Here is a 57671-nt window from a genome sequence, read left to right as displayed (position 1 = left end):
TCCTTTGCGAACGCCACCATCAAGGTGATGCTTCAACAAAGCGCCTTTATAAGAAAGGATTGCACGAGCCGTGTCGGTCGGTTGCGCACCATTGTGAAGCCACTCGACAGCTTTGTCAAGGTTCAAATCAATGGTTGCAGGATTAGTATTCGGATTGTAAGTGCCTATTTTCTCTAGGTATTTACCATCTCTTTTTGAGCGGGAATCAGCCGCTACGACCCAATAAAAAGGCTTTCCTTTTTTACCGTGTCTTTGTAATCTGATTTTTACTGGCATAATATGCTACGATTAATTCGGGTACACGACCCTGTTATGAGGGCGCAAATATACATCTTTTTTGTAAGTCAGGCGATTAGCGAAATGTTTTTTTTCGTCTGTTAAAACAACCGTAGGTTTATTTTTTTTGTTTAATTTGCCCACCTTTAGTGCAAAAAGCTATTTTTGTCACTTCTAAAAACTACCTACTGATATGAAACGAATCGTATTGCTCTTGGTTGCCGCCTTGTCCCTGGCTTCATGCACCGAGGAAATACAGCGCAACGACCAGGCGCTGATAGGAATTAAGAACGGCCAGAATTGGCGTGCAGGCGGAGCTTATGCTACTATAGGATCCAACGGCAAACTCACAATAACTGGTGCATTGCAGTATGAGACCCTGGTTTTGGAACTCAATACCACCAATCCCGGAACATATACGCTTGGTTTAAATACTGTGAATCGCGCTATCTTTACCGATATCGCCAACGGTGGTGAAGAAATATTCTCTACCGGAACAGGTTTAGGCGACGGCCAGGTAATTATCCAGGAATACAATGAAGCGGCAAGGACTGTCACCGGGCAGTTTCGTTTCAACGCAATCGACGAAGATGCACTTGATCCTACCCATCCGGATTCAACAGAAGTCGTGAATTTTACCTATGGCAACTTTTACAAATTACCCGTGACTCCGGCCCAATAAAAATTCGGGAATAAAATACAATCAAAGGCTTCTGTTTTCGGAAGCCTTTTTTGTTTTTGAACAGATACGGTTGATAAGTTAGATGATTTTGATTAATCGAAATCGCGTATTTTTGAGCCGATGACAAATTAGCGCGATTCCTTTGTCCCGCACGCCATTCCTGCTCTATGTTTTTGATTTTCGATACCGAGACCACGGGTTTACCCAAACGATATGACGCCCCTGTAACAGACGTTTCCAACTGGCCGCGCTGTATCCAGATTGCCTGGCAGCTGCACGATTCGATGGGACGATTGGTCGAACATCGCGATTACCTGGTCCAGCCGGAAGGGTTCAATATTCCGTATGATGCCGAACGTATCCACGGGATTTCGACGGAGCTTGCCCAAGCCGACGGTATTCCATTGGCGCAGGCACTTGCCGAATTCAATAGCGCACTTTCAAAAGCCACATTTGTCGTGGGCCAGAATGTAGGCTTCGATGTCAATATCATGGGTTGCGAGTTCTTCCGTGCCGGAGTTGACAGCACGCTGGCTCAATTGCCGGTTCTTGACACCTGTACCGAAGTAACTGCAGACTTGCTCAAAATTCCGGGCGGCCGGGGCGGAAAGTTCAAATTGCCTACACTCACCGAGCTCCACGAATACCTGTTCAACCAAAAGTTCAGCGAAGCCCACAATGCAACCGCCGATGTCGAGGCCACGACCCGTTGTTTCCTTGAGCTTTTACGTCGTCAGGTTTTCACCAAAGAAGAACTCGATGTACCGGCGTCTTATTTTGAAAATTTCAAAGAAGAAAATCCGACGGAGATACAGCTCATCGGTCTTAAGCATATCAACCTCAAATCGGCATCCGCTGCGCTGAGGGAAAAAGTAAAACCTTCTGAAACCACCACGCCGACACAAACCGGGGGCGTTTCAGAAAACCTTATCGACGCACCTTTCGCCCATTTGCACAACCATTCGCAGTTTTCGGTGCTTCAATCCACCATGAGCATTCCGGCTTTGGTCAATGCCGCCGTCAAAGCCAAATCTACTGCGGTGGCCATGACTGACATCGGGAATATGATGGGCGCGTTCCAATTCGTTTCGGCCGTGCAGAATCACAACAAAGCCGTATCTGCCAAAAACAAAGAAGCCGAAGAAAAAGGAGAAATCCCCGAAGGTGTTTTGCTTACGCCGATCGTTGGTGCCGAATTCTACATCTGCGAAGACCATAAAGATAAAACCCGAAAGGATAACGGCTATCAGGTTGTTTTCCTCGCCAAAAACAAAGCGGGTTATCACAACCTCGCCAAACTTTCATCGATCGCTTACACCGACGGATTTTATTATGTGCCGAGGATCGATAAAGCTGTCGTAGAAAAATATAAATCTGACCTTATCGTATTATCGGGAAATCTCTACGGGGAAATCCCGTCAAAAATCCTTAACATAGGCGAGAACCAGGCAGAAGAAGCGTTGCTGTGGTGGAAGTCGCATTTCGGCGAAGATTTCTATCTCGAGATCATGCGCCACAAACAGGAAGATGAAGATCGCGTGAACCAGACGCTTATCGCCTTTTCCAAAAAACATGGTGTCAAGCTCGTCGCTACCAATAATACCTATTACGAGGCCAAGCCAGATGCGAATGCCCACGATATTTTATTGTGTGTCAAGGAAAACGAAAAACAGTCTACGCCAATCGGACGTGGGCGGGGTTATCGTTATGGCATGCCGAACCAGGAATATTATTTCAAGTCGGCCGATGAAATGAAAGCGCTTTTTGCCGATGTCCCTGAAGCGATTTTAAACATTGCCGAAATTGTTTCCAAGGTAGAGTCGTATTCGTTGTACCGCGACGTATTGCTCCCGAAGTTCGACATCCCGGCTGAGTTTCAGGTTGCGGAAGACGATGCCGACGGCGGAAAACGGGGCGAGAATAAATTCCTGCGCCACCTGACCTATGTGGGTGCCGAAAAAAGATACGGCCTCGAAGGATTGACGCCTGAAGTCCGCGAACGACTCGATTTTGAGCTCGCGACGATTGAAAAGACAGGTTATCCGGGCTACTTCCTGATTGTCCAGGATTTTATTGCAGAAGCGCGCAATCTTGGCGTTTCGGTCGGGCCGGGCCGTGGTTCCGCGGCGGGGTCGGCTGTGGCGTATTGCCTTTGGATCACGAACATCGACCCAATCAAATACGATTTGCTTTTTGAGCGCTTCCTGAATCCGGACCGGGTTTCGATGCCCGATATCGATATTGACTTTGACGACGAAGGCCGCGGTTCCGTCATGGATTACGTCATCAAAAAATACGGCTCGAACCAGGTGGCCCAAATTATCACGTATGGTAAAATGGCGACCAAATCTGCGATTCGCGATACGGCGCGCGTACTCGATCTGCCTTTATATGAAGCCGACCGCATCGCCAAGCTGATTCCGGGAATGATGCCGGGAAAATGGAACCTCGCGCGTTTCCTGTCCGAACAGGAAGGTGAAGTCAAGAAAGTGCTTCGGTCGGAAGAATTCGACAGGGTCAAAGAACTGATCGCGATGGCAGCTGAAAAAAGCCTCGCCGCCGAAACCATCCAACAGGCCAAAGTACTTGAAGGGTCACTCCGAAACACCGGAATCCATGCTTGCGGCGTCATCATCACGCCCGATGATATCACGAATTTCGTTCCCGTAACCACAGCCAAAGATTCCGATTTGTATGTGACCCAATTCGACAACGCGGTGGCGGAATCGGCGGGATTGCTAAAGATGGACTTCCTGGGGCTCAAGACGCTCACGCTTATAAAAGATACCGTCAAACTCGTCAAGTACCGGACAGGAAAAACCCTCGATCCGGACAATTTTCCGCTTGACGACGTAAAGACTTACGAACTGTTCCAGAGAGGAGAAACCGTCGGGATTTTCCAATACGAATCGCCCGGCATGCAAAAGTACATGAAGGAACTCAAGCCGACCGTATTTGCCGATCTGATTGCGATGAACGCGTTGTATCGTCCGGGGCCGATCGCTTACATTCCGGGTTTCATCAAACGAAAGAACGGCGAAGAAGAAATCACCTATGACCTGGAAGCCTGCGAAGGATTGCTCAAGGAAACGTATGGGATTACGGTGTATCAGGAACAGGTGATGCTGCTGTCCCAGAAACTCGCCAACTTCTCCAAAGGTGATGCCGACGTGTTGCGGAAAGCGATGGGTAAAAAGCAGAAAGACGTTCTTGATAAGATGAAGCCGAAATTCATCAATCAGGCATCGGAACAAAACGGGCACGACCCGAAAATACTCGAGAAAATCTGGAAAGACTGGGAAGCGTTCGCCGAATATGCGTTCAACAAATCCCACTCGACCTGTTACGCCTGGGTCGCGTATCAAACGGCCTATCTCAAAGCGAATTACCCTGCCGAATACATGGCTGCCGTACTTTCCAACAACATGAGCGACATCAAGCAAGTTTCGTTCTTTATGGAAGAATGCAGAAGGATGGGGCTTCAGGTTCTGGGGCCTTGCGTCAATGAATCCTATTATAAATTCACGGTCAACGAAGACTATGCCGTGCGTTTTGGAATGGGTGCGATCAAAGGAGTCGGTGGCGGTGCGGTCCAGGCCATAATCGAGACACGCAAAGACGGAAATTATAAATCCATTTTCGATTTGGCCAAACGTGTCGACTTGCGCGCGGCCAATAAAAAAGCATTCGAGAACCTCGCGCTTGCCGGCGGATTCGATACGTTCGATTCAACCCATAGAGCCCAATATTTCCACGACGAAGGTGACAATATTACGTTTCTTGAAAAAGCGATGCGTTACGGGTCGAAGTATCAGGAAAACGAAAATTCCTCCCAGGTTTCACTTTTCGGTGAAGCCAGCGAAGTCCAGATTCCGGAGCCGGTTGTTCCGCCAAGCGAAGAATGGAGCACGATGGAGAAACTCGCGCGTGAAAAGGAAGTCGTCGGGATTTACATTTCCGGGCATCCGCTCGATGATTTCAGGCATGAGATGAGGTACTTCTGTAATACAAGACTCGAAGCCCTGAAAAACCTTGAGCCTTTGGTGAACAAACAGGTGAATTTTGCCGGAATCGTTACCAATGTCCAGTATCGGACGGCAAAAAACGGAAAGGACTGGGGCATATTTACCCTCGAAGGGTATGATGAAAGCTACGAATTCAAGATGTTCGACGAAGAATTTCTCAAGTTCCGACATTATCTTTCGAACAACCAATTCTTATGGTTCAAGATCAATGTCAAAGAGGGCTGGGTCAATCGGGAAACCGGAAAAAAATCGGAACCGAGGATCCAATTCCTTGAGGTCAAAATGCTTCAGGATATTCTGGGTGCAATGGCAAAAAAGATAACGCTGAACCTCAATATCAACGATCTCAAATCGGAACTCATTACGCAACTGAGCCATTTGTTCCAACTCAATACCGGGGTGCATCCGCTCGGCTTTGAGATTGTAGAGACCGAAATCGTCAAACGACAACTTGCGGCCATCGCCATGGTTCCGGCAGAAGTTGAGGAAATGGATGAGGTTTCGCCTGAATCAGATGCAGATACAGAAGCCGCAATAGAAGCCATACCGGAAGTTGCCCAACCCACGGAAGAAGTTCGCCTGATTACCAAACTGGCCATGAACAGCCGTAAGGTACGCGTGAATATCTGTACGGATTTGCTTAATGAACTGGACAGGCTTGAGGTTAGGTTTAAGGTGAATTGATTGCTACAGACTGGAAGTCTGCGCCATCGATAGAAGTTCGCTAACCAATTATTGTTTCCTCATTTACTGTTTACAAAATTTTGTAAACAGTAAATGAGGAAACAGGATTTTATACCAATACTTTTGGAGGTTAAGATTGCACCTTCTTGATCCAAGGTTGAACTCCGCACCACAGTAAGTCTGGGCATAGAGTAAACCAAATGTGGAAACCATAACATAATCTCCGGCAATTCATAAATAACCAAAACCAATCTGTTTCCGAACTTGCATTCCTATAATTTACTTACTTTTGTGGCGTAAAATTTAACAACCAAAGATAGTATATCATGGCTATAGCAATAACAGACGCTACATTCGAGGATGTAGTCTTGAAATCAGATAAACCGGTAATGGTAGACTTTTGGGCGGCATGGTGCGGCCCTTGTAGAATGGTCGCTCCAATCATCGACCAGATCAGTGAAGAATTCAATGGGGTAGCTGTCATCGGTAAAGTCGATGTAGATGCGAACCAGGAATTCGCCGCTAAATACGGAGTGCGTAACATTCCAACCGTGCTGACTTTCAAAAACGGTGAAGTGGTCAACCGCCAGGTTGGTGTCGCTCCAAAACAAACGTATGCCGATTCTTTGAACGCCGCGTTGTAATACCATACTGAAAAATCAAGTGAAGCCCGGTTATGCCGGGCTTTTTTATGGTCGTTCGTCACTTATTCCTGTCGTTGGTATAGTTTGCGGCGAAATGGTTTTCCAGCCCTTTTATTTTCGTGGTGAATTTTAAAACAACTGCCATGAAAAAAAGAATTTTGCTCTTAGCCGTTGCCGTGTTGCTGATAGGCTGTTCCGATGACGACAAATCTCCGGTTTCAGCTCCATTCGAGACAACGGCACAAACAGATTTCGCTATTCCGGACGATTCCGAAATCGGGATCGAAAGCCCCATAGAAGTTACATCGGACGGAACTATTTCAAATCCCGAGGGCATAAGCGTTACCGTTGAGCTAAACCATCCATTCGCAGGCGACGTGGTGGTTGAACTCGTCACCCCGGACGGGCAATCGATGCCGCTCATCAAACGCATCGGATATGGTGCAGCCGCGCCTTTCGGTTTGGAGTCGCCTTTTGCCGGGGGTAATTTCCTCGTGTTCACCTCAGCTGCAACTACTACAATATCAACCAGTCTCACTGAAAGCCAGGCTGTTCCGGGCGGAACGTACCTGCCTACAGGTACCAACGATTCATATCCGACGACAATTACCATGATCAACATGCACGAATTCCTCGATGGGAAAAGCGTGGCAGGAATATGGAAGTTGCGTGCCACGGATCATGCCGTTGGGGAAGCCGGATCATTGTTGAGCTGGAAACTACGTTTTGAAGAAGGAGCGTTACATAACTAATAACAGATATCATGAAAAAAATAATCCTGCTTTCACTGTTGACCGTATTCATTGCAGGTTGCAGTTCCGATAACGACTCGGACCAAAGAACTAACGTCGAACCCGTAACACGCCAGATCGTAGTAGACCAGACCGGCTCGCTTACAGATCCCGTCACCCGATACTATTCACTTGAAACCGGCCTCGAAGTCACCGATGGTTCCGGAAATTGGGATATCGCTTTTCGCCGTACCGATATTTATCTCAACGGAGGCACAAGCGGAAGCGGTTCCGTAAAAGGACAGCCGCTGGCATCCGGAATCACCTATGCGAATCTTGATGAAGCGCCTGAAAACGGTTATTTCTACGATGGGGAAGGAGATGAAATGGATGAGTTGGGTTCTGCTGAGATGGACAACAAAGTGTTCACCAATTGGTACAATTACAATTTGGAGACGCATTTGGTCGAACCGAAACCTCAGGTCTACGCCATTTATACCAACTCCGGAAAATATGCGAAGCTCGAGTTACAATCCTATGTTTCGGGAGCTTACCAGTTGCGGTATACCATCCAGCCCGGAGGTTTGCGTTCGTTTGTTACAGACTGATATCGGATAGCATGCATGTTAGCATATGTTGGCACGGACTTGCAGTCCGTGCTATTGTTTTATGTGTGACATGGCTCTTGTTTACAGATGTGTCGTTTACAAAATTTTGTAAACAGGGAATTGGTAAACGGGATTTTTATGTTGAGGCTTTTTGGGACGTTATGGCACGGACTGCAAGTCCGCGCCATCGGATGATTACTTTTAACCAGAAAAGGTTCGAAAGCGTACAAGATTCTTTGAGGCTGTTTTTATGGGCACGGACTACAAGTCTGCGCTAACAAGTCCGTGCTATCTGATTTGTGGTAGGTACAGTCGAACCATTGTAATATCATTCTCGGCCACAACCTGAACCCCAATCTCCAAGCGCCTGCAAAAATCATGGACGAGCGACAGGCCAAGGCCGCTCTTTCCACTGTTTATTTCAGATCCTTCGATCAGGGCCGATTGCGCCTCTTTTGGCATGGTTCCCGAATTCCGGATCTCGATTTTCACGACTTCCGCAATCTTTTTGGCTGTCAGTAAAACCTGTTGTTGCTCTTTAGAAGCTTTGAGCGCATTCTGCAGTAAATTCCGCAGGATTACGGTAAATAAATTGCGGTCTGTCGAAACCATTAAATCAGGTGCAACAGTTACATTGATTTGAGATTTCTGGTCGATGAGCGCAGTGATTTCTTTCGTAACATCTGCCAGGGCAAACCTTGTGGATCTTATGGAAAACGCATCCATCTGGGACTTGGACCACGACAGCAAATCTTCCATCGTATCGAGCAGATTACCTGCAGATGCCGCAATACGTTGGTTGTGTCGTTTCAAATCGTCACCAGAAAACAATTCCGGATCGTTTTTCTGCAATTCCAGAAACTGATAGATCTGGCTGACCGGAGTCCGCAAATCGTGCCCGATGATGGAAAACAAACGCGCCTTGGTCTGGTTCGCCGTATCGAGTTCCGAATTCAAAAGCGTGAGTTTCCGGTTGGTCCGTTTCCTGTTCCACCCCTGGAAAAACAGCAAACCTCCAATGATGGCCATAAGGCCGATGCCGCCGAATAAATACCAACGCTGTTTGTCGTAAGCGGAAATCTCGAGGTTCTTGACGCGGATCAATTGTTCTTTTTTCTCCGATTCGTATTTGCGCAGCAACTCTTCGGTTTTTTCGGCGGTTTCCAGTTTAAAGACGGAATCCTTGAACGTATCGGCAGCCACGCGATACGCCAACGCAGCCTTATAATCGCCTGTGGTTTCCTTGAGGTCGCTCAGCGTCTGGTTGATGGTGTATTTGCCTTCCGGATCTGTCGTGGTCCTTGAAATTTCAAGGGATTTGAGGTAATATTTTTCGGCCTGTACGTAGTCTTTTTCCTTTTCATGCACATCGCCAAGGTTCTGGTAAATGATCTTCAGAGGTGTCGTCAATTCAAGCTCATCGCAAATCGTAAGGCATTCGAGCAGATACGATTTTGCCTTTTCGATGCGTCCGGTTTTTTTGTAAATGCGCGCCAGGTTCGTCAGTAAATCGGTCTGCAATAATTTGTAATTGGCTTTTCGCGCGCATTCCAAACCGTGGTTGTAGTGTTTTTCGGCTTTGGCAAAATCGCGCATATCGTCGTATACATTCCCGATTTTGTTTTCTGCAATCGCGATGCCGCTGTCGTTATCGATTCCGGTTTCTATGTCGAGCATTTTGTTGTAGTAGACCAATGCCTCGTCATACTTTTTATACAGTTTGAGGTTTTCACCCAATTGGTCGTACGGAAAGGTACGATACGGTTTGAGGTTATATTTTTCCTGATAATGGAGTAATTCCATCGCAATTTTCGTCGCATGCTCGCGGTCGCCCATTTGGGTATAGATGATTCCCACATTGTTGAGGGCCGTCTGGTACAGCTTTTTCTGGAGCTTGAATTTTTTGATCAGTTCCATCGACCTCAAAAAATACCCCATGGCCTTTTGTGAATTCTGGTGCGAATATTCCAGAACGCCCTTCATGTTCACGACTTTGTAATAGCCCGTTTTGTAATTGAGTTTTTGGGAAAGTTTGTGCATGGCATCTATCTGCTCCCTGACAGCTGCCGTTTCTGCTCCTGATTGGATCAGCTGGAATGCATATTCATTGAGCGCCTGGACGTACAACGTGTCTTTTGGCTTCGTCTTTAAATACACTTTGACCGAATCCAGTGTTTTCGGAACCTGTGAAAAACACAAGGCAGTCGTAAAAAACAAGAACAAAGCGGACCATTTGTTCATAGCACTTCGTTTAAATTATCGCGGTAGCTTCGGCCGACAGGAATGCTGTGGTTGTTGCGAAGTACGATTTCATTCGGAAGCACTTTATCGATGAACTGTTTCTGCACCGCAAAACTTCGGTGGACGCGTACGAAAGACGAAAACGGATTTTCCTTAAGCAGGTTTCCAAGGTTCGACAGTACGCAATGTTTTTTGGCCGATGTCACGACCTTCGTGTAATCTTTTAGCGCCTCAAGATACAGGATGTCGTGGAGTTTTACTTTTGTCTGTTCGTAACCTTCCTTGATGTAGATCACGTCGGCACCCAGGCTCGATTCGAATAAATTCGCTTTTTCGCGAAGCTCCATATAATCGTGGATGCGTTGAACGGTCTGGGCAAAACGGTCGGCTTTCAACGGTTTGAGGATAAAATCGAGGGTTTCAAGCGAAAAGGTTTCCACGGCGTGTTCCGCATGTGCCGATATAAAGATACAAATCGGGATTTGCGCTGCCATCTTGCGGAATTCGAGTCCGTTTGTTCCGGGCATGTCGATATCAAGAAATAAAACATCGACCTTGTTCTTCTGAAGGAATGCTAGTGCGTTGTCCGCCGATTCAAAAACGCCCGTAAGTTCGAATTCCGGATAACGCTTCACGGCGGCGCGTACGGCCAACCGGTCGAGTTCGTCATCGTCGAGAATCAGGCAGGAAAGGTTTTTCATCCGGAACTTATGCTAACTAAATGTAGGTAAACTTTTTACGCCGACCGAAGAATTTTCTCCATCTTTTTGCCTTTGGCCAGTTCGTCTATCAATTTGTCTAAATAACGTGCTTTTTGCGTCAGCGGATTTTCGATTTCTTCTACGCGGTATCCGCAGATAATACCGGTTATCAAATGTGCATTCGGGTTCAGTACTGCCTGGTCGAAGAAGGCTGCGAACGTGACTTTGTCGGCAATGAGCTGGTTCAGCTTTTTTTCGTCAAAACCCGTCAGCCATTCGATTACCTGATGCAGTTCTTCGACCGTCCGGCCTTTGGTTTCGACCTTTTTAACGTAATGCGGATAGACGGATCCGAAAATGATTTTGGCAATTTTTTGATCGTGTTCTGGTGTCGTTGTCATAGCGGTCGTATCATTTGGTAATTACAAAAATGAAGTTATGGAAAAGTTCCGCAGCATTCCATCATTTTTTTAAAACGATCACCGTCAGGCTGATGATATCGATGAGGCAATGACACAGGATCAAAGGCATGATGTTCCTGTATTTCCAATAGTAGGAAGAAAACAAAAGCCCTATCAAAAATGGCCCGACAACATTCTGGAAAGTTCCGTATCCGATATGCACCACAGCGAATACGACCGAAGTCAGGATAATGGTGATAACCGGATTTTTTATCAAGGCTTGCAACCGGGGCTGTAAATATCCCCGGAACAGGAATTCTTCGATCACGCCTGCCGTAACGGATATGAAAGGTATGAGCAGCCAATTCTTGAGCAAGATCGGTTTCAATCCGGTGAGCAACGGACTCATTTTTTCAGGTTTCAGAAAATCCAGCAGTATCCGAATGGGAAGCGATAAAAAAATGACTGCCAGATACAACAAACCGGCATGGGCCAAAATTTTTACGAAACTCAATTTTTCTTTTTTCCAGGGCAGGAAATCCTGTCGTTCGACAAAGATTGTATACAGCCATAAGCACAACAGAAAGATCCATTGGATAAGGCGTGAAATCACAAGCCGTTCCATGTTGGGTTTGGCAGAACCCGATCCCATTGAAAGCAATGGAAAGGCAATCAGTAGTGTCAATGTGACGATAAGCCCGATTTGGTATTTGGCGGGATTTATTTTAGAAGGCATATATCATTTTTCAAATTCATCTTCCACACTTTCACGTAAATCATATAAAAGCCATTCTTTATTCGTGACCGCCGATTTCTCGTCCTGCAACAATTTGAGGAAATCTTTGACGCCTAACGGTTCGTTTCCGTTTCCGTGTATCAGGACGATGTTTCCGTCGTGTGCCGTCTGTCCTTTGGCAAGCCAGGCGTCGCTTCCTATCGGGATCAATCCGTAACCGGTTACTTTTTCTATCAGTGACTGATCGGAAACCAATCCGGGAAACCTGAAAAACACCGAAAAAAGCAATCCTCTTTCCAGCAGGGCTTTTTCCGTTTCGAGGATTTCAAAATTGATATCAGTTCCGGGCTTCAATAAAAAGTTTTCTGCCAGCGGCAGTTTCGGGTTGTAAAAATGATTGTACGTATGATTGATCCAGGTAATGCGGATGTCGTTCGACGCTTCGCGATTTTTGAGCCATTGCATATCGTCCGGATGCGACAGCATGAACTTTCCGGTGATGGACAACGCCAACGGAACCGGTTTTTCGATTTTGCCGAACTCATTGATCAGCGATGTAAAAATAATCCTGTCCAGAGGTTTGCCCGACGGGCACAGATCAATGGTAAGCGTGATGCCTTTTTCTTCCGGATAACCATTGCTGATACCAGAATCCTGTAGGTTCAAAGATTGTTGCCTGGTGAAGTTGATGGCCTGTATATAAGGAGTGTCTTTATAATCGGTTTGTATCTTTTCCCAATTAGCCGGAACTGTTTTAATGTCATCCGAAGCAAATATGCGGGTGCTCAAATCACTAAAATCGACACCGATGTAAAATTGCTTTCCAGCTTTTTGATACTGCCTGATGATGAGGAATTTTTGAGTGCCTGTCTGGGTGAAGGCGAAATACTTTTTGTAGTTGCTTATGCCTTCGTTTTGGGAAATGCTTCTTGCTGAAAAAAGAATTACAGCTAGTGTCAGGATGGTGCTGATTGTGGTTTTAAAGGTCATTTTTCGTTTGTCGCAAATGTTTACCGGCCTCGTTGTTTGTTAAAAATAAAAATAGTAATTGCAATATTTAATAGTAAAAATGGGAACAAAGCGGATATCCATAAATTAAAATGTTCTTTTAGATAAATTACGGCTACATATGCAAAAAATATTGTGCAAATACTACTTAAAAGAGGATACAGAAAGTTTGATTTTTTACTGAACATTACCTGGTTTATAATCCAGAATTGCAATAGTGATAGTATGACAATAACCGGCTCCAGTATTATTATTGCCAAGCCAGCATTACAAGGCCCGCCAGATTTCCCTGTTATCCAGACCCGCCAGATGGTGTAAATCACAATTCCGATGAATATAATCGGAAATGCTCTTTTAATGTTTTGATACATCAGATTTTACTTGGTTTGTCATTGGATTGCGGCTGGCATTAATCATTGATTGCCGACATCGTATCATTTAGGATTTCTGTCATGGTCTTTTCTCTGAATCCGCTTGAATGTATTTGGGCTGTATCGATTATTTGTCCAGATAAATCTATTCTTGACAATTCGGGATTTACTGTCGAGAGTGAAACATAAAAGTATTTGTGCTGCTGGCTTTTTCCAACCATAGGACTTTTAACTGTTCCGATATATTTTTTTCCATCATAATAATAAACGTAATCGGTATGGTGTCGCCCCTTTTTCTTTAATTTTCCAACAGTGATAAAGCGATGCTTGTTGATGTTTTCTTCCTTTTCACGTTCCTGATCGTTTTTCTGATTGATTAGGAAAAACAAAGCAATCAGAAAAAGGATCAGACCAATAAATAGTTTAATCTCCTTCATGCTTCAGCAACGTTTCGCCGTTTGGCATTCCTGTATATTCTACTTCGATAAATTTTGAGCAATCATCCTGAAATTCGTTGAAATGATCGAAAAGGATTACACTGCCTTTGTTCCGCATATTTTCTTTTAAAATACCATAAATTTCTATTCCTCCTTTTGGATCAACGCCTACCAAATCAATCATTATATTTTTTGTATAAGACAATGTTTTAAATAAGCTTATTTTTCTTCTCGATGTTCCTCCCAGATTCTGAAACTTCATGTCTGGATTTAGAAAATGGGCTTCACCTATTTTTTGGATGGATTCAGAGTTTAAATCAGAGTTTTTCAGATATCGCCTTACTGTTAAAGGAAATATCCTCTCAAGGAATGTTCTGGAATTGTGATGCTCGACATATGTAAATGTTGGGTTTTTATCTTTAATATGTTCGCAAATTTTTTTGACCAGACCCTGAAATTTAGTTCCTCCCGGAATTTTTAGTATTAGTATTTCTCCTTCGTTAATCTCAAATGACGGAATTTTGAAATCATCAATTATTGACTCGGTGAATTTTACAAGCATAGTTTATAATTAGAGTCAATATCGATTTTTATAACCGTCGCACAACCCAAATATACCCGAAAATGTTCCAGACCCTACATTCGTCTATTTAAATCGACCCTCGTCTATTGGCTGTTTTTTAGTTGACCGCATCGATGGAAGTTTGTACTCCACCATCAGGCAACCAAAACCACAACGCCATGAAAAAATTTCTCCTCTTGCTTTTCCTGACCGGGATTTCCGTTTCGGCCCAGGTCGGCGTAAATACCACCACGCCAAACGCCCAACTCGATGTGAAGTCGTCGAATCAGGCGGCTCCGTTGAACACAGACGGAATTCTGATTCCAAAGATCGATACGTTTCCATCAATTCTTCCGACCGTCGCACAAAACGGCATGCTGGTTTTCCTCACGACAACATCGGGTACCAATGCTCCGGGTTTTTATTACTGGGACAATGCCACTACAAGCTGGAAAGGGATTGGCGGAGGCAAAGGCTGGGATATAATCGGGAATTCAGGGACGAATCCGGCGACGAATTTCATCGGGACAGCAGACGACCAGGATTTTATTTTCAAACGAAACGGCGTGCGTGCCGGAATCATGGGAGTAAACAACGTCGGTTTTGGCGTAAACGCATTGAATCCGGCGAATACCGGAACCTACAATCTCGCCTTCGGGTCGAATACACTGAGTTCAAATACTACGGGACAGGAAAACATAGCTTTCGGAGATGGTGCTTTGTACCAGAATTTATCAGGCGGCGGAAACTTTGCGAGCGGTTCCGATGCCATGCGGATGAATACTACCGGCTCCGATAACGTGGCGCTCGGAAAAATGGCCCTGAGGACCAACGACAGCGGTGACGATAATTTTGCGTTGGGTTCAAACGCCCTGACGGCCAACGATATCGGGAATAGAAATCTGGGTATTGGTTCCGATGCACTTTTTGCCAATACAAGCGGTTCGGAAAATATTGGCATAGGCGCAAATGCCTTGGCTATCAATCAGACCGGTTCCTATAATATTGCCATAGGGACCTCGATGGCCAACAGTGCTAGCGGCGATAACAATGTAGCTATTGGAAGCCAGGCCGGGAACAATATCCATACAAATAACAATCTTGTACTTGGATACGGTGCCGATGTGCCTTCTGCCGTTCTGGACAATCAACTGTCGATCGGGAACCTGATTTATGGGACAGACGTAGGACTGGCTGCCGGAAAAATCGGGATAGGAGAAACGGAACCCGAGGAACGGCTCCACATAAATGACAACCTGAAATTAGGCAAATTCGCATGGATAGCTGCTTCAGATGATAAGCTCATCAAATTCGGGGATGGTGATTTTACTATGATTGGCGAAGCACATGGAGACGACGTACTTTCTTTCTCTGCAAAGAATTTTATATTCAATCCCAGTTATAGTACCGGCAATGTGGGTATCGGAACCATTGGGACACCGTCTGAAAAACTCGAAGTTTTCGGGAAGACCAAAACCACGAATTTCCAAATGACCAATGGTGCGGCGGCAAATCGGGTACTGACTTCAGATGCTTTGGGAAATGCAACATGGGCCGCGACAACTGCAAACGCCTCTTTTTTTGAAGTCGGGTCTTCCATTCCGCCGGACCTGAACACAGATGCCATGTATCACTTGGGTAACGTCGCCATCGGAAAAAACACAACGGCTTATAAACTTGATGTGCTTGAAACCAACGGGGCAAATTTATCGGCAGCGTTGTTCAGGCATAGTAACCCGACAAGTACAGTGCTTGCAACCAATGCTTTAAAAACCGAAATCATCACGCCTGCAGCCCTTGCAAGCGGGGCATTGGTCGGAACAAACAATGGCGTCACGGTAGCCAATGCGGTGTCAGGAACGGGAACAACGAATTTTGTAAGCGGCACAACGACAAATGCTGCTTATGGGACAGAGAATTACGTTTCGGCGGCAGGTTCGGGCTTCAGGTACGGAACAACCAATATAATGTCCGGTCTTGGCGATGGTACCATAACCGGAACCCGCAACAGTATGACCAACACCGTTTCCGGCTACATGGTTGGCACACAGAATGAATTTTCCGGAAACAATCCGGGAGTACATGTTGGAATGCTCAATGATATGGGTGGTTCAAACAATTCCACCAATATTGGGATCCATACCGTTATCAAAACGCCTACAGATGATGGTATTTATGGGGAATTGATCAGTTACCAGTCAGGCTCGACAGGCGGCGGGCTCAAATACGGGGTATATATCGATATGCCGACATCTATAGGCGGAACCCATACAGGCGTATATTCAGATGTAAGAAAGGAAGGGAGTTTTTCCGGATATTTTCTTGGAAAATCCTTGTTTTCCCATACGCAGGTTACGGCATCGGGTGACGCACAATATACCGTTCAGGCGGAGCGGAGCCGAAACACGCAGAATAATGGCGTGAATTATAGCGCAACGGGTTACAACAGTGCCTTAAACGGAATAAATTACTGGGGCGATTCGTATTCGTTCGCCCTGACAGGATTCAACCAGACCTATACGGGTTCTATCCGCACCGGAGGCATACTCGGGGCAGATGCTTTAGGTAGCTATTGGGCTTCTTTGGGGTATAAGAACAGCGCCGGGACAAACTACGGCATCTATGCTTCCACTGCTCTGGCTAGCGGTACAGGCCGATATTCCAGTGCGCCGACAGACCAGGGAATCGGCGGTGGCTTTTACGGCGGCCTGATCGGATCATGGAGCCGGGGCACCACGATAGGCAGTATGTCATCAGGATCGTTGATGGCACACTTCAACAACGGAAACGAATACACCAACGGGCATCAGGTAGAACTTGTAAAAACGGCACAAGGGATTACGCCTGCTTTCAGCGTCACATCTTCTGAAATAGTCGTATACAAAAAAGGAAAAATACAACTCAACAACGGAACGGCCCATGTAAATTTTGATCCGGCTTACGCGCGCTTGCTCAAAGATGCGCCTGTGGTTACGGCAACGCCAATGGGGCCTTGCAACGGTGTTTACATCGAATCCATAGACGCTGCCGGGTTCACGATCCGGGAACAGAATTCAGGAACGGGTTCGGCGTTAATATCCTGGATCGCGGTGGGAGACCGGGTTGACAGCGATCAGGGTAATGTGCCTGAGTCGCTTCTTTCAGGTCGATTCGCAGAAAATTTAGACAAGGTCATGTTCAATGAAAACGATAAGGTCAATTCCGCTTTGGATATTTCGGCAAATGGCGACAACCTGAATTTTGGACGCACAGCCAATACAAATCAGGATCCGACCCCTCAGACAACCCTTGATGCGGTCGGGAATCACTAAAGAAAATTGCTTGGTACCGAACGGCCGGCGGTGGTAACCGGTCGTTCATCTATCGGAAAAGCCGTTCATGGATTCCCATTTCCAAAGCCGGGAAAAGCGTTGCACCTTCGCAAGGCTACAGAAAGGCATTTTCCTTTAGTTTTTTTCCTCAAAAGCCCGGTCGTGGTATTCCGGGCTTTTACTTTTTTTGTTTTTTGGCAGCACATTTCCCGCTGCCCGCTTTTACGCCTCGCTGTGCCGGCTTTTTTCACACGCGGCGGCAGGAGCTTCCGTTGGTCGCTCTGCCGCCACGGTTCAAAATAGCCGCCAAAGCTGTGGGGTAATCACTTGCATCGGGGGCTGGCTCATGAAGAGTTGAACGTTTCCGGTTCCATGCCCGCGTTAAGGATGCGAGCGGAAATCCTTTTGCGTTCTTAAAGGTTTCCGAAAATAGTCGGGTATGCAAAAGATTGCAGCGGGTCAGCCTGACCGCAGCCAGCATACAGGTTCATTTACCTCAAACGTTCCGGCTGCGGAAACGCCCAACAATTATTAATTATTCATCATTAATTATTAATTGAAAACTATCTTTACAACTATGAAGATCGATTCCCAGTTACAGAAAGTTTCCTCGTTCAAGCATCTGGAATTGCTTGCGGGCCAGATTGTCGAAGGTTTTATTTCGGGCATGCACAAAAGTCCGTTCCATGGTTTTTCTGCCGAATTCGCCGAGCACAAGAATTACAATTCGGGTGAAAGCACCAAGCATATCGACTGGAAACTGTTCGCCAAGACCGACAGATTGTACACGAAGCGGTTCGAGGAAGAAACGAATTTGCGGTGTCATCTGATCATCGATAATTCGTCTTCGATGCATTACCCCAAATTGAAGGACGACCAGCCTTTTTACGAAAGCAAGATTGGGTTTTCGGTACTGGCATCGGCGGTTCTGATGAATTTATTGAAGAAGCAGCGCGATGCGGTAGGGCTTAGTGTCTATTCCGATTCTTATGAATATTATGCGCCCGAGAAAGGCAGCGACCGACACCATAGAATGTTGCTCGACAAGCTTGAAGGGTTGCTTGAAAATCCGATTGTTCCAAAAGAAACAGATACGGTCGCCTACTTGCACCAGATTGCCGAAAAGATGCACCGGCGCAGCATGATTTTGCTGTTTACGGATATGTTCCAGGATCGCGACCAGAGCCGTTTGTTTGCGGCGTTGCAGCATTTGAAGCACAATAAGCATCGTGTGGTTTTGTTCCATGTGGTTGATGCTGCGACCGAACTCAACTTTGATTTTGACAACGCACCTCGCAAATTCGTTGACCTTGAGAGCGGTCAGGAGATTAATATTTTCGCCGATAACGTCAAACAGGCCTACGAGCAAAAGGTCGCGGAGCAGTTCAAACAGATTGCCCAAACGTGCGCCCAGAACCGGATCAAGTACGTTCCGGTCAATGTAGGCGCGGATTTTGAAAAAATCATGACCACATATTTGGTTGAAAAACAAAGCTTTGGATAAGGCTGTTTTTTATTCTGAATATTTTTTAAAGTTTTATTTGCAGATATGATTTTCCGTTCTATATTTGCAACCGCATTCAGCGAAAGGTTTGGTAGTTCAGTTGGTTAGAATGCCGCCCTGTCACGGCGGAGGTCGCGGGTTCGAGTCCCGTCCAGACCGCGAAAGCAAGCAAAAGCACTTCTTCACCGGAGTGCTTTTTTGGCCAAAGTAGGTTCGCGAACCTTAATCGCAGTTGTGTTGTTTCGGGGCGAAAGCCCCAGGTTTAGTAGTTAGACCAATGAAAAGCTTTCCACTTTTGTGGATGGCTTTTTTGCATTTGTAGCGATTCTTAAAATTCCTTATCCCTCATATTTTCTACATAATTGCCTCAAAAGGGCAAACAATCCGGTGTGCATCCTGTTTTGAAAAGGTGTGCATCTTTTTTCTAATCCGATAGCGCGGACTTGCAGTCCGTGCCAAACAAAATATATTTTATAGTTATCGGGTGTTTTGGGTACGTACTGCAAGTCCGCACTATCGTTTTTTTTTTTTGATAAAGACTGTCGGGCAGCAAGGCACTTTCATTTTTTCCATGACCTAATCTGAACATTACCGGGCATCTGAAATTTACATATGTAAGCACTTCCTTTTATATATAAGACTTGCTACTATAGTTATAAATACAAGTACTTCGCTTATATGGTTAAAAGCCATTCTCTGTTTACAGATGTGCCGTTTACAAAATTATGTAAACACGAAATTTGGAAACGGCTTTTGTATGTGGCTTTTTAACTGGTCTTCACGATATCTCAAGTTAAAATTCAATGCGTACCTTGAAAGAGATTGCTGATATTCTGGGCATCGACAAAAAACTGTCGCATCATGTAGCCAGAAAAACTTTTGCATCGACTGTGCTGTTGTTTAATGATGTGCCTATGGAAATTGTTTCGGAATTATTGGGTCATTCTAAGATTACGACTACGCAGATGCATTATGGGAAGGTGGTGCAGAAGAAGGTTAGTGAGCAGGTTGGGCAATTGAGAGAAAAGGTTTAGTTCGTGACTAATTACTATTTAAAACACGATAAATTTTTCAATATCATCAAATCTTTATTAAGTACGCTTTCAACAACTACTGAGCGTAATACAAATTCATTTTGATAAAAACGGATATTGTCTATTGTCATATATGCATTAAGCGGTGGTGTTTTGTAATTCGATGGATCACATAGGTTTAACATGTAGTCTGTAATAAAATCTATTGTATTTTCTGATACCATAACAGACTTTTTATCTGAACTGTAAATTTCGATTTGGTTGTTTACATCTTTTGATAGAACGATATTGTATTTTGTCAATTCATCTCCGCTAATGGTTACGGTGATGAAAAAAAGATTTGTGATTTTGAGTTTGTTATGTCTGCTTTCAGTCCATGATTGAAAAAAAAGATTATTTACAGATAATAAATTGTCGGCGTTTTTTATAAATATTTCTTTCGATTTTAAATTTTCCTCAGATACTCCATTTTTAATAAGTTTCTGTTGGGCTGCCTGTAAGTAGTCAACCTTTGATAGTGTTAATTTGGAATCTAACTGATCCAAAAAAAAATTATCCACAGGAAAAGGCATAAAATCCCTCTCATGTTGTGATATTCCGATTTCAAATGAAAAGAGAAAGATTATTGTAATTGTTGTGGTGAAGATTTTCATAGTTTAAATAATGGTATTAAAACAAATCGTGGCTTTTCTCCCTGTTCTGCACGAATTTCATTCTCAGATGTCCATACCTATGATTTTTCGATGGCAGTTGTTTGTGATTTCCTAGTTTCCAAATTATAAAAGCTCTTTTTACACAGAGACGTTGTTATTCCAAGTCATTGAGTACTTCTTCCGACAATAAATTAATCTCCTCTTCTTGATCTGCAATACTCGGGTTTTGGGCTAACTCACGTAAAACTGCTATTAAATTCTCATTGAGTTTAGCAGGAGAATTTTTTAGTAGTCCATTTATAATATGATATTTCCAAGAAGGATCGTTGCCTTTTAATATTTCTACTAGCTCGCTATCTATCTCATTTACATGTGGCTGAAAATATTTCATAATTGGTGTAGCCTGAGGCCAGTTTCCATCCTGTAGCCAAACTAACAATCTAGGTATAATCTCCTTAATTTCTATAATTGATTTATTTTTTAGCCTTTCGATAAAATCTAAATCTTCTTTATCCCTAGGGATTAAATCTTCGTTATTCATTATATTTTAATTTTCATTTCACTTATTCTTGCAAGTTGAACCATTATCGATAACACCGCCGCAGGATTAGAACCAGGATTATTTTTATTTTTTGCCCAAGCCTGGAGTAAAAGCTGACTCGATGGTCGAACCCCAACATGGCCCCTAACATCCGTTAGTTGAAACCCCATAGTTTTAAGAAGGCTACTACTCAAAGGCTGAACTTTACCACCTTTGTCGTTTGTGGCCTTAAGAGGATTCACATTTGTCGATAATCCAATTTTTGGTCCTATCCCATCATCTATTCCGGGCCTTGGTGTAAAATTGTTAAGTGTGTTGGCCCCTCCCCGATAAATTATTTGATCATCTTCAACTTTTCTATTTGTTATTTTTTGGCCAACGCTGATAGATGTCTCGACTTCATCGCCTTTTATTTTGTATTTGAAATTCGTTACGGTTTCACTTGTAGTGCCAAAATTTGGAGCAGAATTATCCCCGAATAATAAAGCACCAGCAGTAGCAGCTGTAACAGTACCTTTACTAACAATATTGCTAAATCCTTGCTTTAAAGTTTCTTCAATTATCGGAGATGCCTCTTCTACACTTTATTGTGCAACCTTCGCTGCAAATATAAAAGCATTTTGAGGTTCGCTTTGGACTTTAATAGGTTCCTTCAAGTCCTTCGATTTCAATTTTCCAAACTAGGATTTTTATTCTTTGGACTTTGAATATTCCATAAAATACGAATACCTATCAAACAAATTGGATAGAAAAATAAAATATAATTTTCATCTGAAATTGCATAAAAAAGAATGTGATAAAGTAATGATCCTCCAGCAGCAATCATAAAGGATAACTCAAGAAATAGCAAATCTCCTATGATTTTAAGTAAAAAATTAGTAGTAGAAAATATTAATGATCTTAAAACTGAGGTTAGAAAAAAAATAAAGTATACTAAAATGCTTCCAAATAAGTTATAAGAAAATAGTTCCCAGTCATTTACAGATTGAAAAATTATAAAAAGGGTAAAGTTTATAAGATTAAATACTAGCAACACTACACAAAACTCAAGTGCTGAACGTCTGATTATTTGTGATTTTTTCATTTATTGGAAGATTACATATGTACGTGTTTCCGTTGTTTTTGTCCACCCACCTTTCCCGTTAGGTTTATATCGGTCGCCGGTTGAACTAAAAACTTTCATATTAGTGGTGGTTTTAGTATGACCATTTCGGGCATTCATATAATTTTTTATAGCATCTACTTGATTTCCTCCAACACTAAAAGTTTTTTGACCTTCTAATAATCTTACCTCAGTTTCAAAAACCGCTGAATTTTGTTCAGTTGTTCCTCCCGACTTTGCAACATACTCGAAAGTAAACATGTCTTTTTGAAAACCACCTAACATATTTACTAGACCATTTGCGTATTCTAAGTAAAGTTCAGGTCTATTAGCAATTTTATCGGGAGAATGGCCTCGAAATAAATGTCCGGGACCAGTCCAATACATATCGCCATCGTCGTCGCTATGAGCATGACTATCACCATATCTATGTAAGGAATACCCTTGTTGACGTGCATTATTGGTTCTGAAATAACCTATTTCTGACTTTCTTACTTCGTCTTCTCGAGTACCGCCTGTTAGCGCATGAACATCTACTTGCCAATCGAGATAAGCCCATGTATTAGTGGAATTTAAAATATCACCACGATCTGACATTCGGTTATCTGGTATTTCTGCGTAATAAGCCAATTCTCTGGCATTTGTATGCCCTGTCATCAGCGCAGCAAGATAAACTGTCCAATAATGGCCATCAGTTTCATAATTGCCATCTGGGTCAACAAATGTCATCGGATTATTAAAAGCGTATCGATACGGCGTCCAAGAAACGGCTTTTTCCGCATAAATATCCGGGCTTAACCATCTACCAATCACTGGGTCATAATTTCTGCTGCCGTATTCATAAATATTCAAACCTAGCTCATCCTGCCACTCTTTCCCGTTATACTTATATTTATACTTACATTCAGTACAAGTAGTTAAGTCAATTTCCCCACCGCTATCCTCGTATTGCATCTGAGTTACATTGTAATTCTTATGTTTCATCCCAAAAGGATAATAATTGTTCTCGGAAAGTATTTTTACTTTTCCAGAAGAAAGACCAAAACTTATTCTGATATTTCCTAAATGATCCAGATAGTTATAAACGTAGCTCCATCTTATGCTAGGTAGCGTTGGTGGAAAGGTATTTGGATTCCCCAGACCTTGACTTACAGATATATATCCTTCTGATGTTGGAAGCAATTCAAGTGCTCCATTGTTTGTCTGAAAGCCATCCAAATAGTCGATAGTTGTGACTACGGAATTTTCGGTAACTGTTTTCTTTACTTTTTGCCCAAGAGCATTATATAAATATTCAATTTTATTACCGTTGTTGAAAATAATAGCATTGGGCTGGTTTACGTGATTGTAAGTGATTGGATTACTGTAAATTCCTTTGTGAATATCTTTTGTCATATTTCCATTCAGATCGTAATCATATTCAAAAGGCTGAACACCACTGACGTCTTTGAATCCTGCTGTTGTAGCCCCATCCAAAATTCTGGTTAATCGGTTTGGATTATCAGTGTCAGTGTAAGAATAGGTTAACTGATCGATTTGTAGTGGATTGACCGCTGAAGCATCGTCATAATCACCATTTCGCGTTAAGTTAGAGATATTTCCGACCTTATCATACCAGATCGCTTCATTGTACATTTGGGTATTGTCTGTGCTGCCAGTAGCACCTTTAATATAGTTAGCCAATTTGAGGCGGTTCAGATAATCGTAAGTATAAGCATATTTTCGTCTTTGATTGTCGTTTCCTGTTCGCCAATAAGATTCCGATATATTCCCGTTGTAAAGTTCTTTGCCAACGTATGTCGCTTGGTCTTCCAAGGTGTCGTAGTTCAATTTGAAATTAAATAAATCCCAGGGATTTTCTGCCTGCACAATTGATGTTGGAGGCGGAGTAATTGAATTCACGTCATTAATACCCTTTAACCACCCACGGATGTTGTAGGTATAATCCATTTTTTGTAGGCATGTAGCACCGCTGACATCTGTACCACCAACTTTTTTGATTTCCAAGTCGCCAAATGCGTCGTATGTATTTTTTGACAATAACTGTGGGCTTCCGGTGTTGAATTTATGTGTATGAATTAAAGGTCTGCCTTGATTGGTATATGTGAATTCTTCTGCGATGGAAAAAATATCCGACGAACTTATTCGCCGGTACGTAGTTTCCGACTTAATTGTTTTACCTACAAAATCGACTTTGCTATCTACCTGAAAATAGCCGGTCAGGTAATTGGTCTTATATGTCCTGACCGGAAATGCTTTTTCATCATACAGCATATAGGTTGTTTCGCCTCTCCCAGTGGAAGTCGAAAGTTCCGGAACCCTGACATATTTTCCTGTAGGCATTCCTTTTGGCTTATCCGTATTGCGATATTTTACAGGTTGAGTTTGATCTGACATAACGAAAGACGGGATACTCGCATCTGCAGGAGCTCCAGGGAAATCATAACTGTCATAGTAATTGACCGTTAAAATGGGAATGCTTGCCGAAAGTACCGGCCAGGCACTGTTGCTATATTTAAAGGAAACTCCATTGAAGGTGGTTACTGCCGTAGTCGAGGTGCGTGACTCATTCAATGGCATCATCTGTAAATTCTGCGTATCCCGGTCATTTTGGAGTGCCACCCGTCCGCTGGATGTTAACGTTCCAGTTGTCCAACCAGTTATGCACGGACGATTAAAAGTATCATATTTTGTAAATAGCCATCCTTGACCAGTTCCATTGGTAAAAGGTGAAAATGAGGGTCCGGTAGCAACAACTCTGTCTAACTTATCATACACTATAAATTCCCATTGTTTTCCCGGAACTTTTTTCTCTACGATCCTGTTACGGCTGTCGTACCTATACTGATAACAATATCTATCCAAAACTGTTTGAGTGATGGGCGCACTCAAATCTACGTTTGGAGGCAAGACGTAGTTGAGATTACCATATTGATCATATACATAATACGTGGAAAGTTGATCCACTCCGTTATACGTCCTTTTTAAAACAATCTTGCCATCTTTTTCTTTGAATTCTTCGGTAGTATTGTTGGTTCCTGAAACCCAATTTTCGTCTTTTACAATCGTTTTGAATAATCTGCCCGGATTGTAATATATAGTTGATGAAGGGGGTAGTGCAGAATAATATTTTGATGTAGCGTTCCAGTTTACAGCAATTGTAAACTGGCGTACTTCATTCAAGATATTTGTCTGGTACTCATATTTTACTTCATGTCCGCTTCCCATTGCCCAGGAATTGCCCGGTGCAGCTTCTTTTAAGATTCTGCCTAAAGGTGATGGTTCAAGGAGTTTTTCAGTATATGGGTTGGCTGTTACGCCTCTGAAAGTGCTGAAAAATTGATCTAAAGATGTTTGGATATTAGCGGTGGGCACGCAATTTAGCGTTTGATCGTTTATTTCAGCAGGCAGGTAGTTTTGAATTTGTCTTCCAAATCCATCATACGGGATATGGGTGAATAGATTCTTGTCGTGTCCGGACGCCTGTTGATCGATTTTTTGTTTCGGTCGCCCCAAACCGTCATAATATACTATGGAAACCTGTTTTTGGCTTGCAGTTAGAAGACTCACGTCGGTAGTTGGCGCGGTGCAGGTTGTGGTTATGATATAATTCTCATTAATACATTGCCCCAACATTCCCCAGCTTACAAAAGAGAATATTATCAGGTAAATTTTTTTCATGATGTAAACGTATAGTTTCAATAGACTTTTTTTATTTTAATTCAATCTTAACTGCCTGAACGCATAACTTTTACGCTTCCATCACCCTTATTTGTTTTGACATTAATTACATAGATGCCCTCAGGATATTGGGACAGGTTAACAGGAATTGTTCTGTCAGAAGATATTTTAAAGCTATTGAGTTGTCTGCCAGATAAGTCAAAAATGGTTACGGTTCCATATTGGAAGTCATAACCTACAATAACATTTGTGTAATCCCTTGACGGGTTAGGTATTGCCTCAAGATTGGTTTTTACCTTTTCTTCTTTGTCTCTGTCCTTAAGTTTTATAACCCAGAAATCATTATTGCCCAGGTTATTGCTTTTACTTCTGGAAGCCGGAATTTTACTTTTATGTGATCCACCTATTAAATTGCCCATATCCAAAGCTTTAGAATTATTTCCGTCTTGGACTAAATCTGACGGAGCATTTGTGGAAAATTTCATCGGGCTATTTTTATCCAAAGGGATATTGTCATGAATTGTTTCGGTTACTTCTGTGACCTGTTCGTTATAGAAATCATTTACAGTATCCAAACCTTCTTCTTTTTGCTTTCCTATTTGGTCTTGAAGTTTTTGAACGCCAGCTACATTTTCATCACTCCCTACAATCAGATTTGACTTATTACCCTTGTTCTCCTTACTATCTGAATGACGATGTGCAACCGGATTGGATGTCCCGGCCAGCAAGTATCCTCCGTCGCGTGTTTCTATAAGTTTGCGTAAAACATCATCTCCTTCGCTTCCAATACTTTTATCCCAAAGGACACCACCATTCGAATCCGTCTTTATAGCTATATAATCATTGATTGACTCTTTTTCTTTTCCGGATTTGCCCTCCATCTCACTACGGGCGTATCCTCCGATAAGCAATGTTCCATCCTTGTTTTCGATTATTGAGGTAAGAATATCCGCTTTTCCAAAGTCATAGCTTTGTTGCCAAAGGCTATTACCGTCAGGATCCATTTTGACAATCCAAAAATCACTTCCGTTTCGGCATGAGCTGGTCTTATTTCCAGATGCTGATGAAAATGAATTTCCACCGGCTATGTAGTCCCCATCTTCAGTCTGTATGATTGAAAATAACTGGTCGTCTGCTTCCCCTCCAAAACACTTTTGCCATTCAATAAGCCCATCTTTATTTATTTTTATTATCCAATAATCACCTAAACCGAATCCTTGGGCGGTTTTGTCTCCAGAAATAGGTGAGTTGGAATAGCCTCCTATTATAGCACCTCCATCCGAGGTAATGGAAAGACACCTTAAATTGTCCGCAAATTGCCCCCCGTAAGTTTTTTGCCAGATTATTGTGCCTTTGGCATCGAGTTTAATAATCCAATAATCTAAACTGCCACGGCTATTTTCATGCTTTTCGCCAATTATGTCATTATCTTTTGAATATTTTACGTCGGATTCCGAACTTCCTCCTAACAGATATCCACCATCTTTAGTCGGTTCGATGGCGACCAGATCATCACCGCTTACTCCCCCTATCGTTTTCTGCCATTGTTCACCACCTCCGGCATCGAGTTTTATAATCCAGTAATCTTTTTCGCCACGACTGTCTTCTTTTTTGTCTTGTCCTTTTGGAGAGTCGGAGCTTCCAGCCAATATGAATCCTCCATCTAAAGTAGTTCGAATACTTCTGAGCATATCCATGCCACTACCGCCAAATGATTTTTGCCAATCCAACTCACCGTGTTCATCCATCTTCCATACCCAATAATCAAGATCTCCCTGGTTTATTTGAGTTTTATTACCTGTTTTTCCGGATGCAGAGCTGCCAGCCAAGATGAATCCATAATCAGCAGAGGGAATGGCATCGAATAAATATTCGGCATTATCACCACCATATGATTTTTCCCATCTTACATCCTGAGAAAAGGTAGCAGGGGATAGCAATATTGCAAGCAAAAAGGATATATTATGTATGAGAGATATTTTCATTTTAATCTATAATTACTGTTTGAGATGGTAAGTGAATTCCTTTAGGATTTTTCCGCCATTATCCAGAATATGTTTAAGCCTGCCTTGGGAATCATATTTATAAAAGGTGATGTTACCCTTTTCATCTGTTACACTCGACATACCGACTAACGGTTTATAAGTATATACTGTTATCATTGAGTTTTGCAGGTTTGAGGCGCTCCTCATAGCGTTCAAAGCATCTCGCAATAATTGTTCATTAGATTCGCTATATGATGCATTTGAAGTTGTCTGTTTGCTTGATGCCACAGACTCGATTAAACTGAAAGTGGCATTTTCGAACTTTGCCATAGGAAGTGATTTGTTATATCCCCATAATATGGCTGTTGGTATACCAAACTCAGAAGTATATTGAATTAGATTGCCTTGATTGTCATATTGGTCGAAAGTCATTTTTCTTTCAAGCTGTCCAAGGTTACCCAGAGGAACTGTATTGATTACTGGAAAATTATTTGGGAATTTTGCCTTATAAATATATTTGGGCAACAGATAATTCGAAGTGGTCGCATCCTGGGCGAAAACCGTGCGCTCTTCGGATATTTTAAAGGAGTTTTTATAACTCTCTATTTTTACTGGTTCACCAACGCGATTTGCATTCACCAAGTCTGTCATCAAAGGTTCTCCCATCATGTTTTGAGGATAATAATATTTCGTCATCACCGCATCATTACTACTTGAGGTATATTCTTCCCTGCTTATTCCTGTATATGCAGGTACTGCGTCATAGAAATAATAATTTAATTGTGTTACTGCTCCCGTAGGGAAGTAATTGGTAGTAAGTTTACTTTTTATTTTATCAAAGCCTGAATATCTTTTAAAGTATGGGACCCTGACTGACGGAGGCCAAGTTGATTGAGCGGTCATAATTCCATTCACATCGGGTTGAAAAAGATTTATAGGATTAAATAATCCTCCGTTCGGAAGTTCACTTGGTATATGTTTTTGGATTGGTATGACCTGGTTTTCAAATTCAGTTAGATTAAGGTAATCTGTTGCAAAGTCATCCACGTAACCTTTGTCCTGCTCCAAATCTAATCCATAGTAATCATAGGTTTCTCTCTTTACCTCGACGCCGTTTGCATAGTCTGATTTTTGCATTAATTTCCCACTCTGCCAAACATTAGGCTCAAATTCCATTAAGTTCATATTGTAATAATAAGACGAGAACATTTGATTGGCGAACGAGTATAGATATTCAGTGCTGATAGTCTTGGTGGGATCTGTGATATCTATATCGGTTTTGACTACCCGTTTATATCCCACATTTGTGCCTTTGGTTTTACTCATTGGCAAAGTGGATTCAGAACTTATCCGTTGGAAATATTTAATTACCAGATTTGGATTAGAATCCATAGGGGATTCCTCATATTTTTGATTTACATACTCCCAAAAAGATGGAACAAAAGTTACTTTTCCGCTTGGCTTGCCATTAGTGAAATTATAAGAATATGATGTTTTGGAGGCGTGTTCCGGGCTATAAGAATTGATTTCTTTAACTCTTAAACCGCCAATACGGATGATTTTATTGGTCATCCGTTTGAGTTTTAGACTAATCCCTGTACTATGAGGAACATTTATGTTCCATGAAGGATTTACAGTTCCGGTTGATGTTAAATAGCTCTGGTTTAATTCAATTTTGAAACGATAGCTGCCCGGACTTGGAACATATGATGTAGAAAAGTTACCTGATGGATTAAAATCTTTAGAAATAGTTTGAGATACCGTTGTGGCCCAAGACGTTCCGTTCCACTTTTCAAGAGTGCATTTAGCATAATTATTCCCAACATAAGTTTGGTATCCGGGAATCATTGTGTATAATGTACTGTTTATAGTTAAGTTGTCCTGATTTGAAGGCAGGACAGTTGAATCAATTTCAAATTGTTCGCCTGTTAAATAATGTATCCGATATGGATAATATTGATCGGCAACAGGAGTAGGATTATAGTTATTTAGCGCGTATCCTGAAATACTTAAGCTTTTCCACTCATATTCATACATTTCATCTGTAATATCCTTTAATAATGTAAAAGCATACGAATTTTCATCTCCATCAATTTTGTGGAGTTCATAATCATATGTCGCATATCCGCCCTCAGGATAGGTTATTTTTTTTAACGAAAAAGTTTTCGTATACGTTTCGTCAATCTTTGGATAGCAGTTTTGTGTACATGAAGAATTGTACATTTTAGGCTCAAGTGATTGATAAAAATCCCCATTGAAATATCCCCAAGCATCTCTGGCGCCCGAGTCTTTTGAAGGTATTTTGTCAAAGACAAAATATTCAAATGAATGTTTATCACCAACGACATTATCAGAATCAACGACGTCGATTCCATCTAATCTCAGTCTTTTTTTTCTGGTTTCATCCAATCCAGGATAGTTGGAATTACTGGCAGTTTGGGTAGATACGAAATAGGTCTGATTGAGTCGGAAAGTCTTCACCAATTGATCGACACCGGCAATACGCTGATAAACTTTAATTTCTTTCAGACGTTTCGCTCCCGTCATAAGATCTTCCCGTGTATCATATACGAACTTTATATTTCCGTTAGGAAAATTAATTTGAGAAATCAGTGCTTCCCGATTCATATAACCGATTGCACTTCCTGGGTTCACGGGTGCAGGAGCACCATAAGGGACATCTCCAATATAACCAGCATATGTTGTACGGTAACCAGAAGCATACTCACAATAAGTGTAATCGTATGTGATCAAATTATTCTTAATGGACTTTATTTTCTTTATTTTCCAATTGTTGTCAAAATAATTCCCTCCATTTCTCCTAACCGAACTTCGGGCATCTTCGCCAAAAGTAACTTCAGTTCCAGTAGACAGCTTCGCTTTCAATTGATAAAATACATTCCCATAACCGGCCATATATTGAAGTGTATGTGAGAGTTTGGTATCTGTAATTGGGAAGCCCAAATAGTTTCCGAATTGTTGGTTATACATAAATGAGCATGATTCCCCTAAAGCACTGAAAAAAAATTCGTCAGGTCGTGTATCTACCGTTCCCTGATATGTCAAATACGGATCGCTATGATAAATCGCATCCCTGCACAGATGCTGTCTATCAAAATATTTCGTTATATAATCGTCATAGTTGATATACACAATCGGATTTTTTAGTGTTCCAAGGCCAGCATTGCTATTATAATCTGTAGTCACGAATGATCTTTCGTCAGGCGCACCATTATTTTTCCGGCTAATTTCTCCTCCAATGTTCAAATGCCACCCCAGGCCTACAATAGTTGCCTCTTCCTCAACCCGAATCCCTCCTGAATTGTAGGAAATCGAGATAGGAATTTGTATGTCGTCCATTTCGATAGTATAGATGGGGATGTCAACGTTAGTCTGACCTGAGAAGCTACTGATTTCGTTATTAAATCGTTTTTTAAACGAATAGCTTTCAGGTGTCATGGGGATAATATCCGTATAGTCATTGGATTTTTGAGCAGTTGCGGAAGTGTATCCTCCAAAAAGGATAAAGAGAATAATCAAATAAAAATTATTCATTGTAGACATTTATTAATTAAACAGGGCGTAAGGATTTGAGCCAAATGCTTGAGTGGTTATACAGAAATTTTGGCCAAATATATACAAAAGAAGTAGTCCTAAAGAAAACTTAAAATTATTTTTAGAACTAGAAGGAAGAGATGATATTTTGTTTAAATCAAGGTCCAAAGCAGAATTCAAAAGTACAAGGCGCAATTAGAAAAATTGAGGGTACCTGCGGAATTAGACCAAGATGCCGTCATAAGTTTTATAAAAGACAATAGGCTAGATAGAATCACCTACTTAGACGAAAGAAAAGAATTCTCGACAGGACAATTCATCAATCCCGATTTCTGGTTTAGTAAGCTGCAACTTGCAAAACCACCATCTGAAGAAAATACATATTTGAATACGTAACTCAGCCTGATTAAGAATAAGATTAATCAGGCTTTTTTGTTTTTACAGCTGAATGATTCGGAATTTGATGTGAATGATGTTTACAAAACTTACAAAGGAGAAACCATAGCCAGAGAGAAAAAAGTTCTTGAAACGGATTGAGAATATCTGGTTAGGATAAAAGCTTTGGTAGGTAAGGGATTGGAATTGGTCACGTATAATAAGCACGTTGAGTCGTTTAATCATCTCCAAGATTTTATAAAATTCCAGTTTCAGGCAAAAGATATTAAACTGTCTGAATTGAAAGGAAACTTTCTCGACAACTACCAGCGTACTTTCTTTTATTTCCTGCCCAATTTCTTCAATATCCTGAAAACCGGCCACGACAAAACCGTCACCACAACCATAACAACCAAACTCTTGCGGTCGCTATATCCAAACCCAAAAAGTATGGCGAGTGAAACCAACACTAAAATGAGTGGCGTTACCGGATAACCCCACGTTTTGAAAGGACGCGGCAGGTCAGGTTCCGAAATGCGGAGCTTGATGAGCGAGATGTACGACAGGCTCCAGACCGTGACACCAAAGAAGGTGCCGAGCAGATTCAATTCGTTGAACGATCCGATACAGATGAGTGTCAGTGAAAATGCCGATGAAATCAACAAGGAAACAATTGGAGTTCCGCCTGAATTGACACGTTGGCCGGCCGGAATAAAATACCCGTCGCGACTCAGTCCATACAAAATGCGAGGCGGGATCATCATAAATGCATTAAGGATCCCAATAATGGAAAAGATGGCGATTACGGTGACGATTGTCGATCCGCGTTCCCCGAAAACAACTTTTGCCACATCTGATGCGACCAAGGGCGAATGTGCGACCGATGCAACGGGCAAAACATAAAAATACGCCATATTCAGAAGTACATAAATAGCCATGACAATCAGCGCGCCCGTAAACAACGAACGCGGGATATTCCGCGACGGATTCTCATCTTCCTCGGCAAAAAAACTGACCGAATACCAACCATCGTAAGCCCCAAGAACCATTTGCAGCGATTTGAAAAAAGCTATGACAAAACCGGCATGCATGACTGGCGTATGGGTTTCGACATTCGGAATACGCACACCCGTATACATAAAGCACGCAACGATAAGCCCCACAAAAAATAAGACTTTGATGGTGCTGATGATTTGCTGTACGATGCTTCCGGTTTTGACTCCGGTGGTATGCAGCAATAAAAACCCAATAAGGAACGCGATGGCTATCAATGTCATGTGTTCGTGCAAAGCGGGAAACAGTATGATGATGTATTCACTGATCACAATACAGAAAACCGCCGGTGCAATGGCATTCGTGATATAATCGAACCAACCCGAGATGAAGCCGGCATAATCACCGAACGCGCGCTTCACATAGTTGTAAGACCCGCCTGCCTTTGGTATTGACGTTGCAAGTTCCGCATAAGCGCCGCAACCCATGAGTACGAAGATTCCACCTGCAATCCAGCAACCGATGATGAGCCAGTAGTTGTCGAGCAAGGCTGCAATTTCGCCTGGCGTCCGCAGGATTCCAACGCCAATGGTTCCGCCTATTAAGATAGCGATGCCGAAGCCGAGGCCGAGGACTTTGTGGAGCGGGTTGTTTTTTGGTGTCGATGTCATTTAGGTTGAAGTTATATTGGTTTGTAGCCTTATTCAGCTATGGTTTTTTAGGTGATGATAACCGCTAGGTTTGGCAGCAAAGCTGCTACGCTATGTCGGCTACCGTGACGTTGGTGATATAGGTCTGGGCGTATAGGTAATGTAACGAAGCGATGCAAAGATAACGCCTCTGTCCATCCCATGCTTTTTGCAAAAGGGAAAATAGTTTCACGTGTCTGGTTTTACTGGAAGGGGCTTTTGTAAAGAAAAGTATTTTTCTGATTTATAGAAGGTTGGTGGAGGTTTTTTTTGGGTTGGCTGTTGGATTTTGTTCGTGGCAAAATAAGAAGGATGTGAAAATTTTCCGGATTTCCAACCTTTACAAAGATTTTATCATCTGTAAAATAAACGTTGACAATTTTTCATTGACATTTTTTTTTGTCAGTAAAAAATTGTCAAAAAACATTGACAAAAAAATATCCAAAATAAAAATTGTCAACTAAATCTAGATCAGTATGAAAACAAACACAGAAATCAGGGATGCGTTTGGGCTTACGCAACGCGATATGGCAGCGATAACCGGGGTCAGCCGCAGCCAGTGGGCCATGTTTGAAACCGGAAAGATGCTTTTGCCGTCAAATGTCACGCGTTTATATCTGGCGCAACTCAAACAACTGGAACAAGAAAACAGCGATGATATAGATACAATGAAGAAATCCATGGAACCGAAAATCAGCGATTATATCAAAAAGGAACTGGATGAAAGTAATCACCAACTTTACATGGTCAAAAGGAAGATTGACAAGATGGAGAGCAAGCTGAAGCGGTTGAAAAACCTGGCGATAACCGGGCAAACGTTACGCGGGCAAGTAGGCAAGGGCATTTGTGTAGACCCTGCGGCTGAGGTTGTAATTTCCATAGCCGACAGGAGAAGTGACCGGAACTGTTTTATGGAATTGGTGAAGCTGGAAATTTTGAAGGAGAAATTGGAGTATTGGGTTGGGGTTTTGGAGGAGAAATTAAGAATTTTGAAGGAGAGGATGGAAGGGGTTCATGGGTAACATGGACTCTTAAACGTAACTTGATTAATTCTGAAAAAAAATTAAATTGCCTTATTTTTTGATTTATGAAACCAGAATTTGATTATCTATTCAGATATTTAAAATCCAGTAATATTCTACTTGATAAAGATGAGTTTATTTTTCAGGTTAAATGCCATCCGGATTACCCTTCATTATTGTCAATTTCAGAGACTTTGGCCCATTTTGACGTGACAAATTATGCGTTAAGGACATCTGATTTGGATTCGTTACCCCAATCTTTTATTGGAATGATGAATTTTGAAAATTCAGAGATTAGTTTATGCTATATAGAAAAGAAGGGAACATCTTTTATATGCCACTCGCAGAAAGGAGCTTTAAGACTAAGCAAAGAAGATTTCATAAAGAAGTGGGATAATCTGGCATTTATTGTGAATTTGAAAAATAATTCTGTCCGAACGAAATCCATCAGAAATTCTTTTTTACAAGGATTGTGTGTTTCTTTTTTCATAACTCTTTTGTTTTACTTACAGCCTAACTTTTTTGAATTGATATTGGTAGTTTGTTCTTTGATAGGGGGAATACTGGCAATAGGGGCACAGGAAAAAGTTTTTGACTCTGCGGGTGCATTCGTTCAATCATTGTGCTCTATAGGAAAAGCGACAAGTTGTACAAATGTTATAAATTCCAAAAAATGGAAATTATTTCAAATTTTAAACTTTAGTGATTTGTCCATAACTTATTTTGCCACGCAATTATTAGGTTATTCTTATTTCAAAGCTGCTGGGAATATCCCGGATTTTCTTATCGTTATTTCTTTTTTTCTAATGCTATCTCTCCCCCTGATACTTATTTCAATATACTATCAAAAGTACGTGGAAAAGAAATGGTGCCCAATTTGTATTTTAATATCTGGCGTACTGGTTATCGAGATGTTTTTTTGGGGAAGACTCATTTTTATTAATGAAGGCAAATAGATACCTCTTTACAGTTCTTTTCACTCTTGACCCTCACTCCCACATTTATTCAACACAAACACAGGGAAAATGTCGGTATTTGGGGGTAAAAGACCCGTAAACGGAGTTGTTTAGGAGCCTTTTGGATGGGGTAAATATAGGGAATTATGAGAAAAGATAAAACCATTTCGGTTATTTGGTTTTTAGTATTGTGTCTGACTTTTTATAATATGGTAACTTCTTTAGAGATAAAGTTTTTGGCGACCGATATTTTAAAGAGTCTTTCGCGTCCTTGAGTTCAACTTTCAGCGAATCGATTCTTGAATTCATGATTTTCATATCAGACGAGGTAATGCTATTTGTCAGGGCTGTATAAATTCCCAAAATAAGAGTAAATCCGCCTATGTAATAATCGGGGTTTCTGTACCAGCTATTCCTTTTAACTCAAGTTCTTTTCTTAAGAATTCTTCTCCTGCAGGATGTATCTTTGCTTCTACACACCTTATTAGTCCTTTTTCACCTTGCTGTCTATTAGACCAGGCCACGCGAAAATCGGCGAACTTATTTTGATGAAAATCTATGTTAACTGTAGAAACTTGAGAATTAAAATCATCTTTGAAATGTTTTTTCAGGAAATCTGTAATGTCTATGACAAATATTCTTGCATTCTGTTCTTTTAGGTGTTTTAAAACTAAAAATCGAATATCTTTTTTCTTCACAACACTTACATTTAATGATTTAGCAACGTAAATGTATGAAAAACCCCGGCGTAGTTCCGGGGTTTGGTTTTGTCTATGGTTATTAAGTCAAGTCAATTTAGTTCTCCGAAATATGTCATGGTTTTGTCGGCATAAGAAAACTGAATCAAGGTATGCGCAGGTTGTTTTGTAACGCATATAGTGGCCAAGTCTCCAAAATTATCCATGGCCTTTATGCCGCACATAGGATTATATTTGTCGGAAGAAATTACCTCATAATCTATTTCGGAACCGTCACCTAGATCCAAAGTCCATTTGGTTCCTTCTAACGTAAAATAGGCAGGCTGTTTCATTTTTTCGCCCATCATATGGGTTAACCTGAATACGATATGTTCAGGATCGATTTTGTTTTCCGAATACGCGATAGTTTCGGTAGGCGGTTCGCTGTTTAATGAGTTTTCTTCATCAATTCGCCTGTTATGGCAGGTCGCCCATACCAAAAGTAGCAGCAATGTTGCCGCGAGTAGTAATTTTTTCATGCTTGGTAGCTTTTCGGTGATTTTTTAATAAAAAATAGGCGCGGCTTTCTCCACGCATCACCTAGGTGCTACCAACACCTACAAAAGACAATGGATACAAGCCACGCCCAAACGGGCGCGTTGTATACATCATTTGTCTTTGTCATTTCAAGTGGTAGCTTCGGTGATGACAATAATGATTACAGCACGTTATTTTCTAACGCGAATATAATCATTATAAATTAGCATCCAATGACTTAGGTTTGTGAATAATTTCTAACTTAGTGTTCTCGAAATGAGAGTTTTCCGAAAATGAATACATAAACTGCTTGTATTCCGTACCAAAAAAAGGGCGCGGCTGTTAATCTGTGCCTCAAAGTTTGGTAGCTTCGGTGGGCAGGATTTTTCAGACCGCGCCTGTTTTATAAGACTTTTCCAATATACGGAATTATCAGCCAATTCGGGTTTATGTAATTGTAAACAAAAAACGCTTCCGGGAGTAGAAGGCTATATAGCTTGTTTAATTGTCTTCAGCGAGTGCGTAATTACGCCGCACACTTCGATACCTTCCATTAAGGTTTTGAAGCCGTTCTCAAGCATATACGCAACTTCCTGCTCAATTAAAACGCGCACTATTCTGAAAGAACCATCGAGTTTGACTGCAACTAAATCTTCATGGGTTATTTTAAGCCCGATATCGACGACAATTATATCTCCGTTTATGATACCTTCGTTATTATCCAAAAGTCCGGATACACGCAGATATGACACGTTAAAGGGTCTGTTACCTTTAACTTCCCTGTCAAGGCTTATGGTTGGTTCGTAATAGTCGTCTGTGGTTCCCAGAAATGCCATTCTGCAAATCTAGGAATAAATCGAAGGAATATTTTGCCAATTAACAGGCATAAAAAACCGGAGGTTAGTCCGGTTGTTCAGGAGATTGTTCTATTACAGGAATGAGGTCTAAGTCAACGCCTTGACCTTTTAAATATTTTTTGAATTTATCAAGATGCAGCACACAGAATCCATGGTCAGATTCTTTTAGTTTTTGGAATGTTTCAAAATCTGTGATTCCTTCATATCTAGCCACCTGAGAATAACGAAAAAGACTTTTGTATTCATTCCAAGCGTTTTTGCTTATAGCCATGATTGGAGAGTTCCTCAATGGACTGACGTTTCGTTCTATATCAATATGAGTTTCTCCAATATCAATTCCTCTTTTTGAAGCCAGTGCTTTTAGTCCATGTAGAGCAATATAAAAAAGGACCGTAATTTTCCAATCGAAAAAATTGGTTGCAAATTGTCCCTGTATGCAAGAATGAAAGTTTTGATTATGCGATGCTTGGTCTATATGATTTTGCATGCTTAACCAAATAAAAGTTCCTCTTTGCTTTTTATGTTGTCAACGAGACTTAAAGGTGTGAATTGAAAATATACAGGATATTTTGTAGAAATATCAATCAGGTCATAGACTTCAAAAAACTCGAAAATGGCATTCCTATTTTCGATATTGTCTTCTTTTAAGACGATTGAATAATACAGATTATTAATACTTGTATTGCTTTTATAAGCATTAAGTATAAAGTCGTTTTTAAAGGTTAAAAATGACCTTACCAGCGTATCAATAATTGATTTTATTTTCTCGTCAATTTCGTCCGTGACGTCTGATAAAGACCCGAGCGGATCTTTAATAGTTTTTTCCAAATCCTGTGCAAGTTTGTCTTTTGCCCCAAGCTTTAGAAGTTCGTAACTTTGACTTGCGTCTTGAGAATAGCTTTCTAACCTGGATTTGAATAGAACTAAAATTGCACGAAGTTGCTCATCGTCATTATCGATGCCTGTCCCGTTATTTTTTTTAAGCTTGCTCATTTTGAAATTGTAACTAGCGATAGTTATTATAAGATATAATAAAGTACTCTAGTCGCGTAAAAGTATTTTTCTGGCGTTAAAAAAACCGTTAAATGTGTATAACTTCGACAAACTGCGCAAAAATTAACAATTTATAACATAAAAATCCTACAAAAAATATCAGTTTCAAGTAGATAATCGACTTTATTTGGTTTTTTAAAAATGAAATCGTATGCAAATATATTGCGTTTTCATTTAAAAACAATACATATATCAGTCAAACAGGCTAATACAAAAAATATTTCTATTATGCAAATTACCTCGTTTTATAATAAACCATAAAAACTAAACAAAAAATTCCCCGAATCGAATACCGTTAAGCGCCGATTGGAGAATTTTAGTTGGGTCAAACATACTGATTATTACCGAATAAACAAATTCTCAGTAATTTAGGTTTATAAACCAATAAAAAAATGGACATAACAAAATCACGAAAAAGCCAGGAGGCCTTTAATTTTATAAATGCCAACATACAAAACGAAACAGTATTGAAAGATTATTTCGACAAGTGCTTTGAAAACACAAAAGAAGCCATCAAACAGGAAGACAAGCTTTCGTTATGGTTAATTGTTGTGATTTTCCTATCCATTGTTTTCATGAGCAAGTCGGTAGAGTCAGCCTCGATAGTTGGAATAGGTATTAAAGATTTCTCAAAGATAATAGCGATAATGCCTGTAATGATTTCTTATATTTTAATGAGATTGTGGCTGATCGCAAGATACATTCAGGAAAACACGCATCTTTTAAAAATGTATTCATATTCAATCCACATCCAAAAGATAGATAAGTATGATTTAGGTGAGAAGATTTCCAAAACCACAAAGCCTTATCTTCCATTCTCCATGTACAATCTGTTGACTGGGATAATCGATGAAAAACCAAAAATAAGCGAGTCTATAATTGGATTCATGGTGCTGCTTCCGAACGTCCTACTGGGAATAATACCATATTACATTTGGTTCTCAACGGTCAAGTATCTTTGGGAATATTATTATGGAAATACATTCGTAATATTGTGTGTCTTTGTGTCCATTTGCTTAATATCCGTAAATATATTTGCGATAGTCGTTATTTCAAGGCAGGAAAATAAAAAAGACAGGGAATACATTCGTGATTTATAATTACTTCCTAGACTGTTTCATACCGATCAGCAGCCTTCTATCGAAATCGGTCAAAGGCTCAAAATGTTCGGATTTGCCATAGTAATATATTTCCTTGCCACGCGTAATAGCCTTGACGAACATCCCCATGATTTTAAAGTCAGGGAAATGCTCCTTTACCCCACCCACATCGAAATAGGATTCCCCATCGATGTCGAACGGCTCTATGCCTACGCCTATCAGTATTTCATCAGTAAGTATTTCCATAAACCAAATCTTTATATCTTGTCCTGACACCGCAGTTTGCCAGCACCCAATTGAACCTGTCGCTTGTGGTCAGGTCGCGCGTATTGAATCGGAATACGCTTTCATCTACATATCGTTGCAAATGTACCACGTGGTTATATGTCCATTGCGCCGACCTTTTGAATATTTTCCAGAATCCCTCAACTCCATTACTGCTATGCCCTTCCGGAGTCACGTACAATTTCTTCGAGTGGTCAACCACATGGTGAGCGAAACGTTTGTTCAAACCCGAATAACCGCCCCATTCGTCGGTTATAAGTGTTGCTCCAGGCTTGACGAATTTTTTTACGAATGGTTGTAGTTCCTGACGGGATGTGTTCTTCAATACCGAAGCGGTTATCTTTCCGCCCTCCTGATATACGGCAGCAACGGGTTTTTTATCTTTGAAACTGCGCCCTTGTGCGTTTTTCACCTTTTTATCCTTATGTCTGTTTTTATTTTTGCCGCCGTAAAATGTCTCATCTCCCGACACTTTTCCGTACAACAGATTGTAATTCTCTATCGCTAAGCAAGGGCGTATCCGGTTCAATAAAAACAAAGCAGACTTGTACGAAACACCGATTTGTTCAACAAGCATAGTGGCCGGATTTCCGTCTTTTGTATTTACCAGAAGCCAGATTGCCATGAACCATCTCCTCAATGGTATCTTTGTGTTCTCATACATCGTGCCTGTAGTAACGCGAAAATATTTCCCGGTGTTTTTGCACATATATTTTCCGTTCTTACACCGCCATATTTTCGATGCCGGATCAAACGGACTCACGGGCCTGTGGTTCCAGTAAATATATTCCAGATATTCGATGCAGCTTTGTTCCGTTGGGAACATTTCCTGCAAGTCGAATAATGACCTGATATGTGCGCTGAACATTGTCTTAATTTGTTTTGCATGGCAAAGATATGTTAATTACTGTAAAGTTGTATAGTTTTGCCTTAATGAATTAAAGGCGTTCTCTCTTCTTTTATTTTTAGGCCTTTTTACCGTAAGCTTCTATTTATGGACAATTATTAAAGAAAAATTGACCCAGTTATCAGTCCATAAAGATTTTAGTATTACTGCAAATCGTTTTATGCGAAATTATACTGTTTTTAAAAATAACTTGGTCGCAGCAGAACAGGTTGAAGTTCATCACGGATTGGTTTTGGGAAATCCTTCGAGTAAAAAAGAGATCATCTTCGTTACAAACCCATTTTGCGGACATTGTGAAAAAGCTCAGAAACAAATGTCTAATTTACTCATGATTCCTGATTTAGATTTAAGGCTTGTAATTCAATTCAGTAATGATATATCAAATTCGGACACAGAGGAAAGAGATTTATGTTTGCAACTCGTATCAATATACTTGAATGCCGGCCCTCAAAAATTTTTAGAGGCAATGAATCATTGGTATGAATTAAAGGATGTGAAAAAGTGGATGGAAAAGTACGAAGGCAAGTTGTCTGAGAACTGTGAATCCGTATTGCTCCAATCGTACCAATGGACTTTACTTGCCAATACATTTCACACTCCCACTTTCTTTTTAAATGGTTATAGATATCCTAAAGAATTTTCACGAAATCATTTGGAATATTTTGTGATGGAATTTATTGATGATGAATCCTTTTCCTGATAGAAATTTATTTCGAATTATGATTTGCTACAAACCTAAAATTCAAATAATAAATATTACATTGCAGCATTGCATGATTTTTTAGGCTTTAGAAGAAACATAAACCAATTTTAATTAACGTAATATGCAAATTTTAAACAGGAAAGAATTAAAAAGTATTATGGGAGGTACGGTTTTTCAAAACGCGGATGCTCCTTGCGGTGATGAAAATTGTTCATCTGATTCAGATTGTGCTAAAAAGCCTGCGTGTGTAGGTGGATCTCGGCCGTACGCTCAATACTGTGCATCCATCAGTTGCGACAGAAATGGGCATAGCTCGTCTTATAAAGCATGTTCCTGCTAATCCAATATTCTTCTGATTACCGCAAACAGATTTAAAAAAAATCAAATTCGATAGCCTCTAAAAAAGACAAAATCTGTCTTTTTTAGAGGCTATGTTTATGATTGATAATTTAAAATGTTGAAATTTCACGGCAGGCAATAATTACATCCGATTGAGACAATTGACAAAGAAGTGAACAAGCCATCAATATTTCTTTTTAGTCTCACACTGCCTACAAAAATCCTCCAGTTCCCCAACCTCCTTCAGAACTGCTGCATGTAACACCCCAAGCTCCTCTTTTTTCCTTCCCAAATCCGTTTTCTTCACAGCATCGGCAACCCGCTCCGAAAATTCTTTCTGGATGTCATCGTAGAACGGCTTAAAGAATGAAACATCGGAAAACGTTCCCTTTTCCTCGAATATTTTTTTTCGGAATTTACGTGCATACAATTCGGCCGTGTCGAATTGGTATTGGGCAAAAGCCACGAGGTTTTCGGCAGAAGCTGTATCGGGTGCGACCAGCGAGGCTACATTTCGCCTAAAATTATTGTTGACCTTCGCGTTGAAATTTTTGGTCATCATGAATTGCACCCTGCTCATCGAAAATGAAAAATCGACTCCAAGAAAAGTCTGCAGGCTGTAGACCGTGGTGCCGCCGATTTGTGTCGACGCCGATTTAAAATCGGATAACTGCAATTGGTATTTTCCATCCCATTGAATTTCATCCTGGGCAAACGCAGTCGCGCAAAGGAATAGGTAACTGACTAAGAACAGGGTTTTTGAAAGCATTTTCTTCGGCATCATCTCTTATCATTAATTTCAGGATTGTAATTGAAGGAACAATTACAATTCAGGGGTCAAAGGTAATCGTTTTTGATAAAGCGGAAATTAGCAGCAAGCCGATTCAATCCAAGACAAAACCTCCGCGACAAAAAAAGTTGTCGCAACACGTTTGTCGCAACCTGGCGACAAAACAATTTTTGAGGTATAAATTGTCGGAAATTCGATAAGCCGTGGAATCTATTGAAGCGACGAAAAAATCAAAAAAGAATATCGCGGTTATTCCATACGATACCAATCCAAACTCCCAACAGCCCCACGCAAAAAACAAAAGAAAAAAACGAAGACACCAAAAAGCCCAAAAAAGATCCCGTCGCCGCTTTGAGCGCCCGTTTGTTTCCTTCGGTATGCGAATGTTTATTTTTTGAATTCCAGATCAATTCGCCAACCAAAGCCCCGACGAACGGCCCAATCACAAACCCGAACGGAACCGGCGCAAAGATTCCCACTACAAGCCCGATGTTCGTGCCCCAAACGCCGTACGAACTGCCGCCGAAATATTTTGTCCCTTTGGCCGGGATCACATAATCGAGTACGGTAATGACGGCCGTCAGCACAAAGGTTATCGACAGAACCCAATAGTTTTCGGGGATTGAAGTGAGGTACAGCAATACTATCCCGAGCCAGCTTAGCGGCGGGCCGGGCAATGCCGGAACCACGCTTCCGACCAGGCCGAGTATCATGAGGCAAAATCCAAAAGCCAGCAGCAGTGTGTCCATACTTTAAATTTACTATTTTTGGAATCCTGAAGTTAATCCAATTCCAATCGGCCACAATGGGAAACCGCAACATAATATATCTTTTACTGCTTTTCCTGCTGGCTTCGTGCCAACTTATCGACCGTCAGGTGCCGTCCAAAGATGAACTGCTCGAAAAGGAACTCAAGTCGATCAATTGGGAAGAAGTCGATGAATGGCCGTCTGTTTCCGCCTGTGATTCGGCTGCAGACAAGGAAGCGCGAAAGGTTTGCTTTTTTGAATTCCTGACGCAGAACATCCAACAACGATTGGAGTCCGACACACTCGCGGTGCTGTATCCGGAATTCGATACGATTGCCGTGAAAGTGATCGTCAACGCCAATTCCGTAGTGGAATTCCAGCCGCGACTCACCGATTCGATCAGTTATTCGGCCAAAAGCATCGACAGTATCATCCAGGCGCGACTCGCGGATTTTCCTAAAGTAAATCCGGCTTTGAAAAGAGGGTTGCCTGTGAAAACGCAGTTTGAGTTGCCGGTGATTTTGAATGTGGAGAAGAGGAGGCGGAGGTAGTCGGGAAAGACCGGAAAGTCCGAAAAGTCCGAAAAGTCAGCAAAGACGGGAAAGACCGGGAAGTGGTCAACTGGTTAAGTTTGAAATTACTCTTATTTTTTAACTTTTTAGGTAGTTTTTCTGTACCGAAGTAATTTTGCAAAAGGGTATCTTGGCATCGGGGAGGGGCCAATAGTGTTCCCTACAAAATCCCTGAATTTTTTAGCTGTAGTTTTTCTGTACTTTTTGTTAAATTTTCCATACGATTCTTTGTTTTTCCGAAGCATCGGACAATATAAAACGCTAATCCAGCGTGATTTGTCATTGCTAAATTTCCGACTCTAAATGAGCTACGGCTCGGGTTTCGTCTTTCCGGACTTTTAAATTTTCCAATGTGCTCTCTGTTTTTCCGAAGCATTGGATAGTAGTAATGTTAGTTCACCATGATTTTGTCATTGCTGAATTTCCGACTTTAACTTCGCTGCGGCTGGGGTTCCATCTTTTCGGACTTTCCGAACTTTCCGGACTTTCCGGACTTTTAAATTTTCCAATAAGGGCGTCAGTTTTTCCGAAGTATCGGATAGTAGTAATGTTAGTTCACCATGATTTTGTCATTGCTGAATTTCCGACTTTAACTTCGCTGCGGCTGGGGTTCCATCTTTTCGGTCTTTTCGGACTTTACCGTCTTTACTGACTTTCCCGACTTTCCGGTCTTTTCAGACTTTCCCCACTCCAATCAAACCCGAAATTTCCTCCCCTTCCACGAATACTTTCCAAAAATCGCATACAACGCCACAGCCACTGTAAACAAAGGATAAAAAACCGCCCCGAAAACAGGAAACACCACCGAATGGCTTTTCAAAAACCGGTTGCCTTTGTGCAAAAAGACCCAGTCCGGAATCAGTTTCAAAACAAAAACGGCAACCGTAATTCGCCAGTCGAGGCCGAAAGCTGTCATGACAAAAAGAGCGACCATGGCGAGGTTCGACAGGAAAACGACAAGCGCCAGGTCTTCGGCGTAATCATTCTTGTAAGACGAGGCTTTGGCCGCCCAACGTACGCGCTGGTTGAACAAATTCCCGAGGTTTTTTTCGGGCAGCGTTTCGACAATCACTGCTTCCGACTTTAGATAACCGAGTTTTTCCGGATATTCCTTAGCCGCCTTTTGCAACAGGAACACATCGTCACCGCTCGCGATTTTTTCGTTTCCGGCAAAGCCGCCGAGCAATTCGAAGAATGATTTTTTATAAGCGAAATTCGCCCCGTTGCACATAAACGGTTTCCTGATGCCGAAGCTTCCGACAGTCACCGATTGCAGGCTCAGGAAATCCAACCGCTGGAAGTTTTTCAAAAGCCCGAAACCTTTGGTGAACCGGACGGGCGCGGCAATCATTTCAAAAGTATTTTGGCAGATAAATGCATCGAAAGTAGTCAGCCATGTTGCAGGCAATTTACAATCGGCATCGGTCGTGATGACCCAATCGAAAGCCGCGATAGGTATCGATCGCATGATGGCGTTCTTTTTTGGCGACGGTGTCATCTGGATGTTTTCGATGAGCGTAGTCCGAACCAAACCGTTTTGCATGCGCCATCTGTTGATGAGGGTCACGGAATCATCTGTCGAGGCATCGTCAATGAATATCAATTCAAATAAGTCTTTCGGATAATCCAGGCTGGAAATCGATTCGAGCAGATGCCCCAGGTTTTCCTGTTCGTTCCGGAACGGGATTACGATGCTGAAACCTGTCCTCGCATTTGATGTTGTCGGAACAAATTCACCAACCTTGCCCAAACCGGAAATCAGGCGCGTGATATAGCTGCAATATATAATTACATAAACGGCACAAAGTATCGCGATAGCTACCATTGAGTCCTGAATCTGATGATGAAATAACTTCCGATGGATACCGGTAAAACTACGTTAAAAAGCCACATAAGCGTACTGATGCCGACGATAATCCACTCGTTCACGCCCAGAAATCCGAAGAAAAAGATCGCGACGCTACCTTTTACGGCAAAATCGAGGAATTGGAACGACGGCAATGACGAAGCAAGCAGATAGACCGCGGCGACTCCGGAATATAACAATGCAAACGGAATGTCGACCCCGAACAATCGGAACAGCAACACATACTGCAATGAAAACGACAGGTAGCGCAACAATCCCAATAACAAATTGAGGCGGTGGGTTTTCTTGGGAATGTTATCCAACTGAATCAGAAGCGTCTGGATCGAAAATCCGCGGATGGAGAATTTCCTCAGTAAAGTCAGCAGGAAAATGACCGACACGACAATCGCAAATACAATCAGGATGGTTTTGGAAGACAGCAATCCGGTTTCTGAATTGAAATACAGCAACCCGAACAATCCAAAGACGATGCTCCAGAACATCTGCACACCATTACAGACAAGGTTCAGAAACACTATTTTTTTGGCCTGCTGTTTCCCAAAGTACAACGCTTTCGCACCGTATTCACCGATCCCGTTCGGGGTGAAGATGCCGGCGGTCAAGGCGCTCAGCACTTGTTTTGCCGATTCATTCCACGAAATTGGATGTACCACGGCCGCGAGATTCTGCCATTTGAAGATTTCAATGACACGGTTGGCAATGGTCAGGAACAGCAATGTTGCGACCGAATACCATGGCCATCCTTTGGAGCTTTGGAGGAATTGCGACCATTCGGCAGCAGTCGTTGCCGAGAGTTTTTGCCAGATGACATAAAACGCACCCGCAAGCACCGCAATTTTCGCAATGGCAACCCAATATTGTTTAGCTTTGTTCCCGGCTGGCATGCGGCAAAATAACGACAAAAAATTGGCAAACGAACGTATCATTTTAGGCATCGATCCGGGAACGACGATCATGGGTTTCGGGCTCATCCGCGTGGTGGGCAAGAACATGGAATTCATCCAGCTCAACGAACTCATCCTGTCCAAATACGACGATCATTACACCAAGCTTCGCGTTATTTTTGACCGTACCATCGAGTTGATTGAGACGCATCATCCGGACGAAATCGCCATCGAAGCACCGTTTTTCGGAAAGAACGTCCAATCGATGCTCAAGCTCGGACGTGCACAGGGCGTCGCTATGGCCGCAGGTCTTTCACGCCAAATCCCAATCACCGAATACGAGCCCAAGAAAATAAAAATGGCCATCACCGGAAACGGGAATGCGAGTAAGGAACAGGTCGCGAAGATGCTGCAACAATTGCTCCAATTGAAAGAGCTTCCAAAGAACCTCGATTCGACCGATGGATTGGCAGCGGCGGTTTGCCATCATTTCAATTCGGGAAAAACAATCGGCGCTAAAAGTTATTCGGGCTGGGATGCGTTTGTGAAGGCGAATGAATCGAGGATAGGTTGATTCAAATTTGGAAATTGGATAATTTGAAAATTTGCAAATGCCCAAAGTTGAAATTATTTGTCGATAACAGGTTGTACAACTGAATTTTTAAAGTTCAATTATCCCAGTTTAATTTTGCCGGACCTAACCGATAGTACAATGGAACACGTGATGCAAATTTCATATTTCCAAATTAGCCAATTTTCAAATTAACATGTCCGGCATCTACATCCATATCCCATTCTGCAAACAAGCGTGTACGTATTGTGATTTTCACTTTTCGACCAACCTGTCGAAGAAGGAGGATATGATCAGGGCGATTGCAGCTGAATTATATCATCGGAAAACCGAATCTCAGGATGTTGTCGAAACAATCTATTTTGGTGGCGGAACACCGAGTGTCTTATCCGTAGCAGAAATCAATTTCCTGATCGAAGCGGTGTATGCGAATTATACCGTTTCGGCTGATCCGGAAATCACGGTCGAAGCGAATCCGGACGATTTGACATCTGAAAAAATCAATCAATTTTCGCAGACTAAGATCAATCGGCTCAGCGTTGGCGTCCAGTCTTTTTTCGATGCCGATTTGAAACTGATGAACCGCGCCCACAATGCATCGGAGGCCTTGAAATCTATAGAAGGATCGGTACGGCTTTTCCCAAATATCACCATCGATCTCATTTACGGAATTCCCGGAATGAGCAACGAACGATGGCGTCACAATGTACAAACGGCAATCGACTTGGGCGTGCCTCATATTTCGGCTTATGCGCTTACCGTCGAACCCAAAACGGCACTGAAGAAACTCATCGAAAACGGAAAAGTAATCGCGCCCAGAGATGAAGTGGCCGAAAATCATTTCCACATCCTTCGTGAAATGCTCGAAGCAAACGGCTTTATCCAATACGAGATTTCGAATTTCGGAAAGCCTGGATATTTTTCGCGAAACAATTCGGCGTATTGGTTAGGGAAACGATACATTGGCGTTGGCCCGTCGGCCCATTCGTATGACGGAAAACATAGGAGCTGGAACGTGGCCAACAACAGTTTTTATCTCAAAGGAATTGCATCCGGGAAACCGGTTTTTGAAAGGGAAGTGTTGTCGGCCGCAGACAGGTACAACGAATACGTGATGACGGGATTGCGCACCATCTGGGGTGTTTCAATTGACAAAATCAAAACGGAATTCGGGATCGTGTTTTCAGAACATCTGTTGCGTCAATCGCACCGATTCGTCAATCAGGGATTTTTGGTTTGGGAAGATGAAGTCCTAAAGGCGACTCCGGCGGGAAAATTCCTCACCGATGGTCTGGCCTCGGATTTATTCATGGTTTGATACGATCAAATCAATAGTTCGAATAATCTGTCCGCGGCGATAGCATTTCGAGCGCGCCGCCTGCCGCTGTGCCCTGCCATCCGCCTCCGGGAATGTAAACAGGTTTCATCATCGGATCTGCTATTTCGAGATTTTGCCGCAAAGCCCGGACGGCGGGTTTGCGGTCTTTTAAAAAACCCGAATCAAATGGAGTGTAATTTTTTACGGATGTTATCTGAAAATCGGTAACTGTCATCGTCAATATAGCCGGAGGTTTAGGAGAATTCGCCAGGATGGACGAAGGCAAAGACAATGCGTCGATTGAAAAAGTCTGGGCCGATGCACAAACACAAAAAGGCAATAACACATACAGGAATTTCATAACAGAGGTTCATTATCGATGACGATACAAGATACTGATTTTTGTCGGTTTGAGCATACGCATAATTCCTAACTTTGGAATCAAGCAATTTAGAATGAAAGCACACATTGAACACAACGGAAAAAATGTAACCGTTGACTTTTCGAAACCGATAGATATTTCGCTGGCATTATCGGATTCAGATGAGAATCCAATCGCCTGGTATCTGGACAAACCGCAAATTTTACCGGTAGTCATGGGCGATTGGGTCGGGAAAGTATCAGAAGGAAAATCGTCGACCAACTTCAACAATGTTTTTTTCAATCCGCACGGACACGGCACGCATACCGAATGTCTCGGACATATCACAAAAGATTTTTACAGTATTTCAGATGTATTGAAAACTTTTTTCTTTACGGCGGAATTGGTTTCGGTCACACCTGAACTATCCGGAGCAGATGCGGTAATCACATCATTGCAACTTCAAAAAGCCATAGCCGAAAAACGTCCGGAGGCCATCGTGATCCGGACGTTACCGAACGACGGTTCTAAAAAATCGAGGAAATATTCGAATACGAATCCGCCCTTTTTAAGTGACGATGCTGCTTTGTGGTTGCGTGAAATCGGCGTCAATCATTTGCTGATCGATTTGCCGAGTGTCGACAAAGAACACGACGAAGGAAAACTAGTGGCACATAAAGCGTTCTGGAATGTTACCGATGTACAACACTTGAATCCCGATGCGCGCCTCGATGCCACCATCACCGAATTGATTTATGTCCCGGACGAAATCACCGACGGAACTTACCTGTTGAATTTACAAGTGGCTAATTTTGAAAACGATGCAAGCCCGGGCAGGCCGGTTTTATATAAAGTGGAATTATAACAGAAAGACTATGAACATCCAGCAATTCTATGATTTCTGCCTGTCCAAAAAAGCCGTCGAGGAAACATTCCCTTTTGATAAAGATACACTCGTGCTCAAAGTAGGCGGAAAAATGTTTGCCCTGACTTCACTCAGCGAATGGGAAAACGGGAAACCCGCCGTCAATCTTAAAGCCGATCCTGAAAAATCCCAGCAACTGCGTGCGGAATACGATGCCATAAATCCGGGTTATCACATGAGCAAAGTGCATTGGAACACGGTCAGTATCAATCAGGATGTGCCTGATAAAATGGTGCGTGAACTCATCGATCATTCGTATGATTTAGTTTTTGCATCCCTATCTAAAAAATTGCAAAACGACATTTTACAATCGGCCGAATAACCTATTTTTGTCCTCTAGAAAATAATTTTGCTTTGTGCCTTCGTGTCTTTGTGCCTTCGTGTCCAAAAGCCCAGCGTAGTGCCAAACTTTTAGACTTTAAAAATGAAAGAACAAATCAAGAATTTCCTAAACGAAGAACAAGACCCGAAAGCTGTCGAAAAAGTGACCAACAAACTTCGCGACCTGCTTATGCGTGGAGAAGAAATCAGTTACATAGGCGTACAGAAAAAACCAGTGACGGTCTTGCCGGACAGCATCGTGCTGACCAATAAGCGCATCATCATCTGCAAGCCTAAAAATCTTGGACTTTCTATGGATTTTACAGATTATGCATGGGACGATATCGCAGGTGTATTCGTAAAGGAAAATATTCTCGGTTCCGATTTTTCATTCGCGACCAAAACAGACATACAAGTCTCAATCGATTATATCCCAAAAACACAGGCGCGAAAAATCTACACGTTCGCAAAAGAACAACTCGAAATGCTCAAAGAAGGCAATGCTGCACCAAGCCTGATCAATGAGACGGAAGGGCAATGGATACAACCGCAAGTCGATGAGCCTGAAGTAATCGAGGAAGTCGAGACAGAAGAAGTGACACATTTTGCAGAATTGATCCCAACGGCCCAAAAAGCATTGGCAGAGGAATTCACTTCTGTAGAAACTCCTGTAGAACCTATAGCCGAAACAGTAAAACCCGCTGCCGAAAAATCACTGTCTGAACTGACCAAAGACGAGCTTTTCGACAAATTGCAGAACTACAAAAAGCTTTTGGATAACGGGCTGATCCGTCAGGCGGAATATGATAATCTTAAAAGCGAGATCCTTCCGTATCTGTAATTTCCTTTAGAAAGTTCCCGTCAACCCGATTGTCTGCTTGGTAAAATTGATATTCCACGAAATTTTCTTTTTGGAAACGACAGGATCCTGATAGCGGTTGGCATTGAGGAATTTATTCACAGATTCAACCGTGATTACGCTGAGCATGATGCCGACACCGACATCGGAAGCCCAATGCGCGCCTGCCCACATACGTGAAACAGGTGTCACCAAACCCAGCGCCCATAATCCGCCTTTGACCCACGGACTTTTGAATTGCTTTGAAATGGCATATGCCGTGGTAAAAGATAAAATGGCGTGTCCGGATGGAAAGGAATGAAAGCCTTCTTCCTTTGAAAACGGATGGAATGTAGCAGGTCCATGCCCGGTGTATGGCCTGGCCCTTCCGACTGCATTTTTGAGTACCGTCTGCACCACTGCCGCAGCTGATGCCGATGATACGATAAGCACACCCGTTTTTCTGATTTTTTCGTTGCGTGTAAATAATCCGAAACAATAGATGCCTCCGGTGAGGGCGTAATTGTATAAAGGTTTGCCAAAGTAGTATCCGCCGTCTTTTATACCCTGTGGAACACCTGCGCTTTGATTGGTGAAATAGTCATTGATCGGTTCATCTGAAATCCACAGGATCGAAGTCCCGACAACCAATCCGCCGGCCGTGATAAAATCATTTTTGTCCCAATATCCGGGTGCGACAAATGCATGCCCGGCGCCCTGAAGCATGCTCATGCTATCGTATCCCAAATCCTGCCAGATAGAAGTATTGGCTTTTTGCACGGGAGCGGGTATGGTGTCTTGTCCGAACGACAGGAATGGAATCAACACTAAAAAAAGTAAAGAAGAAAGACGATTCAAATAATTGTTTTTTTCAAAGATGCTAAAGTAAAGCGATTTATCAAATTCAAACAGGCAAAAAAAAACCGGCCCTGAAGCCGGTTGTATCCATAACGCAAAATTACATGGTTTGTTTTTGTTTCTCCACGAACCGCTCCGATTGCAATTCCAGGATTTCCTTTGCTGCCATGCGTTGTTTGTTGAAGATTTCGCGATCGTCAGCGATATCTGCGTATACCTTGTCATGCATTTGCGCCGATGTAGCTACCAATAATTTCCGCTGATACACATCTTGCGTGATCGTCGCTTTCAAAGCCGTTTCCAGATCTTCAAGTTTGAAATCGTATTCACCTTTCGGAGACAATAATTTGGCTATTATCGGAGACGTTTCTATGGCAAGGAACAGCAACATGATAAAGAACGAAGGCAGCCACGGCAATTTATCGAGTGCGTTTATACGTGCCATCAATCCGTCGAAACCATCGATTACAGGTTGTGTTTCAGAAACCTTTTTGTCAAGGTCGGCCTGTATGGTTTTGTTTTTGGCTTCGAGGTCGGCAATCTTCGCATCGTTTGATTTCTTGAGCGTTTCATACTCGGTACGCGCTAAATCATGTTTTGCTATTTTCTCTTTGAACACCGGGCCTTTCCCGAGTTTCATGGTGCCTTTGGTTCCTTCGGCTTCGGCAATATACGTTGCATATAACGCATTGACTTCTTTTTCCTTGCGGGTTTCTTCAGATTTCAGGCTGTCTATCTGGGCTTTGTTCCTGTCCAGGTCTGTATTGAAATAATTCGAAACTTCTTTTTTGTTCTGCAGCGCCATCGCATTTTTTTCTTTCAGCAGGACCGTATCGATTTCCTTTTCGAAAATTTTGATCTCAAGCGGTTTTGAAATGACTATCGCAATGATGATAGCCAATGCGATACGCGGTGTGGCCTGAAGGAATTCGGCTGAAAAACTGTCGCGTTTTCGTATCGTCGAAACGATGAATCGGTCCAGATTGAAAATCAATAAGCCCCAAATGAACCCAAAGAAAATAGCCGGATAAATACTGTCAAAAACAGTGTAGAGCGCATAACCGCCGGCGATAAAGGCCATGACGGCTGTAAAAAAAACGGTTGCCCCGATTCCGGCGAACTTGGTTTGTTCGCCTTCTGAGCAACCTGAAAGCAATTTCCGGTCGGCGCCGGAGCAAAGGATGAAAAAGTCTTTTAACATGATTGATTGTTTTTTGTGATTGATGTTGAAACCCATTTAAAATGAGCTTTACAAAGGTAACGCCAAAAAGTGTAAGATGTTGCTATTCGTTCAATTCCAATTGTTTGGAAGCCGAAGTAAATTGCCAATGATTGCTAATCCATTATTTCTGTATAAGTGGTCACCGATACGGAATATTTTATCAAATCCCCACTTGACGAAACACCTCTTCCGCCCATGCCTTTTCCGTAGCTTTCAAACTCATATGTGTCCACCCGGTTGTTCGAACTGTCATTCGGGCTAGCGCTCGATTGCATGTAAAGAATCTTTCCGGTTCTTATCCCGGCCGTATTAGCCAGTCTTTTAGTTGTTTCTATGGCATCGAGTACAGCAAGCTCCTGGGCTTTTTTATTGAATTCCTGAGCTTCGGTGTTGAAATATGAAATCCGGCCAATCTTATTGAATTTGGTCTTCAAAAGTTCTTCGGTGAAATCCTGCATCCGTTTCAGGTCGTTGAGGGTGAAAATGATTTTTTGTGACGATTCGAAACCGAGGAACACTTCTTTATTCAGTTTATCATTCCATACCGTTGATTTATCGGTAGAAATCAAACTTGTTTTGATGCCGGTGGAATCAGAAACGTAATTGCGGATTATTTTGAGGACCGCATCTGCCGTTTTCTGGTTTTCATTGATAGCTTCACGCAATGTGGGTTTGAGGTGCTTGAGGTTGATCGTGATTTGGGCTGCGTTCGGAAAAGCTGTTACGGTGCCGAGACCTACAGCACTGATTTTTGGCTTTTCGGTCAATTGTGTCTGTGCAATTGCATGCCCTATAGACAAAAGGGCTGTTAAAATCAGGAGTATTTTTTTCATGGGAAATCGATTAGGTAATCCTAACGGCCTCGATTCCAAAAAATTGCAGTGTCTGTTGACGCTTAAGGTGCGGCATCCTTTTCCCCGACAAGCTCTCCCTGGTAATACGTATCTACCGAAACCAGTTTTCCATCAGTGTCGTACGAATACCAATCGCCAAAATAAAACCAGTGGGTAAAAACGCCTTCATTGGCTATGCGCGTGTAGCCTTCGCGTGAAACGGAACCGTCCGGATAGAAATGGAATACATGGCAGATGCTGTCGCGATAGACTTCTCTCTTAACGAGTTTTCCATCGAGGTACGTTTTCCAGGTGTTTTTTTCAAGCCCGTCTTTGTATCGTCCGCGTGTGATTTGGATCTGGCCGGCAACCGTGTCTTTTTCAATCCAGAGACCAATGCGTTTACCATTTTTTGTCCGGTTGGTTGCACAACTGATAAAGGATAATGCCAGAAATAAAACCGTGACAAGCCGCACTCCCATATGTCCTTACTTGCTCAGTTCGACAAAGTATTTGTAAAACAACGGAATGGTCTCAATCCCTTTGAGATAATTGAAAATCCCAAAGTGTTCGTTTGGCGAATGGATTGCATCTGAATCCAATCCGAAGCCCATCATGATCGTTTTGCTTTTGAGTTCTTTTTCGAACAACGCTACTATTGGAATAGATCCGCCGGAACGAACGGGAATCGGCTTTACGCCAAAACTTTCCTCATAGGCTTTTGATGCCGCCTGATATCCGATGCTATCAGTCGGTGTCACATAACCTTGTCCGCCGTGATGAGGCGTTACTTTTACGGTTACGCCTTTTGGAGCTATTGAGATAAAATGTTTGGTGAACAATTCGGTGATTTCTTCCCAATCCTGATGAGGTACGAGTCGCATGGAAATCTTCGCAAATGCTTTACTTGCAATGACGGTTTTTGCACCTTCGCCTGTATATCCGCCCCAGATTCCGTTTACGTCAAGCGTCGGACGGATTGAGTTGCGCTCATTCGTGACATAACCGGTTTCCCCATAAATATCCGCAATGTCCAATGCTTTCTTGTAATCGTCAAGGGAGAACGGCGCTTTTGCCATTTCATCGCGTTGCTCGCGTGACAGTTCTTCTACTTTATCGTAAAATCCGGGAATCGTGATATGGTTGTTTTCGTCGTGCAACGAAGCGATCATTTTTGCCAATATGTTTATCGGGTTGGCAACCGCACCACCGTATAATCCGGAATGCAGGTCACGGTTCGGGCCCGTGACTTCGACTTCCACGTAACTCAATCCGCGAAGACCTGTGGTGATGGAAGGTTGTTGGTTCGAGATCATTCCCGTATCAGAAATCAAAATCACGTCGCATTTGAGTTTTTCCTGATTCTTTTCGACGAACCAACCCAGGCTTTTCGACCCGACTTCTTCTTCGCCTTCGATCATGAATTTTACGTTACACGGCAACTGGTTGTTCTTCACCATGTACTCAAGTGCTTTCACGTGCATATACATCTGGCCTTTGTCGTCGCAGGCACCGCGCGCGAAAATGGCGCCTTCCGGATGGATGTCCGTTTTCTTGATGACCGGTTCGAACGGAGGCGATGTCCATAGTTCCATAGGATCTGGCGGCTGTACATCGTAATGTCCGTAAACCAAAACCGTGGGTAAATTTTTATCGATGGTTTTCTCTCCGTATACAATCGGATAACCCGGCGTATCACAAATCTCAACCGTGTCGCAACCTGCATCTTCGAGGCTTTTTTTGACTGCATCGGCCATATCCATCACATCCTGAGAATACGCACTATCTGCCGAAACGGATGGAATTTTTAAAAGATCGATAAGTTCATTTATGAAACGCTGCTGATTTTGTTGTACATACGGTCGAATGTCGTCCATGGATAGAGAAAGTTGATTAGTCATCCAAAAGTAACAAAAAAGAAATCACTAAAAATTCAGTCGAAATGATTTGTAAATACGGTTGAATGTGTATATTTGCACCCACCATTTGAAAACAATGTTTTTCAAATAATCATACTCTGCGGATATGGTGAAATTGGTAGACATGCCAGACTTAGGATCTGGTGCCGCAAGGCGTGTAGGTTCGAGTCCTATTATCCGCACAAAAAAGCCCTCAATTCCAGAGGGCTTTTTTATTTCCATTACTTTCAGGCTTATTTCACGACTTTCCCAAAACCATCCGGATTGTCCCGGATTTGCTGCGCCAGTAAATTCAGGAATGGCTCTTTCTGGCTTTCGTAGCTGTAAATCTCGCCTGCATTCAGTTTGTAATTGACTTCATTGAAACCGGATGCGTCCAGGCTGACACACAGAATATAGGTGCCGTCTTCATAAGTAAGGGTGTAATTATTTGGTGAGCGGGTAAGTTCGAGCATGTTGTAAAGATAAGGCAGGATTCGCTCAAAACGGGTCAAAAAAAATCCCGGATTCAATATGAGTCCGGGATTTTCAGTTTTTATCAGAAAGGTTATTTCTTTATGACCTTCACGGTTTGTGATGCATCTGCTGAAGATAATTTCATCAGATACGTTCCTGCCGGCAATCCAGATGCATCGATGTGTCCTTCAAGCGCATTCACAGTTCTGGAAACTACTTCCTGACCCAGAATGTTGTACATATTCACCATCTGGATTTCTTTTGTCGATGTGAAGTTGATGTCGCCCGATGTCGGGTTCGGATACACATTCAATGAAAAGGCATCAAAAGACTCCGTTCCTAATGTCACCCATGTGGTCACTGAAAAAATGTCGCTTGTACAACCTGATTCAGAGGTGTTGACCGCATAAAAAACAGCACCGTTTTCCAAAATCGTCGTCGAAGAAATTGGATTGGTCATGCTTTGTGCATCGGCCAGTGTGGCATACCAGATCACATCTGTCGGGTTGATGACGATGTTTGCAACCGTGTCGCCTTCGGTGAAAGTCTGTTCTGCAGCACCTTCCGGAGTTGAAACAGATTCAATCGTCAGGTTCAGTGTTGCTATATGGTCGCAACCTGCATTGTTTGTAGAAACGTGTGTGTATGTTCCGCTTTGGGAATAATTTGTTCCATTCCAATCAAAGCTTCCGCAAGCTGTTTCCGTGATGGTTTCAGCTGTTGGTTGGTTAATCGTAAGATTCAACGTAGTTGTATGGTCGCAACCTGCATTGTTTGTAGAAATGTGCGTGTATGTTCCACTTTGGGAATAATTCGTTCCGAACCAGTCATAACTTCCGCAAGCTGTTTCCGTGATGGTTTCAGCTGTCGGCTGGTTGATTGTCAGGTTCAGCGTAGTCGTATGGACACAACCTGCTGCATTCGTTGAAGTCTGTGTGTACGTTCCGCTTGCCGTATAAGTCTGTCCTCCGTATGTATAACTTCCACAAGCTGTTTCCGTGATGGTTTCAGCTGTCGGTTGGTTGATCGTGAGATTCAGCGTAGTCGTGTGGACACAACCGGCGGCATTAGTTGAAGTCTGAGTGTACGTTCCACTTGCCGTATAAGTCTGTCCGCCGTAAGTATAACTTGAGCAAGCCGTTTCCGTGATTGTTTCGGAAGTCGGTTGGTTGATGGTCAGATTCAGTGTCGTCGTGTGGACACAACCCGCAGCGTTAGTAG

At 42.3% G+C, this 57671-nt stretch carries 52 protein-coding genes, 2 tRNA genes and 1 pseudogene (1 of these 55 running past the window's edge); 20 read left to right on the top strand and 35 right to left on the bottom strand.

The features are described 5' to 3' along the window. Positions 1–276, bottom strand: the beginning of a protein-coding gene (locus G6047_RS10780) for a 30S ribosomal protein S16 (protein ID WP_169527628.1). The gene continues 318 nt to the left of window position 1, outside the view; only the first 276 of its 594 coding nucleotides appear in the window; it begins with the start codon at positions 274–276; its stop codon lies beyond the left edge, outside the window. 193 nt (positions 277–469) lie between these two features. Between G6047_RS10780 and G6047_RS10775 the strand changes: the two genes are divergently transcribed. The 5 genes from G6047_RS10775 (at position 470) to G6047_RS10755 (ending at position 7650) form a co-directional block, all read left to right on the top strand. Next, positions 470–958 (top strand): DUF6252 family protein, encoded by a 489-nt coding sequence (locus G6047_RS10775; protein WP_169527627.1) that lies wholly within the window; start codon positions 470–472, stop codon positions 956–958. Positions 959–1125: 167 nt separating this feature from the next. Further along, on the top strand, positions 1126–5667 hold the full coding sequence (gene dnaE / locus G6047_RS10770) for a DNA polymerase III subunit alpha (protein ID WP_169527626.1): 4542 nt from the start codon (positions 1126–1128) through the stop codon (positions 5665–5667). A 326-nt stretch (positions 5668–5993) separates the two neighbouring features. Continuing rightward, the gene (trxA, locus tag G6047_RS10765) at positions 5994–6311 is read left to right on the top strand and encodes a thioredoxin (RefSeq protein ID WP_169527625.1); all 318 of its coding nucleotides are present in this window, start codon (positions 5994–5996) and stop codon (positions 6309–6311) included. A 143-nt stretch (positions 6312–6454) separates the two neighbouring features. Next, positions 6455–7063 (top strand): proprotein convertase P-domain-containing protein, encoded by a 609-nt coding sequence (locus G6047_RS10760; RefSeq protein ID WP_169527624.1) that lies wholly within the window; start codon positions 6455–6457, stop codon positions 7061–7063. A gap of 11 nt (positions 7064–7074) precedes the next feature. Next, complete coding sequence (locus G6047_RS10755; protein ID WP_169527623.1) at positions 7075–7650, top strand: HmuY family protein; 576 nt, start codon at positions 7075–7077, stop codon at positions 7648–7650. 288 nt (positions 7651–7938) lie between these two features. Here the strand turns inward: G6047_RS10755 and G6047_RS10750 are convergent, their stop codons facing one another. The 7 genes from G6047_RS10750 to G6047_RS10720 all read right to left on the bottom strand — a co-directional run bounded on the left by G6047_RS10750 (position 7939) and on the right by G6047_RS10720 (position 14107). After that, positions 7939–9891, bottom strand: a complete 1953-nt coding sequence (locus tag G6047_RS10750) for a tetratricopeptide repeat protein (RefSeq protein ID WP_169527622.1) — start codon at positions 9889–9891, stop codon at positions 7939–7941. Beyond that, complete coding sequence (locus G6047_RS10745) at positions 9888–10592, bottom strand: LytR/AlgR family response regulator transcription factor (protein ID WP_169527621.1); 705 nt, start codon at positions 10590–10592, stop codon at positions 9888–9890. Before G6047_RS10745 ends, G6047_RS10750 begins: the two co-directional genes overlap by 4 nt. A gap of 35 nt (positions 10593–10627) precedes the next feature. Continuing rightward, positions 10628–10993 (bottom strand): DUF2200 domain-containing protein, encoded by a 366-nt coding sequence (locus tag G6047_RS10740; RefSeq protein ID WP_169527620.1) that lies wholly within the window; start codon positions 10991–10993, stop codon positions 10628–10630. A gap of 61 nt (positions 10994–11054) precedes the next feature. Further along, the gene (locus G6047_RS10735; RefSeq protein ID WP_169527619.1) at positions 11055–11729 is read right to left on the bottom strand and encodes a CPBP family intramembrane glutamic endopeptidase; all 675 of its coding nucleotides are present in this window, start codon (positions 11727–11729) and stop codon (positions 11055–11057) included. 3 nt (positions 11730–11732) lie between these two features. Next, positions 11733–12719: a polysaccharide deacetylase family protein gene (locus G6047_RS10730; RefSeq protein WP_169527618.1), complete on the bottom strand. Its 987-nt coding sequence runs from the start codon at positions 12717–12719 to the stop codon at positions 11733–11735. A 427-nt stretch (positions 12720–13146) separates the two neighbouring features. Continuing rightward, complete coding sequence (locus tag G6047_RS10725) at positions 13147–13545, bottom strand: hypothetical protein (RefSeq protein ID WP_169527617.1); 399 nt, start codon at positions 13543–13545, stop codon at positions 13147–13149. Continuing rightward, complete coding sequence (locus tag G6047_RS10720) at positions 13532–14107, bottom strand: hypothetical protein (RefSeq protein ID WP_169527616.1); 576 nt, start codon at positions 14105–14107, stop codon at positions 13532–13534. The genes G6047_RS10725 and G6047_RS10720 overlap by 14 nt, the downstream gene beginning before the upstream one ends. 179 nt (positions 14108–14286) lie before the next feature. Here G6047_RS10720 and G6047_RS10715 point away from each other — a divergent pair, with 179 nt between their 5' ends. The 4 genes and pseudogenes from G6047_RS10715 to G6047_RS10700 all read left to right on the top strand — a co-directional run. Beyond that, entirely contained in the window at positions 14287–17418 is a 3132-nt protein-coding gene (locus G6047_RS10715; protein ID WP_169527615.1) for a hypothetical protein, read from the top strand. A gap of 577 nt (positions 17419–17995) precedes the next feature. Beyond that, positions 17996–18922 (top strand): DUF58 domain-containing protein, encoded by a 927-nt coding sequence (locus G6047_RS10710; RefSeq protein ID WP_169527614.1) that lies wholly within the window; start codon positions 17996–17998, stop codon positions 18920–18922. Between the two features lie 85 nt (positions 18923–19007). Then, positions 19008–19081: transfer RNA gene (locus tag G6047_RS10705), tRNA-Asp, on the top strand. Positions 19082–19718: 637 nt separating this feature from the next. Further along, positions 19719–19956: pseudogene (locus G6047_RS10700) on the top strand (tyrosine-type recombinase/integrase); the annotation flags it as partial. A 14-nt stretch (positions 19957–19970) separates the two neighbouring features. On the opposite strand, the gene G6047_RS10695 reads toward G6047_RS10700, so the two are convergent. The 8 genes from G6047_RS10695 to G6047_RS16845 form a co-directional block, all read right to left on the bottom strand. Beyond that, positions 19971–20609, bottom strand: coding sequence for a hypothetical protein (locus G6047_RS10695; RefSeq protein WP_169527612.1), 639 nt, complete (start codon positions 20607–20609; stop codon positions 19971–19973). 154 nt (positions 20610–20763) lie between these two features. Continuing rightward, on the bottom strand, positions 20764–21150 hold the full coding sequence (locus G6047_RS10690) for a DUF5071 domain-containing protein (protein ID WP_169527611.1): 387 nt from the start codon (positions 21148–21150) through the stop codon (positions 20764–20766). Positions 21151–21817: 667 nt separating this feature from the next. Further along, positions 21818–22234, bottom strand: coding sequence for a hypothetical protein (locus tag G6047_RS10685; protein WP_169527610.1), 417 nt, complete (start codon positions 22232–22234; stop codon positions 21818–21820). Continuing rightward, on the bottom strand, positions 22235–25933 hold the full coding sequence (locus G6047_RS10680) for a DUF6443 domain-containing protein (protein WP_169527609.1): 3699 nt from the start codon (positions 25931–25933) through the stop codon (positions 22235–22237). It abuts the gene before it with no gap. A gap of 47 nt (positions 25934–25980) precedes the next feature. Continuing rightward, positions 25981–27918 carry a T9SS type A sorting domain-containing protein gene (locus G6047_RS10675; protein WP_169527608.1) on the bottom strand — a complete coding sequence of 646 codons (1938 nt, stop codon included), beginning with the start codon at positions 27916–27918 and terminating at the stop codon, positions 25981–25983. Between the two features lie 12 nt (positions 27919–27930). Continuing rightward, the gene (locus G6047_RS10670) at positions 27931–31473 is read right to left on the bottom strand and encodes a hypothetical protein (protein WP_169527607.1); all 3543 of its coding nucleotides are present in this window, start codon (positions 31471–31473) and stop codon (positions 27931–27933) included. Between the two features lie 716 nt (positions 31474–32189). Then, positions 32190–33512 (bottom strand): APC family permease, encoded by a 1323-nt coding sequence (locus tag G6047_RS10665; protein ID WP_169527606.1) that lies wholly within the window; start codon positions 33510–33512, stop codon positions 32190–32192. A gap of 85 nt (positions 33513–33597) precedes the next feature. Then, positions 33598–33723 carry a hypothetical protein gene (locus tag G6047_RS16845; RefSeq protein ID WP_262887853.1) on the bottom strand — a complete coding sequence of 42 codons (126 nt, stop codon included), beginning with the start codon at positions 33721–33723 and terminating at the stop codon, positions 33598–33600. 283 nt (positions 33724–34006) lie between these two features. On the opposite strand from G6047_RS16845, the gene G6047_RS10660 reads away from it, so the two are divergent. Beyond that, positions 34007–34552, top strand: coding sequence for a helix-turn-helix domain-containing protein (locus G6047_RS10660; protein WP_169527605.1), 546 nt, complete (start codon positions 34007–34009; stop codon positions 34550–34552). 65 nt (positions 34553–34617) lie between these two features. Beyond that, entirely contained in the window at positions 34618–35508 is an 891-nt protein-coding gene (locus G6047_RS10655; protein WP_169527604.1) for a vitamin K epoxide reductase family protein, read from the top strand. Positions 35509–35888: 380 nt separating this feature from the next. On the opposite strand, the gene G6047_RS10650 is transcribed toward G6047_RS10655, so the two are convergent. The 5 genes from G6047_RS10650 to G6047_RS10630 all read right to left on the bottom strand — a co-directional run bounded on the left by G6047_RS10650 (position 35889) and on the right by G6047_RS10630 (position 38572). Then, a complete protein-coding gene (locus G6047_RS10650; protein ID WP_169527603.1) occupies positions 35889–36206 on the bottom strand; it encodes a hypothetical protein in 318 nt (105 codons plus the stop codon). Positions 36207–36298: 92 nt separating this feature from the next. Then, complete coding sequence (locus G6047_RS10645) at positions 36299–36724, bottom strand: hypothetical protein (RefSeq protein ID WP_169527602.1); 426 nt, start codon at positions 36722–36724, stop codon at positions 36299–36301. 486 nt (positions 36725–37210) lie between these two features. After that, a complete protein-coding gene (locus G6047_RS10640) occupies positions 37211–37558 on the bottom strand; it encodes a S24 family peptidase (RefSeq protein ID WP_169527601.1) in 348 nt (115 codons plus the stop codon). A 64-nt stretch (positions 37559–37622) separates the two neighbouring features. Beyond that, entirely contained in the window at positions 37623–38066 is a 444-nt protein-coding gene (locus tag G6047_RS10635) for a hypothetical protein (protein ID WP_169527600.1), read from the bottom strand. A gap of 2 nt (positions 38067–38068) precedes the next feature. Further along, complete coding sequence (locus tag G6047_RS10630) at positions 38069–38572, bottom strand: hypothetical protein (protein WP_169527599.1); 504 nt, start codon at positions 38570–38572, stop codon at positions 38069–38071. A gap of 452 nt (positions 38573–39024) precedes the next feature. On the opposite strand from G6047_RS10630, the gene G6047_RS10625 reads away from it, so the two are divergent. Further along, entirely contained in the window at positions 39025–39732 is a 708-nt protein-coding gene (locus G6047_RS10625) for a hypothetical protein (RefSeq protein ID WP_169527598.1), read from the top strand. Here the strand turns inward: G6047_RS10625 and G6047_RS10620 are convergent, their stop codons facing one another. Then, positions 39733–39978 carry a hypothetical protein gene (locus tag G6047_RS10620; RefSeq protein WP_169527597.1) on the bottom strand — a complete coding sequence of 82 codons (246 nt, stop codon included), beginning with the start codon at positions 39976–39978 and terminating at the stop codon, positions 39733–39735. After that, positions 39962–40885 carry an IS1595 family transposase gene (locus tag G6047_RS10615; RefSeq protein WP_169527596.1) on the bottom strand — a complete coding sequence of 308 codons (924 nt, stop codon included), beginning with the start codon at positions 40883–40885 and terminating at the stop codon, positions 39962–39964. The genes G6047_RS10620 and G6047_RS10615 overlap by 17 nt, the downstream gene beginning before the upstream one ends. 199 nt (positions 40886–41084) lie before the next feature. Here G6047_RS10615 and G6047_RS10610 point away from each other — a divergent pair, with 199 nt between their 5' ends. Then, positions 41085–41624, top strand: a complete 540-nt coding sequence (locus G6047_RS10610) for a hypothetical protein (RefSeq protein WP_169527595.1) — start codon at positions 41085–41087, stop codon at positions 41622–41624. Positions 41625–42150: 526 nt separating this feature from the next. Here the strand turns inward: G6047_RS10610 and G6047_RS10605 are convergent. Together G6047_RS10605 and G6047_RS10600 are read right to left on the bottom strand one after the other, a co-directional pair. After that, positions 42151–42750 carry a hypothetical protein gene (locus G6047_RS10605; RefSeq protein WP_169527594.1) on the bottom strand — a complete coding sequence of 200 codons (600 nt, stop codon included), beginning with the start codon at positions 42748–42750 and terminating at the stop codon, positions 42151–42153. Between the two features lie 236 nt (positions 42751–42986). Continuing rightward, on the bottom strand, positions 42987–43505 hold the full coding sequence (locus G6047_RS10600; RefSeq protein ID WP_169527593.1) for a DUF456 domain-containing protein: 519 nt from the start codon (positions 43503–43505) through the stop codon (positions 42987–42989). A gap of 56 nt (positions 43506–43561) precedes the next feature. Here G6047_RS10600 and G6047_RS10595 point away from each other — a divergent pair, with 56 nt between their 5' ends. Next, positions 43562–44056 carry a hypothetical protein gene (locus G6047_RS10595; protein ID WP_169527592.1) on the top strand — a complete coding sequence of 165 codons (495 nt, stop codon included), beginning with the start codon at positions 43562–43564 and terminating at the stop codon, positions 44054–44056. A 715-nt stretch (positions 44057–44771) separates the two neighbouring features. Here the strand turns inward: G6047_RS10595 and G6047_RS10590 are convergent. After that, positions 44772–45902, bottom strand: a complete 1131-nt coding sequence (locus G6047_RS10590) for a glycosyltransferase family 2 protein (protein WP_169527591.1) — start codon at positions 45900–45902, stop codon at positions 44772–44774. Further along, positions 45896–46828 (bottom strand): lysylphosphatidylglycerol synthase domain-containing protein, encoded by a 933-nt coding sequence (locus G6047_RS10585; protein ID WP_235946533.1) that lies wholly within the window; start codon positions 46826–46828, stop codon positions 45896–45898. Before G6047_RS10585 ends, G6047_RS10590 begins: the two co-directional genes overlap by 7 nt. A gap of 22 nt (positions 46829–46850) precedes the next feature. Between G6047_RS10585 and ruvC the strand changes: the two genes are divergently transcribed. After that, a complete protein-coding gene (gene ruvC, locus G6047_RS10580; RefSeq protein ID WP_169527589.1) occupies positions 46851–47402 on the top strand; it encodes a crossover junction endodeoxyribonuclease RuvC in 552 nt (183 codons plus the stop codon). A gap of 193 nt (positions 47403–47595) precedes the next feature. Further along, the gene (gene hemW, locus G6047_RS10575; RefSeq protein WP_169527588.1) at positions 47596–48717 is read left to right on the top strand and encodes a radical SAM family heme chaperone HemW; all 1122 of its coding nucleotides are present in this window, start codon (positions 47596–47598) and stop codon (positions 48715–48717) included. A gap of 10 nt (positions 48718–48727) precedes the next feature. Here hemW and G6047_RS10570 read toward each other — a convergent pair whose 3' ends face one another. Beyond that, positions 48728–49078: a hypothetical protein gene (locus G6047_RS10570; protein ID WP_169527587.1), complete on the bottom strand. Its 351-nt coding sequence runs from the start codon at positions 49076–49078 to the stop codon at positions 48728–48730. Positions 49079–49172: 94 nt separating this feature from the next. On the opposite strand from G6047_RS10570, the gene G6047_RS10565 reads away from it, so the two are divergent. The 3 genes from G6047_RS10565 to G6047_RS10555 all read left to right on the top strand — a co-directional run bounded on the left by G6047_RS10565 (position 49173) and on the right by G6047_RS10555 (position 51165). Further along, positions 49173–49943 (top strand): cyclase family protein, encoded by a 771-nt coding sequence (locus G6047_RS10565; RefSeq protein WP_169527586.1) that lies wholly within the window; start codon positions 49173–49175, stop codon positions 49941–49943. A gap of 10 nt (positions 49944–49953) precedes the next feature. Continuing rightward, positions 49954–50325: an MmcQ/YjbR family DNA-binding protein gene (locus G6047_RS10560; RefSeq protein WP_169527585.1), complete on the top strand. Its 372-nt coding sequence runs from the start codon at positions 49954–49956 to the stop codon at positions 50323–50325. A 102-nt stretch (positions 50326–50427) separates the two neighbouring features. Next, the gene (locus G6047_RS10555) at positions 50428–51165 is read left to right on the top strand and encodes a PH domain-containing protein (protein ID WP_169527584.1); all 738 of its coding nucleotides are present in this window, start codon (positions 50428–50430) and stop codon (positions 51163–51165) included. Between the two features lie 6 nt (positions 51166–51171). Here G6047_RS10555 and G6047_RS10550 read toward each other — a convergent pair whose 3' ends face one another. From G6047_RS10550 to G6047_RS10530, 5 genes are all read right to left on the bottom strand, one after another. After that, positions 51172–52020, bottom strand: coding sequence for a phosphatase PAP2 family protein (locus G6047_RS10550; RefSeq protein WP_169527583.1), 849 nt, complete (start codon positions 52018–52020; stop codon positions 51172–51174). Positions 52021–52120: 100 nt separating this feature from the next. After that, positions 52121–53221: a DUF4407 domain-containing protein gene (locus G6047_RS10545; protein ID WP_169527582.1), complete on the bottom strand. Its 1101-nt coding sequence runs from the start codon at positions 53219–53221 to the stop codon at positions 52121–52123. A 134-nt stretch (positions 53222–53355) separates the two neighbouring features. Beyond that, entirely contained in the window at positions 53356–54075 is a 720-nt protein-coding gene (locus G6047_RS10540) for an SIMPL domain-containing protein (protein WP_169527581.1), read from the bottom strand. A 62-nt stretch (positions 54076–54137) separates the two neighbouring features. Beyond that, the gene (locus G6047_RS10535) at positions 54138–54557 is read right to left on the bottom strand and encodes a toxin-antitoxin system YwqK family antitoxin (protein ID WP_169527580.1); all 420 of its coding nucleotides are present in this window, start codon (positions 54555–54557) and stop codon (positions 54138–54140) included. A gap of 6 nt (positions 54558–54563) precedes the next feature. Then, positions 54564–55952, bottom strand: a complete 1389-nt coding sequence (locus G6047_RS10530; protein ID WP_169527579.1) for a dipeptidase — start codon at positions 55950–55952, stop codon at positions 54564–54566. A gap of 142 nt (positions 55953–56094) precedes the next feature. On the opposite strand from G6047_RS10530, the gene G6047_RS10525 reads away from it, so the two are divergent. Beyond that, positions 56095–56176: transfer RNA gene (locus G6047_RS10525), tRNA-Leu, on the top strand. Between the two features lie 51 nt (positions 56177–56227). Here G6047_RS10525 and G6047_RS10520 read toward each other — a convergent pair. Together G6047_RS10520 and G6047_RS10515 are read right to left on the bottom strand one after the other, a co-directional pair. Beyond that, positions 56228–56449, bottom strand: a complete 222-nt coding sequence (locus G6047_RS10520) for a hypothetical protein (RefSeq protein ID WP_169527578.1) — start codon at positions 56447–56449, stop codon at positions 56228–56230. 92 nt (positions 56450–56541) lie between these two features. Continuing rightward, a partial coding sequence (locus G6047_RS10515) for a T9SS type A sorting domain-containing protein (protein WP_169527577.1) occupies positions 56542–57671 on the bottom strand: 1130 nt, incomplete at its 5' end.

The sequence above is a fragment of the Flavobacterium silvaticum genome (assembly GCF_012911565.1).
Classification (GTDB): domain Bacteria; phylum Bacteroidota; class Bacteroidia; order Flavobacteriales; family Flavobacteriaceae; genus Flavobacterium; species Flavobacterium silvaticum.
This window is presented reverse-complemented; position numbering and strand designations above follow the sequence as displayed.

Bases quoted from the DNA above. Each gene is read 5' to 3' on its own strand.
- G6047_RS10615 (WP_169527596.1), bottom strand. From the start codon at position 40,885: ATGTTCAGCGCACATATCAGGTCATTATTCGACTTGCAGGAAATGTTC.
- G6047_RS10725 (WP_169527617.1), bottom strand. From the start codon at position 13,545: ATGAAGGAGATTAAACTATTTATTGGTCTGATCCTTTTTCTGATTGCT.
- G6047_RS10655 (WP_169527604.1), top strand. From the start codon at position 34,618: ATGAAACCAGAATTTGATTATCTATTCAGATATTTAAAATCCAGTAAT.
- G6047_RS10755 (WP_169527623.1), top strand. From the start codon at position 7,075: ATGAAAAAAATAATCCTGCTTTCACTGTTGACCGTATTCATTGCAGGT.
- G6047_RS10595 (WP_169527592.1), top strand. From the start codon at position 43,562: ATGGGAAACCGCAACATAATATATCTTTTACTGCTTTTCCTGCTGGCT.
- G6047_RS10620 (WP_169527597.1), bottom strand. From the start codon at position 39,978: ATGGAAATACTTACTGATGAAATACTGATAGGCGTAGGCATAGAGCCG.
- G6047_RS10535 (WP_169527580.1), bottom strand. From the start codon at position 54,557: ATGGGAGTGCGGCTTGTCACGGTTTTATTTCTGGCATTATCCTTTATC.
- G6047_RS10590 (WP_169527591.1), bottom strand. From the start codon at position 45,902: ATGGTAGCTATCGCGATACTTTGTGCCGTTTATGTAATTATATATTGC.
- G6047_RS10660 (WP_169527605.1), top strand. From the start codon at position 34,007: ATGAAAACAAACACAGAAATCAGGGATGCGTTTGGGCTTACGCAACGC.
- G6047_RS10710 (WP_169527614.1), top strand. From the start codon at position 17,996: ATGAAGATCGATTCCCAGTTACAGAAAGTTTCCTCGTTCAAGCATCTG.
- hemW (WP_169527588.1), top strand. From the start codon at position 47,596: ATGTCCGGCATCTACATCCATATCCCATTCTGCAAACAAGCGTGTACG.
- G6047_RS10715 (WP_169527615.1), top strand. From the start codon at position 14,287: ATGAAAAAATTTCTCCTCTTGCTTTTCCTGACCGGGATTTCCGTTTCG.
- G6047_RS10730 (WP_169527618.1), bottom strand. From the start codon at position 12,719: ATGACCTTTAAAACCACAATCAGCACCATCCTGACACTAGCTGTAATT.
- G6047_RS10625 (WP_169527598.1), top strand. From the start codon at position 39,025: ATGGACATAACAAAATCACGAAAAAGCCAGGAGGCCTTTAATTTTATA.
- G6047_RS10545 (WP_169527582.1), bottom strand. From the start codon at position 53,221: ATGTTAAAAGACTTTTTCATCCTTTGCTCCGGCGCCGACCGGAAATTG.
- G6047_RS10565 (WP_169527586.1), top strand. From the start codon at position 49,173: ATGAAAGCACACATTGAACACAACGGAAAAAATGTAACCGTTGACTTT.
- G6047_RS10540 (WP_169527581.1), bottom strand. From the start codon at position 54,075: ATGAAAAAAATACTCCTGATTTTAACAGCCCTTTTGTCTATAGGGCAT.
- G6047_RS10600 (WP_169527593.1), bottom strand. From the start codon at position 43,505: ATGGACACACTGCTGCTGGCTTTTGGATTTTGCCTCATGATACTCGGC.
- G6047_RS10640 (WP_169527601.1), bottom strand. From the start codon at position 37,558: ATGGCATTTCTGGGAACCACAGACGACTATTACGAACCAACCATAAGC.
- G6047_RS10695 (WP_169527612.1), bottom strand. From the start codon at position 20,609: ATGAAAATCTTCACCACAACAATTACAATAATCTTTCTCTTTTCATTT.
- G6047_RS10685 (WP_169527610.1), bottom strand. From the start codon at position 22,234: ATGAAAAAATCACAAATAATCAGACGTTCAGCACTTGAGTTTTGTGTA.
- dnaE (WP_169527626.1), top strand. From the start codon at position 1,126: ATGTTTTTGATTTTCGATACCGAGACCACGGGTTTACCCAAACGATAT.
- G6047_RS10720 (WP_169527616.1), bottom strand. From the start codon at position 14,107: ATGCTTGTAAAATTCACCGAGTCAATAATTGATGATTTCAAAATTCCG.
- G6047_RS10605 (WP_169527594.1), bottom strand. From the start codon at position 42,750: ATGATGCCGAAGAAAATGCTTTCAAAAACCCTGTTCTTAGTCAGTTAC.
- G6047_RS10665 (WP_169527606.1), bottom strand. From the start codon at position 33,512: ATGACATCGACACCAAAAAACAACCCGCTCCACAAAGTCCTCGGCCTC.
- G6047_RS10520 (WP_169527578.1), bottom strand. From the start codon at position 56,449: ATGCTCGAACTTACCCGCTCACCAAATAATTACACCCTTACTTATGAA.
- G6047_RS10735 (WP_169527619.1), bottom strand. From the start codon at position 11,729: ATGCCTTCTAAAATAAATCCCGCCAAATACCAAATCGGGCTTATCGTC.
- G6047_RS10570 (WP_169527587.1), bottom strand. From the start codon at position 49,078: ATGAAATTCCTGTATGTGTTATTGCCTTTTTGTGTTTGTGCATCGGCC.
- G6047_RS10680 (WP_169527609.1), bottom strand. From the start codon at position 25,933: ATGAAAAAAATTTACCTGATAATATTCTCTTTTGTAAGCTGGGGAATG.
- G6047_RS10745 (WP_169527621.1), bottom strand. From the start codon at position 10,592: ATGAAAAACCTTTCCTGCCTGATTCTCGACGATGACGAACTCGACCGG.
- G6047_RS10530 (WP_169527579.1), bottom strand. From the start codon at position 55,952: ATGGACGACATTCGACCGTATGTACAACAAAATCAGCAGCGTTTCATA.
- G6047_RS10560 (WP_169527585.1), top strand. From the start codon at position 49,954: ATGAACATCCAGCAATTCTATGATTTCTGCCTGTCCAAAAAAGCCGTC.
- G6047_RS10760 (WP_169527624.1), top strand. From the start codon at position 6,455: ATGAAAAAAAGAATTTTGCTCTTAGCCGTTGCCGTGTTGCTGATAGGC.
- G6047_RS10675 (WP_169527608.1), bottom strand. From the start codon at position 27,918: ATGAAAATATCTCTCATACATAATATATCCTTTTTGCTTGCAATATTG.
- trxA (WP_169527625.1), top strand. From the start codon at position 5,994: ATGGCTATAGCAATAACAGACGCTACATTCGAGGATGTAGTCTTGAAA.
- G6047_RS10635 (WP_169527600.1), bottom strand. From the start codon at position 38,066: ATGCAAAATCATATAGACCAAGCATCGCATAATCAAAACTTTCATTCT.
- G6047_RS10775 (WP_169527627.1), top strand. From the start codon at position 470: ATGAAACGAATCGTATTGCTCTTGGTTGCCGCCTTGTCCCTGGCTTCA.
- G6047_RS10670 (WP_169527607.1), bottom strand. From the start codon at position 31,473: ATGAATAATTTTTATTTGATTATTCTCTTTATCCTTTTTGGAGGATAC.
- G6047_RS10750 (WP_169527622.1), bottom strand. From the start codon at position 9,891: ATGAACAAATGGTCCGCTTTGTTCTTGTTTTTTACGACTGCCTTGTGT.
- G6047_RS10740 (WP_169527620.1), bottom strand. From the start codon at position 10,993: ATGACAACGACACCAGAACACGATCAAAAAATTGCCAAAATCATTTTC.
- G6047_RS10610 (WP_169527595.1), top strand. From the start codon at position 41,085: ATGCGAAATTATACTGTTTTTAAAAATAACTTGGTCGCAGCAGAACAG.
- G6047_RS10555 (WP_169527584.1), top strand. From the start codon at position 50,428: ATGAAAGAACAAATCAAGAATTTCCTAAACGAAGAACAAGACCCGAAA.
- G6047_RS10630 (WP_169527599.1), bottom strand. From the start codon at position 38,572: ATGAGCAAGCTTAAAAAAAATAACGGGACAGGCATCGATAATGACGAT.
- G6047_RS10645 (WP_169527602.1), bottom strand. From the start codon at position 36,724: ATGAAAAAATTACTACTCGCGGCAACATTGCTGCTACTTTTGGTATGG.
- G6047_RS10585 (WP_235946533.1), bottom strand. From the start codon at position 46,828: ATGCCAGCCGGGAACAAAGCTAAACAATATTGGGTTGCCATTGCGAAA.
- G6047_RS10690 (WP_169527611.1), bottom strand. From the start codon at position 21,150: ATGAATAACGAAGATTTAATCCCTAGGGATAAAGAAGATTTAGATTTT.